Source organism: Actinomadura napierensis, assembly GCF_039529375.1.
GTDB classification, from domain to species: Bacteria; Actinomycetota; Actinomycetes; order Streptosporangiales; family Streptosporangiaceae; genus Spirillospora; species Spirillospora napierensis.
Genome location: NZ_BAAAMR010000001.1, coordinates 304,852 through 359,888 on the forward strand (window position 1 = coordinate 304,852; position 55,037 = coordinate 359,888).

Consider the following 55,037-nt stretch of genomic DNA (forward strand, 5'->3'; position numbering starts at 1 on the left):
CGCCGGTCAGGTTGACGTCGATCGAGTCGCGCCACAGCTTCTCGTCGAGATCCTGGATGGGCGCGCCGTCCGCGGCGAGCCCGGCGTTGGCCACGACGATGTCGAGCCGGCCGAGCTGGGTCACGCCGTCGTCGACGGCGGCCTTCAGCGCGTCGTAGTCGCGGACGTCGGCCTGGGCCGCGATGATGCGCCGGCCCGTCGCCTTGACCTGGGCGACGGTCTCGTCCAGGTCCTCGGGGGTGGACATGGGGATCGGCACGCTGTCGAGCTGCTTGCAGATGTCGATGGCGATGATGTCCGCGCCCTCCTGCGCGAGACGCACCGCGTGGCTGCGCCCCTGGCCGCGGGCCGCACCGGTGATGAACGCCACTTTTCCTTCGACTCGTCCGGGCATCGTTTCCTCTTCTCTGTGGTCGGTTCGCTACGGGCGTGCGGCCTTCCGGCGGCGCCGGATGGCCAGGAGGAGCATCAGCAGGGCGGCGGCGGCCGCGATCGGGGCGGCGCGCCGGACGGCCTCGGGACCGCCCGGCCGCAGCAGGTCGATGGGCTCGGCCGGCCGCCGGGCGGGCGGCGGCGCGGATGGCGGCGCGGATGCCGCGGGAGGCGGTGCGTCCTCGGCCACGGAGGAGGCTTCCGGGGCCGGGGACGCACCCGCGGCGGGCGCGATCTCGTCGGCGAGGTTCGCGGCGAACCGGCCGATGATGGTGGCGGCGACGTCGGCGAGGGCGCCGCGGCCGAACTGCGCGGGCTTGCCGGTGATGGCGAGGTCCGTCTCGACCCGGACGTCGGTGCCGTCCCCGGCGCCGGTGAGCCGGCAGGTGACGACCGCCTTCGCGGTGCCGCCGCCGCGGGTCTCCCGTCCGGTGGCCTCCATGACGGCGACCCTCGCCGCCTCGTCGAGGGACACGAACGCGACGGACCCGCTGTAGGTGAGGCCGATGGGCCCGAGTTTGACCTTGACCTTCCCGTGGTACCGGTCGCCGTCGTGCCCGGTGAGCGTCGCGCCCGGCACGCACGGGGCGATCCGCTCGATGTCGAGCAGGACGCGCCACGCCTCGTCCGCGGGCACCGGGATGCTGAGGGTGTTCTCGAGTCTCATCCGGACTCCTCCGATCCGGACGGGTCGCCGGGCGCGGTTCGCGCCGCCGCCCGGACGGCGTTGAGGATGCCCTGGTATCCGGTGCAGCGGCACAGGTTGCCCGACATGGCGTCGCGTATCTGCTCGTCGGTGGGGCCGGGGTTGTCGCGCAGGAACGCGGTGGCCGAGACGATGAACCCGGGCGTGCAGAATCCGCACTGCAGGCCGTGGTGGTCGCGGAACGCGGCCTGCACCGGGGAGAGCTCGCCGTCGGGCGAGGCGATCCCCTCCACGGTGGTGATCTCGGCGCCGTCGGCCTGGACCGCGAGGACGAGGCAGGCGCGGACGGCCTCCCCGTCGACGAGGATCGTGCAGGCGCCGCACACGCCGTGCTCGCAGCCGAGGTGGGTGCCGGTCAGCCCGCACTGCTCGCGCAGGAAGTCGGCGAGCGTGAGCCGGGGCGGGACGGTCGCGCGCCGCGGCGCGCCGTTGACCACCATCTGGACGGTGACATCAGGCATGTTCGGCCTCCCGGGCGGCTCGCCGCCACGCCTGCGCCAGGACGGCGGCGCCGACGTGCGCGCGGTAGTCGGCGGATGCGTGCAGATCGGAGGGGACCGAGTCGAGGTCCGCCATGGCGGTGCGTCCCAGCTCCTCGGCGTCGACCTCGGCGAGCGCGCGGCCGGTCGCGGCCGCCTCCGCCGCTGCGGAGCGCAGCGCCGTCGAACCGAGCCCGAACAGCCCGATGCCGCAGCGGCGGATCCGGTCGTCGCCGTCCAGCTCGACGGCGACGGCGGCGCCCGCGATGGCGAAGTCGCCGGCGCGCCGGGCGAACTCCTCGATCGCGAACCCGCTGCGGCCGTGCCAGGCCGGGAACGTGACGGCGGTCAGGAGCTCGTCGTCGTCGAGCGCGGTGCTCCACAGGCCGGTGAAGAACCGGTCGGCCGGGATGGTCCGTTCCCCGCGCGGCGACACCGTCTCCATCCGCGCGTCGAGCGCGAGGGCGACCGCGGGGTACTCGGCCGCGGCGTCGGCGTGGGCCAGCGATCCGCCGATGGTGCCGCGGTTGCGGATCTGGAAGTGGCCGATCAGCGGCGTGGCGCGGGCGAGCAGCGGGACGGCCCGCGCCACCGTCGCGGACCGCTGGATGGCGGCCTGGGTGGTGCACGCGCCGATCCGGACGGATCCGTCGCTCTCCTCGACGCGGCGCAGGCCGTCCAGGCGGCGCAGGTCGACCAGGTGCTCGGGCGCGGCCAGGCGGAGGGCGAGCATCGGCACCAGGCTCTGCCCGCCGGCGATGGCCTTGGCGTCGTCGCCGAGGTCGGCGAGCATGCCGACGGCCTCCCCGACGTCGCCCGGGACGTGGTACTCGAACGATGGCGGCTTCATCGCGTCACCGCCCGTCCGTGCCGCGGGCCAGCGCGACGACCGTCTCGGGGGTCAGCGGCAGCCGGGTGATCTCCGCGCCGAACGGGGAGAGCGCGTCGGCGACGGCGTTCGCCACCGCGGGCGGCGCCCCGATCGCGCCGCCCTCGCCGACGCCCTTGTAGCCGCCCGGGCCGGGCGCGGGGGTCTCGATGTGGCCGTACTCGATGTCGGGTATCTCGGCCGCCGTGGGCAGGAGGTAGTCCATGAAGGTGGTGGCGATGGGGTTGCCTTCGGGGTCGTAGGCCAGATGCTCGTAGAGGGCGCCCCCGATGCCCTGGACGACGCCGCCCGCGATCTGCCCCTCCACCACGTTCGGGTTGATCATCGGGCCGCAGTCCTCGCTGACGATGTAGCGCAGCAGCCGCACCCGGCCGGTCGTGACGTCGACCTCGCAGGTGCACAGATGCGTGGCGTTGGCCCAGATGAGCGGGCTCTCCGGCCGGTACCGGCCGCTGGCCTCCAGCCCCGCCGGCACGCCGGGCGGCAGCGTCTCGGGCTGGAAGTAGGAGGCGGCGGCGATCTCGGCCAGCGGGATCCCCGCCTCGGGGACGCCGCGCACGCGGGCGTGCCCGCCGGCGAGCTCGATGTCGTCGGGAGCCGCCTCCAGCCGGTGCGCCGCGATGGCGACGATCCGCTCGCGCAGCACCGACGCCGTCTCGGCGATGGCTCCGGCGGTCATCGAGCCCGACCGGCTGCCGGCCGCGCCGCCGCCGAACGGGGTGACCGCCGTGTCGCCCTGGATGGTGCTGACGTCGGCGATGTCCACGCCCAGCGCGTCGGCGGTGAGCTGGACGACCGTGGTCTCGATGCTGTTGCCGCTCGACCCGCCCGACACGTACACGTTGACCTTGCCGGACGGCTCGATCCGGATCGTCGCGCCCTCGGTGGCGTGCAGCGCCATCGCCGCCGTGGTGGGCTCGACGTAGGTGCAGGTGCCCACGCCCAGGTGGCGGCCTTCCGCGCGGGCCTGCTCCTGCTCGCGCCGGAACGCCTCGTAGTCGAGCATCTTCAGTGCCTGCTCGAACGTCTCCAGCGGCGTGATGTCGCTGTAGGGCATGCCGTTGGGATTGGTGTACGGCAGTTCGTCGCGGCGCAGCAGGTTCTTGCGGCGCAGCGCGGCCGGGTCCATGCCGAGACGGCGCGCCGCGGCGTCCAGCAGCAGCTCGCGCGCCACCGACTCGAACTGCCAGGGCCCGCGATAGGCCGTCCGCCCGACGGTGTTGGAGAACACCGACGTCGTCGACCAGGCGGCCTTCGGGACGCGGTAGGGGCCGGGGAAGAACATGCCCACGGCCGCGGACGTCCCGACCGGCCACGGCACCGGGTAGGCGCCCACGTCCTGGACGTGGTCGATCGCGGCGGCCAGGATCGTCCCGTCGGTGTCGAACGCGATCCGGGCGTCGGCGTGCTCGTGCCGCGACATCCCGGCCGACATCAGGTTCTCCCGGCGGTCCTCGATCCACTTCAGCGGCCCGGGCACCTTCCGCGCGGCCAGCATGACGCACATGTCCTCGCGCTGCGGGACGACCTTCTGGCCGAACCCCCCGCCGGTGTCGCGCATCACCACCCGCACCCGATGCTCGGGCAGCCCCAGCAGCCGGGAGCAGAACAGCCGCACCTCGTGCGGCGACTGCGTCGCCGCCCAGATCGTCAGCTCGCCGGCGGGCGCCGACCACTCCGCGACGAGCCCGCGCGTCTCGATCGGCACCTGCGAGCACGCCTGCTGGTGGATCGTCCGCCGCACGACCAGCGGCGCCTCGTCGAAGACCGCCGCGTCCAGCGGGGCCGAGGCCATCTCCCCCGCGACGTTGCCCGGGTAGCCGTCGTGGATCAGCTCGCCGGACTCCCGCGCGGCGGTGTAGTCCGCGACGGGCGGCAGCGGCTCGTACTCCACGAGCACGAGCTCGGCGACGTCTTCGGCGACGTAGCGGTCATCGGCGACCACCATCGCCACCGGGTCCCCGACGAACTCGACCTCGCCGCCGGCGAGCGGCGGGCGCGGCGTGTCGGGGACGTCCCGGCCGATCAGCGTGTACCACTGCTCGCGCACGTCCGGGTTCAGGTCGCCGGCCAGGAACACCGCGTGGACGCCCTCGACGGCGAGCGCCTCGGCCGCGTCGACGCTCACGATCCGCGCGCGGGCCAGGGGGCTGCGGACGAAACACGCGTGCAGCATGCCGGGCCGCACCACGTCGTCGACGTAGGTGCCCTGACCGGTCAGCAGCCGCGGGTCCTCGACGCGCGCCACGCGGGTCCCGGCGTAGCGCGCCGCGGCCGCGTTCAGGCCGTTCACCCGCGCACCGGCCCCGGCGCCTTCGCATCGGCGCGGGACGGGTCGAACGGAAACAACTCACCCAACGTAAGGCCTCCCTCTGCCGTGTGCGCGGCGCCCGCACCCGCCGCCGCGCACGCGCTTCTCGTGGTGCTGGTCAGTCGCTCAGCAATGCTAGGCAACTGCTTAGCAGTCGCTTCCGAATCGGGTCAAGACCGATTCGATAGTGATGTTCTGCGTATCCGGTAATGGTCTTACCGACGGATGTCACGGGTCGGACGGCACTCGGCTTGGAGATCCGGACGCGACCAGGGGCCGCGCACCCTCGACTGAACAAAACAGAAAAACCTGTACGGTCTCCCTGTGAGTTCACCTCATCGGCGGGCGAAACGCAAGAGGTGAGCGGCCGCGCTCTTGCGCGAACCGCTGAAACACGCTCTGATCAGCGGAAACGGCGGACGCCAGACGTCTGAGGCCGCCGCGCCGGGGGCGCGGCGGCCTGGGGTGTGCGTCAGCCGTGGGACGGTGGAGCAGGGCTACGTGACGTCAGACTTCTCGCCGGCCGCACTGAGCAGGCGGAGGTAGCGGACCTTCGGCGGCGGGTCGAGCTGGACCCCCTCCGGCCGCGACAATGCTCCGGACGACTGCGCCTCGCGCAGCGCCGCTTGGGCCTTCTCCAGATCGCCTTCGATCTCATAAATGACAACAAAGGTGTCCCCTTCGAGAGGCTCAAGGCGTCGAGCGGAGATGAAGCCTTCCAATTGCAGAATTTCGGGGATGTGCTTGTTGTCGTACCAGTCGTGGTAGGCCGGTGCCTCCTCGGAGGAGGAGGGACGCGATTCGACGATCATGACGCCGGTTGCCATGCCTGATCCTTTCTGTACTGGTCGGACATCTTGTGGACGCGGCCTTCCTTCATGACGAACCGCACGTCCTGGGTGACGGAGATGTCCTGGGACGGGTCGCCGGGCACGGCGATGATGTCGGCGATGTCGCCCTCCCTCAGCCGGCCGAGCTCGTGGTCAAGCTCGACCAGTTCCGCGCTGGTGAGCGTCGCCGCCCGCAGGGCCTGCATCGGCGTCATTCCGCGCGACACGAGGGCGACGAGTTCCTTGGCGTTGTCGCCGTGCGGGACGGCGGGCGCGTCGGTTCCGCAAGCGATCTTGACCCCGGCGGCGATCGCCTTGGGAAGCATGGATCTGGCCCGCGGGAAGACCTCGGCCGCCTTCTTCTGCAATTCCGGCGCGGCCCGCTTGATGTCCATGGCGTCGGTCAGATAGGTCGTCGAAACGAGGAACGTTCCGTGCTCGGCCATCATCCGGAGGGTTTCCTCAGTCGCCAGGAAGCCGTGTTCGACGCAGTCGATTCCGGCCCGGACGCACGCCTGGACCGCCCGGTCCCCCACCGCGTGCGCCGCCACGCGGATGCCGGACCGGTGCGCCTCGTCGGCGATCGCCGCGAGCTCCTCGTCGGAGTACTGCTGGGAGCCGGGGCCGGTGCTGTGCGACATGACCCCGCCCGACGCCGACACCTTGATCACCTTGGCGCCGTGCCGGATCTGGTACCGGACGCAGGCGCGCACCTCTCCCACGCCGTTGGCGATGCCCTCCCCGATGCTCAGCGGCATGATCCCCGGCGCCAGCCGCTGGAAGACGGTCGGGTCGAGGTGGCCGCCGTACGGGGTGACGGCATGGCCCGCCGGGATGATCCGGGGACCCTCCACCCATCCCTGGTCGATGGCGCGCTGCACCGCGACGTCCAGGAGGTAGCCGCCCGTCTTGACCATCAGGCCGAGGTTGCGGACGGTCGTGAAACCGGCGAGCAGCGTCTTGCGGGCGTTGAGGGTCGCGCGGATCGTGCGGTACGCCGGATCGTCCTGGACGCCGTGCATCGGCAGGGGCAGGCCCGTAGGGGTCTCCGGGCCGCCGATCAGGAGGTTGAGCTCCATGTCCATCAAACCGGGCAGCAGCGTCACATCGCCCAGATCGATCTCGGTCGCCCCTGCGGGGAACCCGGTGGGGTTCATCGCGGTGATGCGGTCGCCCTCCACCACGATCGCCGCCGGTGACCGGACCTCCCCCGCCTCGACGTCCGCCCAGCGCCGGGCCCGCAGGACGATCGGCGCCGTCACGGCACGGGCTCGACGACGCAGTCGAAGCTCGACGACCCGCTGTCGGGGACGCGCGGCTGGCGCCACACCTCGACCGGGAACGACACCTGGATCATCGAGTACAGCAGGTGCAGCAGGTTCACCGCGTCATCGGGCAGGGCGTCGAACGGGAGCCCGTCGAGGTAGGACATGGCCTCCTCGGCGCGGGGCACGACCGCGTCGTAGAACGCCTGCATCTCCTCGGTCGTGCTGGCCAGCCGCGAGCCGTACCGCTCGTGCTCGGTGGGAAGGCACCATTTCTCGGCGAACGACTCGAGCTCGGCGAATTCCTTGGGCAGCAGCGCGCTCACTTGTGCGCCCCCTCGTAGTCGTCGACCCAGTCGCCGACGGCCTTGTGCAGGTGCCGGCACAGGATCTCCTGGTCGTTGAGATGGAAGCGGTCGACGTACCGGTTTTCCAGCATCATCTGCGTGGCTTCCAGCGTGTTGGAGTCCTGCAGCGCGAACTCCTTGAACGTCACGGCCGCCATTTCCTGGGCGATGCGCTCGCGGACGTTGGTGGCCGGCACGAAGTAGACGTTGCCCTCGAAGACATGCGTGTTGTACGACGTGGGCCAGTAGTGGTAGGTGAGGTACCAGCCCTGGCTCCAGATGAGGATCACGAAGTTCGGGAACAGCTGGAAGGAGTCCAGCCCCCACGGGTCGCACTTGGCCGGGTTGACACCGGGCGGCATCTCCCCGAGGTCGACGTCGTCCCACGGCCCGAACAGCCCGCTGCGGGTCAGGATCTCCATGGGTTTGACCAGTTCGGAGTCCATTTCCCAGAAGCGGACGCCGGACGTGCTCACCATCCGGTGCGGACCGTCGATCTGGTAGTGCGGCGCCTCGAAACCGGCCTGCTGCGCGGCCGTGGAGTACTTCTCCGGCGACTGCTTCGCGTGCAGGACCGGGGCGTGGTAGAACTCGGCGAACGCGTCCATGTACAACTTCCAGTTGGCATGGATCGTGGTGCTGTAGCCGAATCGGGAGGTCTGCTTCTCGAACGGATAGCCCTCGAGGGCGGTCACCATCGGGCCGAGGAAGTCGTGCAGCGACTGCTCGGGCTCCCGGGCGAAGTTGACGAAGATGAATCCGGCCCAGACGTCGCAGTGCACCGGCGCGAGGCCGTTCCGGCTCTTGTCGACGTCGAAGAACTCGCCCTCCTGCTGGATGAAGGTCAGCGAGCCGTCGAGATCGTAGCGCCAGCCGTGGTATTTGCACGTGAACTGCCGGCAGAAGCCCGCGGTGTCCTGCTTGGGGTCGTCGGTCCAGGCGAGCTTGTTGCCGCGGTGGCGGCAGACGTTGTGGAAGGCGCGGACCTGGCCCTGCTTGTCGCGCACGACGAGGATCGCGGCGTGGGCGGCGGCGACGTCCTTGGTGAAGTAGCTGCCCTTGCGCGGGAGCTGCTCCACCCGGCCGACGTTCAGCCAGGCGCGCTTGAAGATCGCTTCCTTCTCGCGCTCGTAGAACCCGGGCGTGATCGAGTCCTCGTAGGACACCGGGTCCGTGCCGAGTTCGGGGTAGTGCTGGGTCCAGCTGCCTTCCGGTGGCTTGGGGAAGCGCGGCATGGTCCTCCTCCTTCGGGGTGGTGGGGTCACTGGGCGGGCGTTCCCGCGGGGCCGGGAACAGGTGCGGTCTCCAGGTCGGGTCCACCGGCGGGCTCCAGCCCGACGCTGTTGAGCACCATGGCCAGGCACGTGTAGCCGCCCACGGCGAAGAGCAGTTCGAGGAGCCGGCGCTCGTCGAAGTGGCCGGCGAGGCGCTCCCAGGTGGCGTCGTCGACGGTGTGCCCGTCCACGAGCTGGTCCACGGCGCGCAGGATGTCGCGGTCGCGCTCGGTCCAGATCCCGGCCGCGGCGCCCTCGGGGACGGCGGCGACCTCCTCGGGCGCGAGTCCCGCGGCCTGCGCCATGCCGACGTGCTGCGCCCACTGGTAGCGGCAGCGCGTCCGCCAGCCGACCCGCAGGATCAGCAGTTCGCGGTCGCGGGGGTCGAGGGTGCCGTCGTCGAGCAGCATGCCGCTGAACGCCAGCCAGGACGCGCCCAGCCGGGGATGCCGGGCGAACAGGCCGAGGATGGACGGCAGCGGGGGCGCGTCGGGGTCGCCGGTCAGGTAGCGGTCGGCGCGGGCCATGTTGCCGCGGAGCAGCTCGCGTTCCTCCTCCGCCCACTCGGCCACCGGCAGGGGCGCCATTCTGGACGCGGCCGCCGGCGTCACAGGACCGACCCGCCGTTGACGCCGAGGACCTGGCCGGTGATGAAGCCGGCCTCCTCGGAGGCGAGGAAGGCCGCCGCCGCGGCGATGTCGTCCGGGGTCCCGAGGCGGCCGAGCGGGATGGACGCGGCGATGGTCTCGTTGGAGGGCAGGTCTCCCTCGGCCTGGGACCGGTGCTGCATCGGTGTCTCGATCCCCGATGGCGGAATGCTGTTGACCGTGATGCCGTGGGACGCGTAGGCACGCGCCAGGGATTTGGTCAGCACGATCACTCCGCCCTTGGCCGCCGCGTAGTGCGCCATGTCCGGCGAGCCTCGCTGGGCACTGGACGAGGCGATGGTGACGATGCGGCCCCAGCGCGCCGCGACCATGTCGGGCACGGCCAGCTGGCAGCAGTTGAAGGTGCCGGTGAGGTTCACGTCGATGAGGCGGTTCCACCGTTCGGGCGTGATCTGCTCGAACTGCTCGAACGCGACGAGGCCGGCGCTGGTCACGAGGATCTCCGTCGGCCCGAGCGTCGACCGGACCGCGGCGAAGGCCGCCTCGAGGCCGGGACGGTCGGCGACGTCGGCGGCGAGCCCGAGCGCCTCGGTCCCTTCCACCCGCAGCTCCTTGGCGACCCGGTCGGCGCCGTCGCCGTCGAGGTCGAGCACGGCGACGCGATGGCCCCGCCCGGCCAGGTGGCGGCAGGTGGCCTCGCCGATGCCCGAGGCTCCGCCGGTGACCACGGCCACCCGGGACCTGCTTCCCCTGTCATGCGGCATCGCTCCGTCCTTCCTCGTGGTGCTCGTGCTGCTGGTGGTGCTGTGGGTGCGCTGGTGATGGTCGATGGCGAAGCGGTCCGGGCACGGTCCCGGCGGGATGCTAGTCAACCGACTAACATCCTTTGTTCACATGACTAACATGGCCGCCGGGCCGAGGGCAAGACCGGGTTCCGGCGGACTGCGGCCATACTGGGGAGGCATCCGAAGCCGAGGGGAAGGACGCGCATGCCGGCACGGCGAAGCCCGGTCGACGACTCGGCCACCCGCACCGCGCTGCTCGACGCCACCGCGGAGCTCATGCTCGAGGAGGGCTACGCCGCCGTCACCACCCGCCGGCTCGGCGCGAAGGCCGGGCTCAACAACGCGCTGGTCTTCTACTACTTCGGGACGATGGACAACCTGTTCACCGAGCTCTTCCGCCGGGGCGCCGAGCGGAGCCTGGAGCGACTCAAGCGGGCACTGCGGTCGCCCCAGCCGTTGTGGGCCCTCTGGGAACTGACCCACGACTACTCGAGCAACGCGCTCACCATGGAGTTCATCGCGCTGGCCAACCACCGCAAGGCCATCCGTTCCGAGATCGCCGCGTATTCGCGGAAGTTCCGGATGCTCCAGCTCGAAACGCTCTCGGACGTCCTCGATGGCTACGGCGTCGATCCGCAGCGATGGCCGCCCGTCACGCTGATCCTCTTCATGACCGGCATCTCCCGCTTCCTGCACATCGAAGAGGGATTCGACCTCGACATCGGGCACGCCGAGGCGGTCGCGGTCATCGAGCGCGAGATCCGCGCCCTGGAGGGCGACCGGCGGCCGGCGGAGGACGAGGCCGTCGCCGGCCCCGCCGAATGAGCGCATCTCAGCGGATCGGCTCGTCCCCGAAGACGGTCGTGCGGAGCAGCTCGCGAGGCGAGTCCGGCGGATAGGGCGCGGCGCGGTGCACCACGCCGGTGTTGTCCCAGATGACGGTGTCCCCCACCGACCACCGGTGACGGTAGACGCGACCGGGCGCCGTCGTCCGGTCGAGCAGATCCCCCAGCAGCGTCCGGCCTTCGCCGGTGTCCATCCCGACGACGTGGTCGGCATGGACTCCGACGACGAGCGACCTGCGGCCGGTGCGGCGCTTCCAGACCAGCGGGTGGGTCGAGGAGGGCCGCTTGCGCCACCGTTCGAGCTGCTCGGGCGCGGGGTCGGGGTGGACCCGCCGCTGGGACGCCTCGAGCGTGTGCACGACGTGCAGGGACCCGAGCCGTTCCCTCTCCTCGTCGCCGAGCAGGTCGTAGGCGGCGTAGGTGCTGGCGAACTCCGTCTCCCCGCCGCCGGCGGCGACCTGCTTGGCGCTGAGGACGGTGGCCTTCTGCGGCGGCTCGCCGTGGAGCGGCGTGCAGCCGTCCATGTGCCACTCGAAGGTGGCCTTCAGGTAGTCGGCGGAGGAGTTCTTGGACTTGTCGAGGGTCACCCGGTAGATCCCGCGGACGGGATGGTGCCCCGGTTCGTAGTCGATCTCGCCGAGCCGCCGCGCGAAGGCGACCTGGTCCTCCGGGCCGAGGTGGAGGCCGCGGAAGACCAGGACGCCGTACCGCTCGAGCGCCTCCAGGATGGCCGCGGCCACCGCGTCGTCCCGGGCCAGCCGGCCGGCGTCGAGGCCGCCGACCTCGGCGCCGACGGTGGCGGCGAGAGGCCGGCAGGCGAGCGTCGCCGTCACGGCGTGGGCTCCAGGTAGCGGTCGAAGTAGGCGGTGCCGGAGTCGATGACCTTGGGCTGGTGCCAGACCTCGACGGGCAGCGAGACCATGACCAGCGAGTACGCGAGGTGGAGCAGGTTCAGCTCCTGCTCGGGCAGGTCGTGCAGCGAGAACTTGTCCAGGTGCGCCATGGCGTCGCGCACCCGGGGGTACATCGCGTCGTAGAACGCCTGCATCTCCTCCACCGTGCTGTTCAGCCGCTCGGCGTACCGGGCGGGCTCGGTCGCGATGCACCATTTGGCGGCGAAGGGCTCGCAGTCGGCGAACTCCTCCGGAAGCATCCGGTCGCTCATGCCGGCACCCTCTTCCCGCCCCGCAGGTAGGACTGCACCCAGTCGTCGACGACCTTGTGCAGGTGCCGGACCGTCACCTCCTGGTCGCACAGCGGGTACCTGTCGATGACCCGCGACTCCAGGCCCATCTGGGTGCCGTCGAGAGTGCCCGCGTCCTGGAGGCCGGCCTCCTTGGACACGACCGCCGTGACCTCGTGGCGGATCCGCTCGCTGGCGTTGCGCGACGGCGGGAAGTAGTACGACATCTCCCACATGTGCGTGTTATGGGACGTCGGCCAGTACTGGTACGTGAGGTACCAGCCCCGCTCGTACACCAGGATCACGAAGTTGGGGAAGATCTGGAAGTTCGAGATCGACCACGGGTCGAGCCCGCCGGGGTTGAGCCCGGCCGGCAGGTTGACCGGGTCGAGCTCGGGGATGTCCGGGCGCTCCCACGGGCCCATCAGGCCGGACTCGGTGACGTGCTCGATCGGGTACATCTGGTCCGGCGGGGTCATGTGCCGGGGCACGCCCTTCCAGCCGCCGGTGCTCACCAGCCGGTGCGGCCCGTCCATCTGGAAGTGCGGGACCTTGAAGCCGGTCTGCAGGCTCCGCAGGGAAGGGACCTGCTGCTGCGAGTGCAGGATCGGCGCGTGGTAGTACTCCTGGAACGCGTCGAGGAAGATCTTCCAGTTGCTGAGCAGGTCGGCCTTGAACGCGTACCGCTCCGTGAGCAGGTGGAACGGGTAGCCCTCCAGCCCGCGCACCATCGGCCCGAGGAACTCCAGCAGCGACTGGCTCGGCCGGTCGGCCAGGTTGACGAAGATGAAGCCTTCCCAGACCTCGCAGTGCACCGGCACGAGCGGGAACTTCGACTTGTCGAAGTCGAAGTACTCCTCTTCCTGGAGCACGAACTTCAGCGAGCCGTCCAGGCCGTACCGCCAGCCGTGGTACTTGCACATGAACTCGCGGCACACGCCGCTGGTCTCGTCCCGCGGCGTCTCCCCCCACAGCAGCTTGTTGCCGCGGTGGCGGCACACGTTGTGGAAGGCGCGGACCTCGTCGTCGAGGCCCCGCGTGACGATGATGGAGGTCTTGGCGACCTCGAGGTCCTTGGTGAAGAAGCCGCCCTTGCGGCGCAGCTGCTCGACCCGGCCGACGTTGAGCCACGCCCGCCGGTAGATCGCCTCGCGTTCCAGCTCGTAGAACTCCGGCGAGATCGAGTCCTCGTACGACACGAGGCCGGTGCCCATCTCCGGGACCCGTCCGGTCCAGCTGGCCTCCGCCGGTGCGTCCGCGCGCGCCATGGCCGATCCTCCCGTTCTGAGGTGCCGCCCGATGACATCTGGTCACGATGTTCATCGACTGACTAACATGACCTGAATAACACGTCGCGGACCGGGACCGCAAGGCGCTGCGAGCGCGGCGGCACGAGGAGCCATCCATGAGCGAGCGGAAAGAACTGTTCATCGGGAGCGAGTGGGTCGCCCCGAGCACCGGCCGGCACATCGAGGTGATCTCGCCTGTCACCGAAGCACCGATCGCCCAGGTCGCCGCGGCGAGCGTCGCCGACGTCGACTGCGCCGTCGCCGCTGCCCGGCGGGCGTTCGACGAGGGGCCGTGGCCGCGCACCGAACCCGCCGAACGGATCGCGATGATCCGCCGGCTGGCCGCGCTCTACGGCGAGCGGCGCGACGAGCTGGCCGAGCTCATCACCGCCGAACTGGGCGCTCCGATCTCCTTCGCCAAGCGCGCGCAGGTCGCCCTGCCCTGGTCGATGATGAGCGCGCTCACCGACATCGCCGAGAAGCATCCGTGGCAGGAATGCCGGCCCGGCGTGTACGGGCAGGACATCGTCCTGCGCAGGGAGCCCGTCGGCGTCGTCGCCGCGGTGGTCCCGTGGAACATGCCGCAGTTCCTGGCGGTCACCAAGATCGTCCCGGCGCTGCTCGCCGGCTGCACGGTCGTCCTCAAGCCCGCCCCCGAGGCGCCGCTCGACGCGCTGTTCCTCGCGGAGCTGTTCGAGCAGGCCGGCGTCCCGCCGGGCGTCGTGAGCGTCGTCCCCGCCGACCGCGACGTGAGCGCGTACCTCGTCGCCCACCCCGGCGTCGACAAGGTCTCCTTCACCGGCTCGACGGCGGCCGGCCGGCAGGTGGCCGCGGCGTGCGCGGCGAACCTCACCAGGGTCGGCCTCGAACTCGGCGGGAAGTCGGCGGCCATCGCGCTGGACGACGCCGACCCGGCGGCCGTGGCGACCGCCGTCCGCTTCTCGGGCATGGGCATGGCCGGTCAGATCTGCAACGCCCTCACCCGCGTGCTCGTGCCGGCGGACCTCATCGACGACCACGCCGAGGCGCTCGCCTCGACGCTGGGCGCCATCAGGATCGGGGACCCCGCCGATCCGCGGACCGAGATGGGCCCGCTCGTGACCGAGCGGCAGCGGCTGCGGGTGCGCCGGTACATCGACAGCGGCCTGCGTGAAGGCGCCCGGCTCGTCACCGGCGGCACCGGCCTGCCCGAGGGCGTCCGGCGCGGGTGGTACGTGCGCCCGACCGTGTTCAGCCACGTCGACCCCTCGATGACGATCGCGCGGGAGGAGATCTTCGGCCCGGTGATCGCCGTGATCCCGTACCGGGACGAGGACGAGGCCGTCCGCATCGCCAACGACTCCGAGTACGGCCTCGCCGGCGCGGTGTTCACGGCCGACACCGAGCACGGGCTCGACGTGGCCGCCCGGGTGCGCACCGGGACGTTCGGCGTGAACCAGGGGTACTCGATGGACCCGGCGGCGCCCTTCGGCGGCGTCAAGGCCAGCGGGTACGGCCGCGAACTCGGCCACGAGGGCCTCGACGGCTACCTCGACACCAAGTCGATCTCGATCGCGCCGCCGCCGGTCAGGGCAGTTTGATCACCGACAGGTACATTTCGAGGATCGGCCGGTACAGGTCGACGTCATCGAGCTGGCTGCCCAGGACGACGGAGTCGCTGGTGGCGATGAGCACGTGCGCGAACGTCGAGGGCGGGATCAGCAGCGTCCCGCCGACGTGGTCGACGCCCTCGACGATGAACCTCGCCAGCTCCTCGACGACCTCCGACCTCTTGCTCTCCACCCGTTCCCGGGCCTCGGGGTTGCGGAGCAAGTACAGGGTGAACTCGTGGCCCAGTGCGGCGTGCTCGGCGCCGCGGTCGCGGCTGAGCTCGCGCCACCGCCGCGCGACCTCGTCGAGCTCGCGCGCCCCCACCTCGGTCACCGCCGACACCACTTCGGCGAAATTGTCGAAGTAACGGCGCCAGTGCCGATCGCTGACCGCCAGGAAAAGGTCTTCCTTCGTGCCGAAATGCTTGTAGATGGCGCCCTTGGTGAAACCGGCCGCATGAGCGATGTCATCGAGAGTCGCCTGCGTGAAGCCCTTTTCGGCGAACACTTCGTCCGCGGCGTCCACGAGCAGCGAACGGGTGTGGTCGCGGCGCCGCTCCCTCGTCCAACGCTCAACCATGTGGGCGATTATGCCAGTACAGGCGCGCGCGACGCCCACGGTGCACCGGGGGTACGGCGCCGAGACGCGGGCACGGACGTCCCGCACGGGCGGGTGCGCCGGGCCCCTCTGGAGGCGAAGGGCCTCGGGCCCGCCTCCAGGTGCAGATGCTCATGTTCTCGCCTGCGCCACGGGTACGGCCAGTCGCCGGAGGGCGGACAGGAACAACTCGTCCATTTGCGGGCTCAACTCGGCCAGCGCCGCAGCATTGGCGTAGCTGGCAGAGCCGAAGACGCGTTCGAGGGCATCGACGGTCGTGGCGGTGCCGATGGAAAGGCAGAGGCATGCCATGCCGTCGGCGTGGAGTTCTTCGAGCGCCTTGCCGACGTCGGCCTCCGCGTAGCGCCCTTCGTAGCCGTTGTCATAGGGAAATCCGTCCGAAAGGACGATGAGCAGTCGATTCGGCGTACCGGCCTCCCTTTTGAGGATTTCCCCCGCACCGCGGATGCCGGCGCCGAGGCGCGTGTAGCCGGAGGGTTGGAGCTGATTGAGCCGGGCGCGCCCGAGGGCGTCGAAGCGCTGCCCGAACGCCTTGATGGCCGGGAGATGGACGGCGTTCCGGCCCTGCGACCGGAACGCGTAGACGGCGACGCGGTCGCCGAGCTGTTCGAGCGTGGCGGCCAGCGTCGCGGCCGCCCGCCGCTGGTGGTCGTGGACGGCGAGGCCGGCCTGGTCGGCGTCGGTGACGGATCCGGAGGCGTCGAGCAGGATGAGGACGCCGAGATCGCGTGCGCGTTTGCGCCGGTCCAGGTAGACGTGCTCGGGCGGCGAGTGGCCGGAGCGCACGTCGACGAACAGCTCGATGAGCGGCTCGATGTCGATCTCGTCGCCGTCGGGACGGCGGCGCAGGACCTTCGGGCCGAGACCGAGGCGGGACAGGCGCCGCCGGAGCACGTCGTCCTGCGGGACACCGGCGGCGGCGATGTCGGCCGCGACGGTCAGCGGGAAGTCGAGGACCCGGCACCAGTCGGGCCGATACCGGTTCTTGTGCACGTCCCACTCCGGATGCAGAGCTCCACCGACGCCCAGGGCGGCCCCGGGCTTGCCGTCATCGGTGAAATGGATCCGCGTGGGGAGGGGCCGGGCATGTTCCCCGACCTTGGACGCCCGCCGCACGGCGCGGACCTTCGCCTCCGCGCCGGCGGAGCCGTCCGCGGAGGCCCGCGAGCCGCCGAGCATCTTCCGGAGGTAGTCCGTAAGGGCCCGCGAGGCGAACAGCGGGTTCTCGAACAGCTTGAGGACCTTGCTCTCCGCGGGCTCCTCCTCGTCGCCTTCGTCATCGGCCTCCGGCAGGTCGAGGGGGTCGAATTCCAGGCGCAGTTCCTGATCGGTGGCTCGCGCGCCCGGCCCCGCGGACGGAGTCAGCAGTCGGGAAGGTTTGATGACGCCGAACCACTCCGGCGGGTCGGGTACCGCCGCTCGGCTCCTGGCCAGCTCGAGTGACTCGTGGGCGGTCGCGGTGCCCGGTTTCCCGCCGAGGTCGAGCGCGGCCGCGAGCGGGTACCGTCCGGCGAGTTCGGTGAGGACCCGGCGGCCTTCGAGCGCCAGGTAGCGGCGCGCCACGGAAGGACGCGCCCACAGGCCCTTCACCCATCGCTGGTCCAGACTCCCCGCACCGAGCAGAGCGCTCTGGACCAGGACCTCGCTGCGCTGCCGGGCGACGGAACCGCCGGCCGAGACGAACACCACCAGGCCGTTCGTATGAGCGGCCTCGCCGTCCCGCGCCTCCGCGACATCGAGGGACCTGCCCGCGATGGAGGTGGCGAGGAAGCGGAACCGGTGCGGCCCGCCGGGATCGGACGCGGTCATGCCCGGGGCAGGACGGCGTCGGCCAGCTCACCGAGGGCGCGGACGACGTCCGGGTCGTCGGAGAGGGTCTGGACGACGGCGGACTGCACGGCACCGCGCAGGCTCAGCCCTTGGGCGACCAGGCAGCCGGCGAGGATCAGCATCCGCGTGGACGACACCTCGCGCAGCGGCGAGCCGTCCAGGTTCCGGATGGCGTTGCCGAGCCTGACCAGGGTGCCCGCGGTGCCGGCATCGATCCCGGCCTCGTGGGCGACGACCTGCTCCTCGATCTCGGCGGGCGGGAAGTCGAGCTCGATGGCGACGAAGCGCTGCCGGGTCGACTCCTTGATGTTCTTCAGGACGCTCTGGTAGCCGGGATTGTAGGAGATCACCAGCTGGAACCCGGGCGCCGCCGACAGCGTCGTGCCGAGCCGGTCGAGAGCGAGCTCGCGGCGGTGGTCGGCGAGCGGGTGGATGACCACGACGGTGTCCTGGCGCGCCTCCACCACCTCGTCCAGGTAGCAGATGGCGCCCTCGCGCACGGCGCGGGTCAGCGGCCCGTCCACCCAGACCGTTTCGCCGCCCTTGAGCAGGAACCGGCCCACCAGGTCCGCCGACGTCATGTCCTCGTGACCGGCGACGGTGATCAGTCCGCGACCGAGCTCGTGGGCCATGGCCTCCACGAAACGCGTCTTCCCGCATCCCGTGGGCCCTTTCAGCAGCACCGGCAGGCCGCCGCCGGCCGCCGCGCGGAAGACCTCCGCCTCGTCGCCGACGGCCCGGTAGAACGGGGCCTCCGAAGCCGACTGAACGGCGATGGATCCATCGGTCAGCATCTCAGCGGCTCCTGTCGAAGGGGACGATGGTCGGGAGCTCCTTGCCCTTGGGAGGGACGACCTTGCCGTCCGGGCCGATGGTGGCGGAGCCCTTGCCGGGGACCGGCAGAGCGGGGTCGGGGCACAGCCGCCCGGTCCCCTCGCCGCAGATGCCCATCATGAAGTAGGAGCGCTTCTGGAGGTCCTTCGGCCAGGGATCGGCGTGCAGCGCGAACCACTGCACGGGGACGTTGTAGAACACGAAGAAGAAGGCGCTGCACGCCGCGAAGATCGCCAGGAAGCGGGTGAACTGCTGCCGCGCGAACCCGCCCCGGACGCGTTCCAGCCCCCGCTCCACGAACGTCCGGCCGCGGTCGTCGGTGAAGTAGCGCAGAGCGCACAGACCGGCCTGGACGCCGCCCCACATGAGCCCTTCGTAGACCGGCCACTGGTAGTAGTGGCCGGCGTTGATCGACACGGACCTGATCGCGCCCGGGTAGGTGAAGAGCCCCATCGGCATCAGGAACAGGCCCTCGATGACGAGGTCGAAGAAGAACGACCACACCACCAGGACGCCGATCAGCCCGGCGTTGCTGATCCGCGGCCACCGCGCCTTGGCCCGCCGCATGATCCAGCAGCCGAGGATCGTGCACAGGAGGACTCCGTAGGAGTAGCCCGGCGCGTTCATCAGCAGCGGTTCGGCCATCATGTGGCCCGGTTCCCCGAACGACTGCCAGCCCGGAACGTCCTGCGTCCACGAGCCCAGGTTCCACATCCAGGTGTTGTACGTGCTCCACGTGTTGAAGTAGTTCAGCAGTGGATCCTGGAAGAAGAGCAGGCCGCAGGACACCAGCAGCATCCCGTCCAGCGTGATGCGGCGCTCCCGCCGCCACGGCCTGACGATGAAGTAGTAGACGCCGACCGGCAGGCCGACGATGATCACGGCGGTCCACGTGATGAGGACCGCCTTCATCAGCGTCGGCGGATCGCTCGGCCCCTGCGGCACCCGCTTGAGATGCGGCCCGGTGAGCCAGCGGATCCACACGTAGAGCTGGAAGATCAGGATCGCGCCCCCGATGACGGCCCAGATCCGGACGGGTTTGGTCGTGGACTGGGTCTGGGCGCCGAGCGAGGCCGCCGAATCGAGCGACTCGGTGACGGCGGGCGTGCTCGTCTTTTCCGACTGTCCGGCCACGGCACTGTCTCCTTCTGAATCGTCGCATTCCGGCGCTCACGCGCCCGCCGGAAAGGCGGCCGTGGAACGGCGAAGTGCTCGATGTCGTCGGGGATGCGGAAGAGGCCTTTGCCGGCGGGACGGGCATCGCCCGCCGACCGTCGGCAACCGGTCGGACACTAAGATACTCACGGGAATCTAAGAGGGGAAGGGGTATCCCGAGGTCTCGTCGACTCGGGCGCCCGACCTGCGGAAGCGGTGTGGCTACCGCGGTGCGGAGCGGGCGCGGAGGTGGGCGCGTTCGCCCTGGTGACCGAAAAGAATGAGCACCTCGACCGGGGTGGAATCGTCGCTGTCGAACCAGTGCGGCACGCGGCAGTCGAATTCGGCCGCCTCGCCCTCGCTCAGCACCATGTCGTGCTCGCCGAGGAGCAACCGGAGGCGGCCGTGGAGCACGTACATCCACTCGTGGCCCTCGTGGCTCCGCTGCTCGGGGGGACGGCGGCGCGGCGGGATGATCACCTTGTGCGCCTGCACGCCGCCGGCCTGGCGGGTCAGCGGGATGAACGTCATGCCGTTGCGCTGCACCGGGCGCAGGTGGATGCGCGGGTCACCGGTCGGCGGCGCGCCGATGAGCTCGTCGATCTGCACGCCGTACGCCCGGGCGAGCGGCAGCAGGAGGTCGAGCGCGGGGCGGCGGTGGCCGGCCTCCAGCCGCGAAAGCGTGGACACCGAGATCCCCGTTTCGGCCGCCACGTCGACGAGCGTCCTCTCGCGCTGCCTGCGGATCGCGCGGAGCCGGGATCCGACCGCGGCCAGCACCTCGTCCGTGTTTGCCATTTCTGCAAATTTAATTGATCGTCCTGTCGGCGGGAACCGATGGTGGTCGCCATGACACAGAAATTCGATGTCGCGGTGCTCGGCGGCGGCACCGCCGGGCTGAGCGGCGCGGTCGTGTTGAGCCGCGCGCGGCGTTCGGTGGTCGTGGTCGACGCCGGGTCGCCGCGCAACGCGTCCGCCGAGGCCGTCCACGGCTTCCTGTCCCGCGACGGGATCAGTCCGCTCGGGCTCGTCGAGATCGGGCGCGCGGAGGTCGAGCGGTACGGCGGGCTCGTCCTGCGGGCGACGGCCGACGCGGCGCGCAGCACCGACGACGGGTTCGAGGTGAGCCTCGACGACGGCCGGTCCATCACGGCGCGGCGGCTGCTGGTGACGACCGGCCTCACCGACGAGCTGCCCGGCCTCCCCGGGCTGGCGGAGCGCTGGGGCCGCGACGTGATCCACTGCCCGCACTGCCACGGCTGGGAGTCGCGCGACAAGCCCATCGGAGTGCTCGCCACTCACACCGAGTGGGCCGTTCGCCAGGCGCTGTTGTTCCGGCAGCTGACGTCCGAGGTGACGTTCTTCCAGCACACCGCCCCGGCGCTGACCGAGCAGCAGGCGGCCCAGCTGACCGCCTGGGGCATCGGCGTGGTCACCGGGCCCGTCGACTCGCTGGAGGTGGCCGGCGACCGGATCACCGGCCTGCGGCTGGCCGACGGGACGACCGTGGCGTGCGCGGTGGTGGTGGCCCCGCCGCGCGTGGTGGCCAACTCGGGGATGCTCACGGGCCTCGGTCTCAAGCCGACCCCGCATCCGATGGGCATCGGCGAGTCGATCGCGGCCGACCCGGCCGGGCTGACCGAGGTACCCGGGGTGTGGGTCGCCGGCAACGTCACCGACCTCATGGCGCAGATGATGAGCTCGGCCACCAGTGGCGCGGCCGCTGCCGCGGCGATCAACGCCGACCTCGTCGCCGAGGACACGCGGCTCACCCTCCGCCTGCTGTCCGGCGACTACTGGGAAAAGCGGTACGGCTCGACGGAACGGGTCTGGAGCGGCGACCCCAATCCGCAGGTGGTCGCGACCGCCGCCGGCCTCCCGTCCGGCACGGCCCTGGACGTCGGCAGCGGCGAGGGCGCGGACGCGATCTGGCTCGCCTCGCGCGGCTGGAAGGTCACCGGGGTCGACCTGTCCCAGGCCGCGCTGGACCGCGCCGCCCGGCACGCCGCCGACGCCGGCGTGGACGTCACGTGGCAGCAGGCGGACGTCAAGACGTGGGATCCCGCCCCGGCGCGGTACGACCTGGTGTCGGTCCAGTATGTGCACCTGCCCCGGACATTGCGCGAGGCCATGTACCGCCGGCTGGCCGCGGCCGTCCGCCCCGGCGGGACGCTTCTCGTCGTCGGCCACCACCCCGCCGACCTGGAGGTGGCGACGCTCCGGCGCCCGCGCCTCCCCCACCTGATGTTCACGGCCGAAGACGTCGCCGCCGCGCTGGACCCGTCGGCGTGGGACATCACCGCGTCGGCCCCCGAGCGCGCGGCCACCGACCCCAACGGGCAGCAGATCACGCTCACCGACGCGGTGCTGCGCGCGGTACGCCGCGCGCCCGATCGACCGCTCTGACGACCGTTCGGCCGCCCGTCGCGGGGCTGGTCAGATGTTCGGGCCGTAGCCGGTGCAGTTCGGGGTGAAGTCCGGTTCGTCAGGGCCGATGGCGTTGAGGATGATCTGCATGACCGGCCCGTCGAGCGTTATCCCGGAGTGGCTCACGGGGTCGTCGGGGCACAGGTCCTGCAGCAGGATGTTGGTGGAGTCGCCGCCGTGCAGGAACGAGTTCGTCAGCGGGGTGACGGTGGTGTCGTGCGAGGTCGCGATCGTCAGGTAGCGGACGCCGGGGACGGTGTCGCCGTCGGCGAACAGCGCCTTCTGGAAGTCGGAGCCCTCCTCCTGCTCGGGGTAGGTGGGTGCGCCGACGAACCGGTAGACGTCGTTGACGAGCCCGAGCACGTTCAGCGACCGGCCGATGTTGACCAGGCCCTGCATGGTGGTGCCGTGGTTGGTCGGCACGAGACCGACCATCGTGCGCACCTTGGCGGCGCCGCCGAGCCGCTTGATGTAGTAGTTCGGCATCATGCCGCCCTGCGAAGCGCCGACCACGTCGACTTTGGCAGCGCCCGTCTCGGCGAGCACCCTGTCGACGAACGCGCTCATGGTGCGGGCCGACTCCGCGACCTCGCCGAGCCCGTAGATGTGGCCGAGGGTGAGGGACGTCTCGCCGTAGTTGAACCCGTAGACGCAGTACCCGGCGTTGGCCAGGGTGGGCGCGATCATGGCACCGGCCGAGCCGAGGTTGGACGTCGTGCCGTGCACGATCACCACCGGGTGGGGGTGGTCGGCGGACGGGCGGCACGACCAGTCGTTGGCGCCGGGCGCCGCGTCCGGGCTGAAGAGGAAGTTGCTGATGGAGGTCGCCAGGTCGCCCACCGGATAGGTGGTCGGCGCGGCGGCGGAGGCGGGTCCGGGCGCGGAGGCGATCATGACGGAGCAGGCCGCCAGCGCGGCCGCCGCGAGGCGTCGCGGCAGAGGTGGCTTCCCTAGGGCAAGTTTCATAAGAACAACAGTATCTATTTGAGACGCGCCCGGCTGTGCAGGATGGTGACAACCGGCCGGGCGCGCGTTCGTCGCCGACGACGGCACCGGGCCGGAAGGCAACCTCACCACCGGAGCACGCTTGCGTCCCCTCCCGCCGTTCACCTGCGCCAACGTCTTTGCGCAGTGCAATGGTTGCCCTATCTTTGGGCCTCATGAGTCAGGACGGCGCCCGCCGGCGGCGCCTGGCACCCGAGCGAAGGCACACCGGTCATGAACCTGTCGATTCGTGAACGCCTCATCCTGCGAAGGATCGAACGGGAGCTGCGATCCCGCGATCCCGCGCTCGCAGCGCTCCTCGAGATGCACGGGGGCGAATCACCGGCGGAGGGCGCGCCCGCGGGGCCGTCGCCGCAGGAGCTGCCCGCCTGGTGGCTGATGGGTTTCGCGTTGTGCGTCATCGCCGCGATCGTGCTGCTCGGCCGCTACTCACCGGTGCCGCCGGGCACCTGGTACCCGCCGTCGGCGCCCGACAGCCCCGCCGCCCCGGTCGGGCCGAACGGCCAGCGGCAGGCGCCGACCCTGAACCTCCGTCCCGGCTGAGGCGGACGGTGGCGGCCGTCACCACCGTCCGGTGAACGGAGGGCGAATCTTCGGCGCCGGGAAGGGGAAGGAGTGCTACGCCCGATCCCCTACCAGAGACCCGAGAGATGCAGCTGATCAAGTCCGGTAAGGATCGGACGGTGACCGGCCGCCCCGGGCCGTCGTCCGGCTGGCGCCGCCGGCTCAGGATCCTCCTCAACGCGGTGGTCTTCCTGTTCCTCTGCGGCCTGTCGATCTGGCTGGCCGTGCTCATCACCCCCATGCAGACGGTCGAGGCGGCCGGGCAGACCGTCCAGGTCGGTGCGGCGTCCCCCCGCCTGTCCGGTTCCGGCCCGGGAGAGGTGGACCTGTTCGGCCAGACGATCGAGACCCGCCCGCAGTTCAGCGGCCCCATCCGGCCCCGCCTCAAACTCACCCACATCACCCTCAACGCCCAGGTCAGCCAGTTCGCCCGGGACGGTGACCACGGCACCCTCCAGCTGAGCGCCCGGCTGACCGGCGGATGGCGCCGGTACCTGCTCTGGGAGACGCTGATCGCGGCCGGCTTCGCGGCGCTGCTGATCGCGGCGGCGACGGGCTGGCAGCGCCGGCCGGGCGGGACGAAGGTCAAGGTCCTGGCGGCGGGCGTGCTCTGCGTGCTCGGCGCGAACTCGGTCTGCGTGTACCTGCTGGCCTCCAGCACGCCGAAGGTGCTGAAGAGGGTCGACTCGGTCGAGGACCTCGTGGGGCGGGCGCCGTCCTCCCCCGTCCGCCCGGCGCGGGGCCCGGTCCTCGACGACGTGAACGCCGTCGTCATCGGCGACTCCACGGCCGCGGCCATGGGCAACCCCCTCGTCGACGACCCGGAGGCCCTCGACCGGGCGTGCAAGCGCAGCCGCGACTCCTACGCCGTCTACCTCGCGCAGACCAACCGGTGGAACGTTCTGAACCTGGCGTGCAGCGGCGCCACGGTGGCGGCCGGGGTCCTGGACGTCCAGAACGTCGGCGACCAGGTCGCTCCGCCGCAGCTGGCGGTCGCCCAGCGGGCGATGAAGGCCTCCGTGGTCATCGTCAGCATCGGCGCCAACGACGTGCGCTGGGCCGAGCTGACCAAGCTCTGCCTGGCCGCGAAGGCCTGCGACGACCGGGCCTCCACCGCCTACTACCAGCAGCGGCTGGACGCCTTCGCCAAGGACTACTACGACCTGCTCGGCCAGTTGAAGCAGCTGCCGCAGCACCCGACCGTCCTGGTCAACCAGTACTACGACCCGTTCGGCGACGACGCCGGCTGCCTGAAGCCGCAGGGCGTCGACCAGAGGATGGCCGACGCGCTCCGGGGCCGCCTGGCGGACATGAACGCACTGCTGGACAAGGGGGCCCGCGCCTTCGGCTACCGCTCCGTACCGCAGCACTTCTCAGGTCACGGCCTCTGTTCGGAGCGCCCGTTCGTCCAGGGCACGGGCGCCGAGGCGCCCCTGCATCCCACCGCCGCCGGCGAGCTGGCCATCGCGCTCGCCGACCAGCAGGCCCTGACCTCGTCCGCCCCGCAGGCCGCCCCGGCCTCGCCCAACCCTTGAGCGGCCTTCGCGCGGGCGCGGAGTCAGATGGTGAAGGCCAGGTTGTCCACGACGCGGCGGCCGAGTTCCCGGTCCCCGCCGACGTCCACGGAGTCGGACGGGGCGGGACGGCCGCCGCACAACCGCAGGAACAGCGTCGACGGCAGACGCAGGGTCGTGGTCGCCGGGTCCGTTGAGGCGGGCACGAGCCGTGCACGGCCGTCGACCTGGACGGTCAGGGTCCGCCGGACGGGTCCGGTGAGGTCGATGACGACGGTGCTGCCGTCGGGGGCCGCGGCGCGCTTGCCGACGACGTAGCCCATGGTGCGGGCCGCCTCGTCGAGCGCCGCCTCGGCCGCCGGACCGTCCTCGTTGCCGGGCCGGCCGGCGGCGGCGCGGAGGTCCTGCTCGTGCATGTAGCAGTCGTAGATCCTGATCTGCATGAACCTGCCGTAGGTCGCCTGGCCTGCGGGAGTCCAGCTCGGCGCGGCGAAATCCGCGTCGGTCATCCGGGCGAGCATCTCGGCCCGGCGGGCGGTGATGTCGCGGAACCGCGCCAGCATCGCGGCGGGTCCCTCCTCGCGCAGCGCCGCGACCCACTGCTCGTTGAAGGCCGCGATGTCGTTGCGGACGTGGGGCAGCGCCGCCACGTCGACGCCGGAGTCGGGCGTCGCCTCACCGGCGAGCATCGCCTCGGTCCCGATCAGGTGGGACACCACGTCGGTCACCCGCCAGCCCGGCAGGCAGGTCGGGGTCTCCCACTGCTCGCCCGCAAGGCCGGTCAGCAGCCGGTCGAGCTCCTCCCACTCGCCGACGAGGACCTCGGTCACCTGTTTCCTGTCGGGATCCTGGCTCATGCCTTGCCGCCCTTCCGGGAGTCGTCGGGGAACTCGATCACTTCGCCGCGGTCGATGCTGACCCAGTCGCGGCCCGCGAGGTAGGGCTGGAGCGCCCGGTGGATCCGCTGCCGCTCGGCGGCGCCCTTGGGCCGCTGGATCTCGTACAGGTCGGGGAACTCCAGCATCCCGGTGACGACGTCCCAGAGCCGGACGGCGCGTTCGCCCGCGGGCGGGTCGATCAGCACCGGCCCGAACAGGCACTGGCCGCCGGGGAAGAACAGCGTGGGGACGCCGTAGCCGCCGGCGTCCAACACCCGCCGGTGGTCGGCTCGCACGTCCTCGTGAGTGCCGGCGTCGGCCAGGGCCTCGTCCAGGACCGAGGCCCCGAAGCCCAGCTCGTCGAGCAGCCGCCGCGCGACGTCCGGGTCGTGCGGCTTTCCGCCGCGCTCGTGCAGCTCCGCGCCGATCCGGGCGTACCAGGCATCGAGGGCCGCCATGTCGCGCCGCCGGAGCAGCGCGCCGATCCGCATCAGCGACCACCCGTACGACCACGACCGCTCCCACGGATGCTTCTTGCCCTCCGCCCGGTTGACCTCTTCCAGGCTGAAGAACCGCCAGTTCACCTCGACGCCGAGCCGTGCGCGCACCTCGCGCAACCAGACCGAGGTGGCGTAGGCGAACGGGCACATCGGGTCGAAATGAAAGTCGACGGCTGTGGTCATGCGCCCTCCCGGAGATTGGCGGCGATCACCTGGTGCAGCGCCCGGGGGATCTGCGACGCGTCCGACCGGCCGGTCTTGGCCAGCAGGATCATGCCCTGGAACTGGGCCACAAGGATCTTGGGCAGAAGGCCGGGGTCGACGCCGTCGCGCAGCACGCCCTGGTCGGCGGCCACCCGGCACAGCACCGCCAGGCGCCGCTCCCACTCGGCGAACACCGCGGCGAGGTGCTCGCGCAGGACGTCGTCGGTGGTGGCCAGCTCGGCGGCGAGGTTCCCGAACGGGCAGCCGACGACCCGCCCGAACCGGGCCTCGAACCCCGTCTGGATCTCCCCCACCGCGTCGGCCATCGCATGCAAATGCGCGGCCGCGTCCACCGCACCGCCGGGAGCCGGCGCCGTCACGGCGGTGGCTTCGTCGAGGCGGGCCCACAGCGCCGCGGCGTGACGGTCGATGACCGCCTTGGCGAGGTCGGACTTGCCCGGGAAGAAGTGGTAGAAGCTCCCCCGGCGAACGTCGGCCGCCGAGCACAGCTCCTCCACCCCCACCGACTGGTAGCTGCGGGTCAGGAACAGCCGCGCGGCGCTCCTGACCAACCGCTCACGCGCGTCGCTCGTCCTGGGCACGCCCCCACCGTCCCTGATAGTTGACCGGTCCGTCAAGTAGCCCGGCCACCGGGCGCTTGCCGATTTATATCAATGTTCGATACAAATACGGGGTGGCGTCGACTCCTCCGCCGGACGGCGGGCTGGACGTCGATGAGCTGGCCTCCGCGATCGTGGACTTCAACGGCCACTTCATCCGGCTTCCGGCCGTCCGCAGGCTCAACTTCTCGGCTCTGTCGGTCCTGCACACGCTGGCCCACCGCGGCCCGCTGCGGCTGACCGACCTGCTCGCGACCGAGCAGCTCAAGCAGCCCGCGCTCACGAGCCTGGTGGCGAAGCTGGCGGCGGAGGGGCTGGTGGCACGCCGCGCCGATCCGAGCGACGGCCGCGCCGTCCTGCTCTCGCTGACCGAGGAGGGCGGGCGGATCGTCCGGTCGCGGCACGCGGACCGGGTCGCGCGGCTCGCGCGGCTCGTGGCGCACCTGGACGAGCACGAACGCCGGGCGCTCGCCGACGCGATCCCCGTCCTGGTGCGCCTGACCGAGATAGCGGCGAGCGGAAACGAGGAGGAACGTGTCGCCCCTTGAACCGGCACCGATCCATGTACCTGACGACGTGCTCGACGACCTGCGCCGCAGGCTGACGGCGACCAGGTGGCCGCTGGACGAGGGCAACGACGACGGCCACTACGGCGTCCGCCGCTCCTACCTCCAGGAGCTCGTCGAATACTGGGCGGACGGATACGACTGGCGCGCCGCCGAGCGCGCGATCAACGCCTACGAGCACTACCGCGTCGAGATCGACGGGGTCCCCGTCCACTTCATGCGCCGGCCCGGCGCGGGCCCCGCCCCGACGCCGCTGATCCTCAGCCACGGCTGGCCGTGGACGTTCTGGCACTGGTCGAAGGTCGTCGACCCGCTCGCCGACCCGGCCGCGTACGGCGGCGACCCCGCCGACGCGTTCGACGTGATCGTCCCGTCCCTGCCCGGCTTCGGCTTCTCGACCCCGCTGACCCGGCCGGACATGAACTTCTGGAAGATCGCCGACCTCTGGCACGAGCTGATGACCGGCGTGCTCGGCCACCGCAGGTACGCCGCCGGAGGCTGCGACGTCGGCGCCCTGGTCACCGGCCAGCTCGGCCACAGCTACGCCGACGAGCTGTACGGGATCCACATCGGCTCCGCGTTGAGGCTCGACTTCTTCGAGGGCGACCGCGCCTGGGACTTCACCGGCGGCCGGCCCCTGCCCGACGACCTGCCGCCCGCCGTCCGCAAGCGGGTCCTGGAGCTGGAGCGGCGGTTCGCCGTCCACCTCGCGGCGCACGTCCTCGCCCCGTCCACGCTGAGCTACGGGCTGGCCGACTCCCCGGTGGGCATGCTCGCCTGGATCCTGGAGCGCTGGATGAAATGGTCGGACAACGGCGGTGACATCGAGCGGGTCTTCAGCAAGGACGACCTGCTCACCCACGCCACGATCTACTGGGCGGGCGGCGGCATCGACACCTCGATCCGCACCTACGCCAACAACAACCGCTACCCCTGGACGCCGTCCCACGACCGGTGGCCGGTCGTCGAGGCGCCGACCGGCATCACCTTCGTCGGCTACGAGAACCCGCCCGGCGTCACCACGAGCGAGGAACGGGTGGCGAACTTCCTCGAAAGCGACCGCGCGGCCTGGTACCGGCACGTGAACATCACCGCCCACGACCACGGCGGCCACTTCATCCCCTGGGAGGTACCGGACGAGTGGGTCGACGACCTCCGCCGCACCTTCCGCGACCGCCGCTGACCGCCCGCATGCCCCAGGACGAGCCGGGGGCGGCCCGAGGGCGGGGCCGGCTCACGGGCGGGGGGCCGGCGGCAGCCCGAGGGCGGGCGCGACCACATGGTCGATGTAGCCGTCCAGGAAGTCGAGGTCGACGGTGTCGCCGAGGTCCATCCCGCTGCCCAGCGTCCCTATCAGCATGTACTTGACGTAGGGGAGGGCCGGGCAGCCCGCGGCGACCTCGCCGCGGCCGACGGCGCGCGCCAGAATGACGTCCAGGGCGGCGAGGCCGGGAGTGATGACGGCCTGGCGGACGGCCTCCATCAGCCGGGGGTCGCGGTGGACCGCATGGACCATCGCCCGGTTCATCCCGCGGTCCATCGCGGACATGACGTGGTACTGGGCGATGTACGCCTTCAGGTCGCCGCGCAGGTCCCCGGTGTCGATGCCGTCGACGTCCAGGGGGCCGAGCGCCCGCACCGCCGCGATGACCAGCTCCGGTTTGCCGCCCCACTGCCGGTAGATGGTGGCCTTGCTCATCCGGGCCTCGGCGGCGACCGCCTCCACGCTCAGGGCCTCGTACCCGACCTCGCGCAACCGGTCGAGCACGAGCGCGAACAATTCGGCTGCGCGCTCGGGCGAGATACGGCTCCGCCTTTTGACCGCGCGGTTGGCATCCGGGCTCACATTCTCTCCGGCGGATCACTCAGTTCGGTTAGTAAACACGGCGCGCTCCGCTCCCTACCATAGGCACACCTTAAGAGAACGGTGGCGTTTCGCTAAGGAGCGGCACCGCACGCACGCTCCCAGGAGCGGGCACGCGGCGACGAGGCCGCGGGTCCCCTTCCCCGGCCGACGAAGGAGCGTACGCCACGGGAGGCCGCCCGTGAACCCCCCGCTCGACCGAACGGAGTGACCATGCCCGAACTGAGCCGCCGCTCGCTGCTGGCCGGCGCCGCCGCCACCGCCGGACTCGCCATGACCGGGACGCCCGCGGCCCGGGCCGCCGCGCGGCGCCGCACGCCCGTGACGCGTTCGGAGGAGCGCGTCGTGATCATCGGCTCCGGTTTCGGCGGGGGCGTGGCGGCCCTCCGCCTCGCGCAGGCGGGCGTGGAGTGCCTGGTGCTGGAGCGCGGCGTCTGGTGGCGCACCGGGCCGAACGCCGAGACGTTCCCGCACCCCTCCTCCCCCGACAAGCGGATGTTCTGGCTCGGCTCGACCCCGACCATCTTCGGCATCTCGGCGGACCCGTTCCCGCACTACACCGGGCTGCTGGAGCAGGTGCCCGGCAACGGCATGGACATGATCGTGGCCGCCGGCGTCGGCGGCGGGTCGCTGGTCTACCAGGGCATGACGCTGCAGCCCGCCGAGAACGTGTTCAACGCCAACCTGCCCGAGCAGCTCGACTACGCCAAGATGGACCAGGTCTACTACCGGCGGGTCGCGCAGATGCTGCAGATCGAGACCGCGCCGGACGAGCTGGTCAACAGCACGACCTACAAGCCCGCGCGGGTGTTCGCCGACCACGTCCGCAAGGCCGGCTACGACGTCACGAAGATCCCGATGCCGATCGACTGGACGTACGCGCTGCGCGAGCTGAAGGGCGAGATGAAGCCGTCCTACACCAACGGCGACTGCGCACTCGGGGTGAACAACGGCGGCAAGCACTCGGTGGACGTCACCTACATCGCCGCCGCGCAGGCCACCGGCCGCGTGACCGTCGCGACGCAGCACAACGTCACCGACGTCGCGATGGCGAAGGACGGCCGCTGGGAGATCCACGTCGACCGCATCGACACCGACGGGACCGTCCTGGAGAAGAAGATCATCACCGCCAAGGCGCTCGTCATGGGGGCCGGGACAGCCGGCACCACCAAGCTGCTGATGCGCGCGTCGGCGAAGGGCCAGATCCCCGACATGCCCGACGGCCTCGGCGCCGGCTGGGGCTCCAACGGCGACCGCATCTACCTGTGGAGCGACTTCGCGGACGACTTCGGCGCGCCGCAGGGCGGCCCGGTCGTCTACGGCACCTTCGACTGGGACGACCCGGACAACGCCAACACGATCATCCAGGCGTCGATCCCGCCGATCGGCGGCGACATCCGGTCCACGATGATGGTCGGGTACGGCGTCAGCAAGGGCCGCGGCACGTTCGTCTACGACTCCGGCAAGGACGACGCCGTCCTGCAGTGGCCCAAGGGCGCCGACGACACGCTCTACAAGCGCATCAACGACCGCGCCAACAAGATCGCCGGCCAGGGGTCGTTCCTCACCGACACCACCGGCATCTACCCCTCCACGTGGCACCCGCTGGGCGGCGCGTCGATGGGGACGGTCTGCGACCTCGCCGGCCGCGTCCAGGGGCATCGCGGGCTCTACGTGCTGGACGGCGCGCTGCTGCCCGGCACCGCCGCGGCCTGCAACCCGTCCATGACCATCGCGGCGGTCGCGGAGCGGGCGACCGACGATCTGATCGCCAAGGACGTGGGCACGGTGTTCTAGGGACCAGGGGCGGCGGCCTCGCCGGGGCGGCGCGGCGGGCGCCGCCATCCCTGGACTTTCCCAATCCGGGAACGCCCTTGGAACTGTCACAGGCCTTCCCTGGGAATCACCCCGCGGTGGCCACACCCATGTACACCACCGACCGGATTCCCGACGACCAGAAGGGCGTCACCACCCTCGCCGTCCGGGCCGGCCGGCCCGGCGCGGACCCCGCCACCGCGCTGGACAACCTCGAGCGCGCGGCCGCCGACCTCCGCCCCGACGCCGTGCTCGGCGTGCGCCTCCTCATCGTCCCGGAGGTGACGGGCCGCACCGACTTCACCTCGGAGGACGTCATGCGGGTGAACACCCAGGTCTGCTACGTCGCCTACGGGACGTGCGTCCGCCTCGAAAGCGAATGAAGCCCTCGCGTCGCCGAACCGGTGGGGCGCGCCCCGCCTGACCGCCGGTGGTTCAGGCGCCGGGGGTGGGCACGCCGACGGCGCGCAGCGACTCCTTGAGGGAGCCGAGCGTGGCCAGGACGGCGGAGGGCTCGTAGCCGCAGTGCGCCATGCAGTTGTCGCAGCGGGGGTCCTTGCCGCGGCCGAACTGGTCCCAGTCGGTGGTGTCGAGCAGTTCCTGGTAGGTCTCGGCGTAGCCGTCGGCGAGCAGGTAGCAGGGGCGCTGCCAGCCCAGCAGCGAGTAGGACGGGATGCCCCAGGGGGTGCAGGCGAAGTCGCGCCTGCCCTCCAGGAAGTCCAGGAACAGCGGGGAGTGGTTGAGCCGCCAGCGGTCGCGCCGTCCGCCGGCGAAGGCCTCGGCGAACAGTTCCCGAGTCTGCTCCACGCCCAGGAAGCGGTCCTGGTCGGGCGCCTTCTCGTAGGCGTAGCCGGGTGAGATCTCCATCCGGTCGACGCCGAGTTCGTCGTTGAGGTAGTCGAGCACGTCGACGACGGTCTGCGGGGAGTCGGTGTTGAAGAACGTGCTGTTGGTGTAGACCTGGAAACCGGCCTGCTTGGCCTGCTTGATCGCGGCGACGGCCTGGTCGAACACGCCCTTCTTGCTCACCGCCTCGTCGTGGCGGTCGGCCAGCCCGTCGATGTGCACCATCCAGGCGAAGTCGCGGTGCGGCCGGAACTTGTGCAGGTGCTTGGGCAGCAGCACGGCGTTGGTGCACAGCACGATGAACTTGCGGCGGGCGAGGAGCTCCTCGACGATCCGGTCGATCTGCGGGTGCATCAGCGGCTCGCCGCCGGCGATCGAGACCATCGGCGCGCCGCACTCCTCCACCGCGGCGACGGCCTGCTCCACCGGCATCCGCTTCTTGAGCAGGTGGGCCTCGTGCTGGATCTTGCCGCAGCCGGCGCACTTGAGGTTGCAGGCGAACAGCGGCTCCAGCTCCACCAGCATGGGGAACTTCTTCCGGCCGCGGATCTTCTGCTGGAGCAGGTAGCGCCCCAGCTTGATCGACAGGTGCAGCGGCAGGCCCATGGTCTCCCAGCTCCTTCGGCGAGACGGCGGCCGCGGACGGCCCCGATGAGCGGACACCAGGGCCCGTACCCCGTACATACAGGTTGTATGTACGAGGATGCCTGTATGACCAACTCGCGCCGCCAGGAGCACACCGCCGACACCCGCGCAGCGCTGCTGGGCGCGGCGCGGCGGCTGTTCGCCGAGCAGGGGTACGCCGGGACCGGCACCGAGGAGATCGTGGCCCGGGCCCGGGTGACCCGGGGAGCGCTGTACCACCACTTCCGCGACAAGGCCGACCTGTTCGCGGCGGTCATGCGCACGGTGGCCGGCGAGCTCGCCGAGCACCTCATCCAGCAGCAGCTGGCCGGGCCCGGCGGGCGGCCCGCGGGGCCGCTGGACGAGCTGCGCTCCGGGTTGCAGGCCTACCTGGACGCCTGCCTGGACGGCGACTTCCAGCGCATCGTGCTCGTCGACGGGCCCGCCGTGCTCGGCCCGGCCGCCTGGAACGAACTGATCGACCAGCACGGCCTGCACCTGCTGCGCGACTGGCTGCGCCAGGCCGTCGCCGACGGGCAGATCGCCCCGCTGCCGGTGGACGTGCTGGCGCGGCTGCTGGCCGCGCTCATCGCCGAGGCCGGCCTCTACATCGCCCACGAATCCGACCCCGCGGCCGCCCGCGACAAGGCCGGAGTGGCCCTCGATCACATCCTCCGAGGCCTGGGCCACACCCCGGAGTAAGGGCACGTCGGCCCGGATCGCGCGCCCGGGCGGGTCGCTTCACCGCCCGGGCCCGCCGCTTCTACGGGGTGGCCTCGTCGGTGGCCCTCCGGGCGCCCTTCTCCTCGATGCGGCGCCGTTGGCGCTCCACGTTCTCCGGCGTCGGATCCTGCCCTTCGGCCATGGCGAGATCCTCCGGATCGACCGGCGTCTCCGAACCGGTCCGCAGCGTCGGGCGCTCCGGCCGCCGTCCCTCCGGCCGTCCTTCGGTGCTGTCGGTCATCGGACCCACTCTCCTCGATCGGTCGTCGGTCGCGATCTGTCCCGCCCTACCCGCCGGGCCGCCGCCGACACTCCCGGACGGCCGTCGCCGTGCAGGCCAGGAGGCGTTCGCGCGACGGAGCGCCCGTTCCCGATCCGGCGCCGCACGGTCGCGAGCGACCGCTGTTTCATCGGGATTCGATGCGGCCCAATGGCGCGGTGCTCTCCGCGAGTTCCTTTCGCACCGCCGTCCAAGCGGCGTCCTCGATGCCGAGCGCATGGCGGAGGTAGGCCCACGTCGCCCGCTGGACGAGGGCGACGCGCTCGGGGTTCTCGTCCGTCGTCTCCCGCGCCTCGTATCCGGCGATGCCGCCGAGCGAGTGCTCCCCGCCGAACAGGGTGAGCAGGCTCTTGTCCCCCGGGCTCAGGAAGTACGGGTCGGTGAGCCATTCCGGTCCCCGGACGGACAGCGGGAGGTCGTCCTTGTCGCCCGCGACCACGAGGGCCGGCGTGGTCATGTTCGCGAAGTCCGGGTTCATGAAGGGGAAGTGCTCGGCCGCGTACGGTGTCAGGTCGGGGCCGCCCTTTCCGGCCGTGGCGATCAGCACGCCGGCGCCGACCCGTGAGTCGGACAGGTCCTCCCCCTCCCCGCTCACCGGGTCGAGGACGCGCAGGCCCAGCAGGTTGCCCGCCGTCTGGCCGCCGAAGGAATGCCCGGCCGCGGCGATCCGGCTCCGGTCGAGGCGGCCGCTCAGGCCGGGAACGGCGGACTCCAGCAGATCGAGCCGGTCGAGAACGCGCTTCATGTCCTCGACGCGGTAACGCCAGATCCGCGGCGTCCGGGGATCGTCCTGCGCGAGTCCCACCGTCCTGGAATCCAGGTGGGTTGGCTGGATCACCGCGAATCCGTGCGCGGCCCAGAAGTCGGCCAGGGGGCCGTAGCCGTCCAGCGACGAGCCGAAGCCGTGCGACAGGACGATGATCGGCAGGTCGGTGCCCGTCACCGGCGCGGAGACCCTGACCCGCAGATCATCGCCACGGCCCGGCGCCTCCAAGGTCACCGGCTTGACCGAGACGATGGGAGCGGGGGCGATCGTCGCCGTTTCTCGTGCGTTCATTAATTCTCCTCGACGTTTTATAAATGGTTTGGCACGGCTAGCGCGAATGGCACAGAAAGCCGGTCACGGCCGGGTCCTTTGCTTCGGCCGAAGGCGTGGGCCGTTCGTGGACTACGCTAAAACCTGACGTTGACGTGAGAGGCAAGGGCTGTGGCGCGGGCCACATCGGGGAGGCGCGATGCGCATCGGCGCACTCGCCGCGCGGACGGGTGTCAGCGTCCGGGCGCTGCGGTACTACGAGGAGCAGGACCTGCTCACCTCGCGGCGCAGTCCCAGCGGGCAACGGCACTACCCGGACGGCGCGGTGGACCGCGTCGAGTTGATCCAGGAGTTGTACGCCGCCGGACTGTCGAGCCGGTCGATCCTGGAGCTGCTGCCGTGCGTCGTGGACGGTGAGGCCACACCGGAGCTGCTCGATCGGCTCTCGACGGAACGCGACCGCATCGACGGCCAGATCGGCGATCTGGTGAGCGCCCGGGACAGGCTCGACACCGTCATCACCGCCGCGACCGCGAACCTGCGCACGGGACGGCACTGCAAGAACCCGGAGGGGTGATCACTCCTAGAATGGCCGACTTCGGGCCGCCGGCCCGCCGGACTCCGAGGAGGCGCCCGTGACCCGTCCCTTCGACCGGGAGACCGTTTCGGCGTACCGGGCCGCCCGGTGGTGGGGAACCGAGACCGTCGCGGACCACGTCCGACGGCAGGCGGCGCGGCGTCCCGGCGACGCCGCCTACATCACCGCGGACGCGACGCTGTCGTGGGCGCGGTACGAGGAGAATTCGACGCGGCTGGCAGCCCACTTGGCTGGGCTGGGCCTGGCGCCGGGCGAGCGGGTGGCGGCGCTGCTTCCGGACGGGCCCGCCTGGCACGTGACGGCCGTCGCCGCGGAGAAGGCGGGGCTCGTGCTGGTCGGTGTGGGCGCGCGGGCGGGCCGCCGCGAGCTGCGGTCCCTCCTGGAGCGGACCGGCTCGAAGGCCCTGGTGGCGCCGCCTGATCACCGTGGCGAGCCGTCGGCGGACCTGGTCGCGGAGCTGCGCGCGGACGGCGCCGACCTCGCCCACCACGTCGTCGTGGACCGGCTCGGCCTTCCCGGCGACCCGCGCGAGGGCGACCTCACCGGCCGCGCGCTCGGCCCGGACGACCTCGCCATCATCAACTCGACCTCGGGCACGACCGGGCTGCCCAAGTGCGTGTCCCACACCCAGAACCGCTGGTTCTACTTCCACGAGCTGGCGCGGCGGGCCGGAGCGCTGACACCGGCGGACGTGTTCATGGGGGCCGTCCCGTCGCCCTTCGGGTTCGGGCTGTGGACGGCGCACTTCTCCCCCGCGGTGCTCGGGGTCCCGACCGTGCTGATGGAGCGGTTCGACGCGCACGCCGCGCTCGACCTGATCGAGCGGCACCGGGTCACCGTCCTGCACTGCGTGACGACGCAGTTCATCATGCTGCTGAACGCGCAGCAGGAGAAGAAGCGCGACCTCGGGTCCCTGCGCTGCATGTTCACCGGCGGCGAGGCCGTCCCGTACGAGCGCGCGGCGCGGTTCGAGGAGGCCACGGGCGCGAAGGTCCTGCAGTTCTACGGCTCGAACGAGACCGGCGCCCTCAGTCACACCGCCCTGGACGACCCCCGCGACGTCCGGCTTCGCACCGCCGGGCACGTCATCCCGGAGATGCGGGTGCGGCTGTTCGACCCCGCGGACGGGTCCGACATCACCGGCAGCGGCCGGCCCGGCCAGCCCGGCTGCAAAGGGCCCGCGACCTCGCCCGGCTACTACGACGACCCGGACGCCGACCGCGCGCTGTTCACCCCCGACGGCTGGATGCTGATGGCCGACATCGTCGAGATCGACGAGGCCGGCCGCCTGCGCGTGGTGGGCCGGCAGAGCGACCTGATCATCCGGGGCGGCAAGAACATCAGCGCCGCCGCCGTCGAGGCGGAGGTGGGCACCCACCCGGCGGTCGCGCTCGCCGCCGCCGTCGCGATGCCGGACGAGGTGTTCGGCGAGCGCGTGTGCGTCTACGCCGAGCTGCGCCCGGGGACCGCGCTCGACCTGGAGGGGCTCACCTGGCATCTGGCCGAGCGCGGCGTCTCGCGCGAATGGCATCCCGAACGGCTCGTCGTCCTCGACCGGCTGCCCCGCTCGTCCGGCGGCAAGGTGGCCAAGGGGGAACTGCGCGCCGACATCCGCCGTCGCCTCGCCCGCTGAGCCGCGGGATCGTCCGGCACGCCGGGGGCGCGAATGATCATCCGCTGTCCATGCCCGCGTCACCGGCCATGACGATCATGACGGCATGAGACGTCCCCTTCTCGCCGCCCTCTCCACGGCGGCGCTCTCCGCGATGGCCGCGACCGCGCTCGCCGCCCCGCCGGCCACCGCCTCCGCCCGCACGTCCTCCCTCCCCCTCGGACCCGCATCCCTGCACGAGCAGCGCGAAACGCGGCAGCTCGCGCCGGGGGTCACCCTGACCTCGATCGTCCGCGGTGAGAAGTCGGCCGCCGACGTCTGGACGCTGCACGTCCGCCTGTCCGTGCCCGGCAACGCTTCCGCCGTGATCGCGCCCAAGGCGACCGCCGAGGACGCCGCGCGCCGCCTGGAGGCCGCCGGGTTCCAGCCGCGCGTCGAAGCCGTGGACGGCCCGCGCTTCGCCGACGTGCGCGCCGGGACCGTCGGTTACGTCGTCCGGATCGGCCGGTACGCGGCGGAGGCCGACGCCAAGAAGGACCTCCCGGCCCTCACCGCCGCCGGATTCTCGGCCGGCACGTCCTACACGGCGCAGGACGGGACGGCGGCGACCGGCCCGTGGCGCCTGCACGTGATCACCGTCGACCCGCGCCGGTTCGGGGGCCGCGTGGTCTCCTCCGTCGGCGGCACGCTCACCACCATGGACAAGGTGTCGGACCTGGTGCGCTCCAGCGGCGCCGTCGCCGGCGTCAACGGCACCTACTTCACCTCCGGCGGCAAGGGCGGCTCGGCCGGGCTGCACGTGCTGGACGGCGAGCTGACCAGCGAGGCGAACAACGGCCGCACCGCGATGATCCTGCCGCAGGACGGCCGCGGCGTGCGGTTCGCGCAGCTCGGCACCGACCTGCGCGTCCGGGCGCAGGACCGGGCGAACCGCGAGCTCGACGGCGTCGACCGGCTGCCGGGGCTCGTCGACAACTGCGGCGGCGTGGGCGGCGACCTGCCGACCGAGCGCCCGCAGCACGACGTGACCTGCACCGATCCCGACGAGCTGGTCGCCTTCACCCCGGTGTACGGGGCGTCGAGCCCGGCCGGGGCCGGCGTCGAGGCAGTGCTGGACGCCTCCGGGCGCGTGACGGAGCTGCGCGAGTCGCGGGGCACCGCCATCCCGGCGGGCGGCCGCACCGTCCAGGCGATCGGGACGGCCGCGGACTGGCTGCGCTCCCACGCCCGTCCCGGCACGAGGCTCGCGTTCTCCGAGCGGGTGCTCGACCACGGGCGCCCGCTCCGGCTCGCCCCCGGCACCTCGATCCTCGGGGCCGGTCCGCAGCTCGTGCGGGACGGCCGGGTCTGGGTCGACGCCTACGCCGACGGGCTCGTCCACACCGGCGACGACCAGTCGTTCTACTACAACTGGGTGCTGCGCCGTAACCCGCGCACCATGGTCGGCGTCGACCGGCGGGGGCGGCTGCTCATGGTCGCGGCGGACGGCCGCGCGCCCGGCTACAGCGAGGGCCTGTCGATCGAGGAGGCCGCGAAGGTCATGAAGTCGCTCGGCGCCGTGCAGGCCATGAACTTCGACGGCGGCGGCTCCACCACCATGGCCACCGCGGGCGGCGCCCTCGTCAACCGCCCGTCCGACGCCGCGGGCGAGCGCAGCGTCGGCGACGGGATCCTGCTCCTCCCCGGCCGCGGCTGATCCCTTACGCGAGACGGCGGCCCGGCCGTTCCCGATCGCGCCGACCGCATCCGCCGAAGACGCGGATGTTGTCGCACCCTACAAGATTCATTGGTTCCCGATCGGAACGGCCGGGCCGCCGGTAGCGTTGTCGGCGGCCTCAGCAGAAAAACCCGCGCCATGAGTTCACGCAGGTCCCTCCAGCCGATCCGGTTTCCACGGCGACTTACGGTAAGCCATATGTTCCTTGCGCCCGGTGACCGATCGATTAACGATGACGTGAACCGCATGGAAGGGGACGAATCGAGCGGCGGTCAATGGTCTCCCGCCGCGCAGGGAAAGCGGACGGCGGCGTGCGCCAGACCGCAGGAACGGCGCGCCCGGCACCGACGGATCGATCCATGAGAGCCGACGCCATGATGAATGATCTTCTGTCACTGTCGACGAACGCCTTCATCGCCGGCATCGAGGGGGTCGCCCGCCGTTTCGACACGGCGACCTACCCGCAGCAGAATCTCCCCGCCGACGACTGGACGCTGCTGACCAGGGCCGGTGTGCTGCTTCCCACGCTGCCCAAGGAATACGGCGGCCGCGACGACCACCTCGAGATGTGCCGGGTCGTGGAGACCGTTTCCGAATGGAACCTGCCGCTCGGAATGTACGTCACGGTCATCACGGCGGTGGCCTTACGCCCGATCGTGCTGTGGGCGGACGAGGAGGCCAAGCAGGAGGTGCTGCCGCACTACGCCGGCGGCGACCCCGCCATCTGCGGGTTCGCCTCCACCGAGCCGGGCTGCGGCTCGGCCATGTCCGGCATGGCCACCACCTTCGAGGAGGTCGAGGGCGGCTACCGGATCCGCGGCCGCAAGCACTGGCAGGCGTTCAGCATCAGCGCCCACTGGTGGCTCGTCAGCGCGAAGAACGACGAGAACGGCCGCACCTACGGCTACTTCATCGTCAAACGCAGCGAAGGATTCCGCACCCTGCGGCCCTACGAGCCGCTCGGCCTCAAAGTGATCGATTACGGCCTCAACGAGATCGACGCGGTCGTCCCCCGGCACCGGCGAATCCCCGCCGAGGGCAGGAATCTGCGTCCCATGGTGGAAATGCTCATGGCGTCGCGCGCGATGATGGCGGCGATGGGCTGCGGTTTCCTGCGCCGTATCAGCCGCGAGGCGCACGCCTACGCCGATCAGCGCAGAATCGGCCCGGGTCCCCTTTCGGAGATCCGGTTCGTCCGCTATCGGCTGGCGGCCATCGACGCCTCGTACACCGTCTGCGCGGCGCTCAACCACTACCTGCGGACCGCGCTGGACATGAAGGACGCCATGATCGGCGCCTTTCCCGCCGTCCAGGCCATCAAGACGGTCGCGACCGAGCGAATGCTGAGTTCGGCGCACCATTACCAGCAGCTCGCCGGCGGTGAGGGATACCGTTGCGGGTCGCCCACCAACATCTCCGCCCAGGCATTCCTGGACGCCCGCGTCTACACCGTTTTCGACGGCACCAACGACCTGCTCAGCCAGCAGCTCACCGAGTACTGCCTCGCCAGGACGGCCGGCCGGACGCTCAGCCGATTCCTGGCCGAATGGCCGCTGACGGCGTCCGCGGTCCGCGCGCAGCGGCTGGACCTGGGCTTCCTCGACGGGGACCTGCGGCAGGAGCATCTCGTCCTGGCCGGCCGCGCGATCGCCTACGCGTTCGCGATCGGCCAGGTCATGAGGTGGGCCGCCGAGACGGGCGCCGACCCCGCGCGGGCCCGCGCGGCGATCGAGTTCCTCAAGGCCGACATCGCCGGCGTCGCCACGGAGTTCGGCCTGCTCGCCACGGGCGTACTCGGCCCCGACGCGCCCCCGGCGCAGGCGCCGGGGCGGGCACCGGCCTCGCGTTCCGTCCCGGTCCCGTCCGCGGCCTGGCGGGACGCCTAGCCCTGGCGTTCCTCGCGGCGGCGGATCAGCTGCATCAGGTCCGCGGCCCGCTCCTTGATGAGGCCCAGCCCGGGATGGCCCCAGGGGCGGGGCTCGCGGTCGATGACGCAGATCGTCCCGAGCACCGTCCCCGTGCGGTCGATGAGCGGCGCCCCGACGTAGGTGCGGATGCCGAGCTTGTCGACGACCGGGTTGCCGGCGAAGCGCGGGTAGTCGCACACGTCGTCCAGGACGAGCGCCCTGCGCCGCACGACGACGTGCGGGCAGTAGCCGTGGTCGAGCGGGACCTCCCGGCCGAGCTCGACGGCGCCCGCCGCGTCGGCGCCCGGCGCCTGCGGGGCGTACAGGCCGCCGAGGTACTGGTGGTCGGTCACGAAGTTCACCATCGCGAACGGGGGCTGGTCGGTGCCGGCGAGGTGGCGGGCGGCCTCGGCCAGATCGCGGGCGAACGCGTCGAACTCGGCGTCCGGCGCCTGCCCGAGACGCAGCTCCCGCAGCCGTGCGGCCCGTTGGGGCACCTCCGGGTCGACGGGCGTCAGCAGGTGTCCGGCGGGCTCGTACAGCGGGTCGTGGATCACGGGGGCTCCTGTAGGGCTGGTCTCGTCAGGCGGAGGCGGTCGGGACGGCGTCGAGCAGATGGCCGATCAGCGCCCTCAGCACCGACGCCGCGGAGCGGCCGTCCCGCGCGTCGCAGACGACGACGGGCACGCGTCCGTCGAGGCCGAGGGCGGTGCGCACCTCGTCCGGCGCGTAGCGGAACGCGCCGTCGAACTCGTTGACGGCGACGAGGAACCGGGTGCCCCGGTTCTCGAAGAAGTCGACGGCGTCGAAGCAGTCCTCGAGGCGGCGGGTGTCGGCGAGCACGACGGCGCCGAGCGCGCCGGCGGACAGCTCGTCCCACATGAACCAGAAGCGCTGCTGGCCGGGCGTGCCGAACAGGTACAGCACGATGTCGTGCTGCTCGATCGTGATCCGGCCGAAGTCGAGCGCCACGGTGGTGGTGGTCTTGCGCTCCACCCCGCCGAGGTCGTCGAAGCCGGCGCTGGCCGTGGTGATGAGCTCCTCGGTGCTCAGCGGTTCGATCTCGCTGACGGCGCCGACGAACGTGGTCTTGCCGACGCCGAACCCGCCGGCCACCAGGATCTTGACCTGGGTCGGGGGCGGCGCGTCAGGCTCGTTGCAGGCCATCGAGCAGTTTCTCCAGGAGGGCTCGGTCGGTGGGGTCGGCCGCGGTGCGCCGCGCCCGGGTGGCCAGCGCGCGGCAGGCCACCAGGTCGGCGAGGACGACCTTGGCGATGGTCACGGGCAGCCGCAGGTGCGCGGCGACCTCGGCGACCGAGGTCGGCGCGCGGCACCACTCGAGCGCCTCGGCGTGCTCGGGGTCCATGCCCCGCGGGTGCCGGCCGGTCGCCACCACCAGGGACAGCAGGTCGAGGTCGACCGCCGGCCGGGTGCGGCCGGCGGTCACCGTGTAGAGGCGCACGAGGGGGCCGGCGGCGGCGTCGACCCAGACCTCGTCGTCGCCGGCGGTCATGTCGACGCGGCTCGGTCGCCCGCCGTGGGCGCCGGGCGCGCCGCGGTGTGCAGGAACGGCCGGACCGCCCTGATCAGCCGGGCCATCTCGAAGCCGACGAGGGCCGGGTCGGCCTGCGCGTCCGCGAGCACCGCGAGCACGGAATTGAAACCGGCCCACGAAATGAACAGCTGGCTGGACTTCAGTTCGGCGACGACCTGCCGGACCTCGCTGCTGCCGTCGAAACGGGCCCCGGCGCTGCGGGTGATGGAGAACAGGCCGGAGGCGAGCGCCGCCATCTGCTCCGCGCCGGCGCGGTCGAGGCCGTGCGCGGCCTTCATCATGCCGTCGGCGGACAGCAGCACGCTGCCGCGAATGGCCGGAACCTCGTCGCTCAGCCCCCGCAGCAGCCAGGCCAGGTCTTGCGCATCGTTCGCGGACGCCGCAGTCAATGGGAACTCCTCGTCATTTCCGATGCCTCGTCATTTCCCGTTGTCCAGGCCGTCCGCGGCGTCGTTCTCCAGGGCGCTGCGCATGCCCCGCTGGAATGCCGCCATCAATCCCGGATTGTGCTCGGCCTCGTCGTCGGCCTCCTGGCGCACGGGCGCGCTGGCCAGTTCGGGCGTCAGGTGCGTCTGCGCGCGGCGCCGCGGCAGTTGCGGACGGTCCCCGGCGGGCGGGGGGACGGCGGGCCGGCCGCCCTGCGCCGGCACGGCCGGCAGCGGGCCCGTCTCCCACGTGGGCGCCGCGGGGCGCCGGGCCGGCCCGACCGCGTACGGCTCCTGGAAGGCCGCGGGCGGGCTGCGATCGTCGTCGACGCGCGCCATGTCCAGCGGATCGTCGGCGACCTGCCGAGGGCCGGGCGGCGGCCCGGGCGGCGGGCCCGGGACCTGCGGTGTCGGGGCCTGCGAGGACGGGACCTGTCCCGCCTGCGCGGGCCGTGGAGTGCCCGCCTCCTCCTGGCCGCCCGTCAGCTCCGCGGGGACCACGACGACGGCCTGCGTCCCGCCGTAGACGTTGCTCTGGAGCTGGACGCGGACCTTGTGCCGGCCGGCCAGCGCGGACACCACCAGGAGCCCGATGCGCCCCTCGCTCAGCAGTTCCCCGGCGCGGGCCCGCTCGTGGTCGGCGAGCAGGTCGTTCAGCCGCAGCCGGTCCTCGCGCGGGATGCCGAGGCCGCGGTCCTCGACCTCGATGGCCAGGCCGGCGGCGACGCTCTCGACGCGGACCAGGACCTGGGTCTGCGGCGGCGAGTACTTCGTGGCGTTCTCGATGAGCTCGGCGAGCAGGTGGATCACGTCGGCGACCGCGCTCCCGTGCACGCCGCCGTCGACGGGCGGCACCACCTTGACCCGCTTGTAGTGCTCCACCTCGGCGATGGCCGAGCGCAGCACCTCGTACACGTTCACCGGCCTGGTCCACTGGCGGCGGGACGGGGCGCCGCCGATGACGGCGAGGCTCTCGGCCTGCCGGCGCGTGCGGGTGGCGAGGTGGTCGACCTTGAACAGCCCCTTGAGCAGGTCGGGGTCCTCGACCTGGGCCTCCAGCTCGTCCAGCCCCAGGATGGCCCGGTGGGACAGCGACTGCATCCGGCGGGCGAGGCTGACGAAGACGCCCACCCGCTCGTCCCGGCTCTGCGATCCGCGGCGCGCGGCGTCGACCACGGCGTTCCACGCCTCGCTCTGCGCCCGCCGCAGGTCCCGCACGAGCCGCGCGACGGGGTCGCCGGGGTCGGCGGCCGGGCCGTCCTCGGTCCACGGGGCGACGGCCTCCCCGGCGGCCAGCCGCCCGGCCAGCTCCGCCATCTCCCGCCGTCCGCGGCCGATCAGGAAGCCCAGCTCGCCCAGCCTGCGGCTCAGGTTCTCCTGGTCGCGGACGACGCACCGGGCGCGCTGCCGGTCCACCCGGCGGGTCGCCGCGTCGGCCCCCCACGCGGCCGCCACCAGGACGGCGGCGGCCGCCACGGCGGCGACGGTCAGCACGAGCCGCGTCTGCCGGGGCAGGGCCGCGCCGTCGTAGAGCACCGCGACGGCGACGACGCCCAGGAGAGCGACAATGGCCGCGGGAAGGATGGAAATGGACAAGTGAACAATGCGCATGCTGCTTTGGCGATGCCTGCCGCAGGCGGCCGGGGCCCTGTCGTACCGCCGGACGTCCTGGCGATCGGCACCGGGGGCGGAGTCAGAGAAGTCGGGCATCGGCGTCCTCGGCGTGTGGGACAGCAAGATCGAAAAACTGAGCAATACGGACTCGTATGCCTACAGCCGTATCTAGGCTGACACAACGCCACGCGAAGGACGCACGGAATGCCGAGATTCCAGTGATCCAAGGCCACTATGCCATTATTAGTCCAATATGTCCGCATCATCGAATGGTAGAGATTCTTCTCCCGGACGGGGACATTGTGCCGTATGCGGCGGTCCAAAATGCGCGGAACGGACGGCCATTCGAATGATCAATCGGAGCGCGTCCACGGCCAGGTGATCAGCGCCCAGCCGAGCAGGATGACCACGACCTCGGCCAGCACGTACCAGGGCCAGGGGCCGAGCACGTCCAGCACCGAGCCCGTGACAGGCTTGTCGTTGAGGTACCCGTAGTTCGTGCCGGCGATCTCATTGAAGGCGAACGTGCCGGCGGCCCACACCACCGTGACTACGACCGCGAACCGGTAGCAGCGCCAGTCCGGCCGCATGCCCAGCCCCCAGGTCAAGTACACCGCGGCCCACACGATCATCAGGTGCATCGACCAGAACGCCAGATAGTCGATGTCGGGGTAGTCCCCGCCGTTGAGGGCCGGCGTGAGGAGGCCCTGGACCGACAGGGTGAGCCCCCAGTAGTACGTCAGCGCGTACCAGCGCCGGCCGAACGTCCACAGCGCGCCGGCCGCGGTCAGCCACGCCACGTCGCACAGCTGCAGGGGCAGCGACCCGCCGAGGTCCCACTCCCGGGGCAGCAGGGTGTGCGCCTGCGTACCGACCATCACGAACAGGACCGCCAGCGCGTACGCCCTGCCGAAGCCCTTCGCCTGCTCCCCACCGCCCGGGCCCGGCTCCGGTGTCCGCTGGGCGCGGCCGAGCGCCACCAGCACGGCGCACCCGGCCGCGAACAGCCCGAGGGCCGCCCAGTGGGACGGCCCGTACGCGGCGAATCGACCGGCGGCGGTCAGGGGCACCCGGTGATCGTAACCCCCGTGCCCGGCGTCCGATCGGCACGCATCGCGAGGTCACGGAAGTGTCGGCGGCGGTCGTTAGGTTGCGGTGCCATGGTCGAGACGGTGGACATTCCGGTCGAGTGGCGCGAGCACCTTCATCCCCGGCGCGGCGGCGTCGCCGGCCCGGAGGTCGTCCTGGACGAGAAGGCCGCGGAGCGGGCGCGCGAGTGGGACGGCGCGGCGCGTCCGATCGCCGAGGAGATGGCGGAGCACGAGCGCACCGATCCGGACCTCGGGAAGGCCGTGCGCGCCTGGCTGGACGGCGAGGCCGACCCGATGGGGGCCGCGGCGGTCGCCGCCATCGCGGTGAAGTACTTGGACGACTCCGACGGCGCGGCCTTCGTGGATGCGTGGGCGCTGGACCACGGGCCGGCGTTCGCGGCCTGCGCGGTCACCGAGGCGGCCTCGCTGGAGCTCGGCCCGCCGCCGAAGCCGGCGACGCGCGGCCCCGATGGCGTCTTCCAGGTCCACGTCTTCATGTACACCGATCCGCCGCCGAGGGGATGGCGCGGCGAGATCCGGCGCGCGACGCCCCAGGACCACCCCTTCGGCGCCGGCCGGTGGATCGCCGGGGACGCGGTGGTGAAGCGCGTCCGCGCACTGCTGGCGGCGGCGCCCGAGGCCGAGTACCGCGACGCCGTCGCGCGCCTGGCGGCGCATCGCGGCGACGACGCGAGGCGCCGCACCGCCTCCTACCTCGTCCCGACCGAGACCGCCTGGGTGGACGAGTCCCTCGGCGAGACCGCCGGTCCGAACGTCCTGGGCCACGACCACGTGCTCTGCTCGCTGTCCACCGCCGCGCAGGCCGAACGGGTCCGGTGGATCTCGGAGACGCCCGCCGTGGTCGGGTCGCTGCTCGACGGGCTGGGCGCGGACGCCTTCCCCCTCCTCGAAGCCGCCTTGAGGGCCACCCTTTTCCGGACCGACTTTGAGCGGCGCGCGGTCGTGCTGAGGGCACTTCAGGAGATCGGCGACGAGCGGACGTTCCGCCTCCTGCTGATGCACATGGGAGGCCAGGGGGTGCCCGCCGCCCTGGCGGAGGCGGCCGTGCGGCACCCGGCGCAGGCCGTCCGGGCGCTCGCACCGCTGGCCGACGACGGGACGGTCCGGGGCCTGCAGGCGGCCGGGTTGGTGCGGAGCCTGCTGTACGCGGCTCCGGAACTGGCACGGGCGCTGCCGCCGGGGACCGGTGAGGAACTGCTTCCGCGTCCGGCCGTCCCCGACTGCGATGACGTCCCCGCCGCCCTGGCCGGCCGGCAGGCCGGCAGCGCGAAGACGGACTGGGCCGACCCGGCGCTGCTCCCGCAGATCCTCACCCGCGGCCGTGACCGGGCGCTTCCGGCGGACGCGACCAGGCGCCTGCTGGGCCTGCTCGCCAAGAAAGCGCCGGAGGCCGCGGACGTCCGCGGGTTCTGCGACCGGCATTCGCTGGCGGAGTTCTCCTGGGCGGTGTTCCAGCACTGGTACGCGCTCGGATCGCCGTCCAAGCACAACTGGGCGCTGGCGCAGCTCGGCCTGATCGGCGACGACACGACGGTGCGGCGGCTCGCTCCGCTGATCAAGCGGTGGCCGGGCGAGGGCGGCACCGGCCGGGCCGTCGCCGGGCTGGACGTCCTGGCCCGGATCGGCTCCGACGTCGCCCTCACCCACCTGTTCGAGCTGACCCGCCGCGGCAAGTACAAGGGGCTCAAGAGGAGGGCGGCGCAGAAGATCGACGAGATCGCCGCCGCGCGCGGGATCACGCCGGACGACCTCGCCGACCGCGCCGTCCCCGACTTCGGCCTGGACGGGGAGGGAAGCCTCGTCCTGGACTACGGTCCGCGCCGGTTCACCGTGACCTTCGACCAGCAGCTCGTCCCGCTGGTCGTGGAGGCGAGCGGCAAGGTCCGCAAGAGCGCGCCCAAGCCCGGCCCGAAGGACGATCCGGCGCTCGCCCCCGCCGCGCACGCGCTGTTCACCGGCCTGAAGAAGGACCTGCGCACGATCGCCGACCAGGAGATCAAGCGCCTGGAGAAGGCCATGGTCGTCCGGCGGAGCTGGACGCCGGACGACTTCCGCGGCCTGTTCGCCGACCATCCGCTGCTGGGGCACATCGTCCGCCGGCTGGTGTGGATCACCGACGGCGGTACCGCCTTCCGTGTCGCGGAGGACCGCACCTACGCCGACATCAACGACGATGCCTTCGACCCGGCGCCGGACGCCCGCATCGGTATCGCGCATCCGCTGCTGCTGGGCGACGACCTCGGCGCGTGGGCGGAACTGTTCGCCGACTACGAGATCCTGCAGCCGTTCGAGCAGCTCGGGCGGCCCGTCTACCGGCTCGCGGACGACGAGCGCGCCGCCCTTAGGCTCGCCCGTGTGGAGGGCCTCGTGCTGCCATACGGCAAGGCGAAGGGCCATTCGGAGGGGCGCTGGGAGTCCGTGGACGCCGACGGGAACTTCGCGGGCGGGTGGCTCGCCCGGCGCGACCCGGCCGGCCTGTACGTGGTGGCCGGCCTGAGCCCGGGGCTCGGCCACTACATGTACGGCGAGGGCGAGGACCAAAAGGTCGGCTTCCTGTGGGCGGGCCCCGCCCCGGCGAGCGCGCCGAAGGACGCGGTGCCGCTCGGCGAGGTCGATCCGGTCACGATGAGCGAGGCCGTCCACGACCTGATCCGCAGCGCGTCGTAACCAGGTGCGGGACAGGCGCACCTGCTGTGACTTTGGCGGCCCATTTGAGACAATGATGTCTCAAATGGGTTAACATGGTGTCATGTCGTTCGATCGTGACCGGGTCCTGGCCGACGCGGCGGAGCTGCTGTCGCGCAAGGCGACCGCCACCCAGGACGAGATCGCGCAGGCCGCCGGGATCAGCCGCGCCACCCTCCACCGGCACTTCGCCGGGCGGGACGGGCTCGTCCGCGCGCTCGAGGAACTGGGACTGCGCCGGCTCGAGGCGGTGATGGACGAGGCACGGCTCGACGAGGGCACCGCGACCGGCGCGCTCGTGCGGCTGATCGAGGCCACCCGTCCCGTCGCGGCGTTCCTCGCCTTCCTCGCGACCGAGAACCAGCTGTTCGAGGGCGGAGAGGTCAACGAGGGCTGGGAGCGGGTCGACGGCCGCGTCACCGCGCTGTTCCGGCGCGGCCAGGAGTCCGGGGAGTTCCGCATCGACCTGTCCCCCGCCTGGCTCACCGAGGCCCTGTACGGGCTGATCGCCTCCGCCGCCTGGACCATCCAGACCGGCAGGACCGCGCCTCGCGACTACACCGCGATGATCTCCGGGCTGCTGCTCGGCGGCGTCGAGCGCCGCGCCCCGCAAGCCTGATCCGCCGCACCGGACAACACCCTTCGCAACACCCGTTAGGACACGTGGGAGCATGACCACCGCGACACCGCCCGCTCTCGTGCGCGACGACCGCGACCCGGGCCGCTGGGTCTCGCTCGGCGTCCTCGTCCTCGCCGTGCTGCTGGTCGCCGTCGACGCGACCGTGCTCGGGCTGGCCACCCCCTTCATCAGCGAGGACCTCGGGCCGTCCGGCTCCCAGCTGCTGTGGATCGGCGACGTCTACTCGTTCGTCCTGGCCGGGCTGCTGGTGTCCATGGGCGGCCTCGGTGACCGCATCGGCCGCAAGCGCCTGCTGCTCGCCGGCGCCGCCGCGTTCGGCGCCACCTCCGTGCTCAACGCCTACGCCACCGGTCCCGAGCTGCTCATCGCGGCGCGGGCCCTGATGGGCGTGGCGGGCGCGACGCTGATGCCGTCGACGCTGGCGCTGATCCGCAACATCTTCACCGACTCGCGGGAACGTTCCATGGCCATCGGGATCTGGGCTTCCAGCGTCTCGGCCGGCGCCGCCGTCGGGCCGCTGGTCGGCGGCGTCCTGCTGGAGCACTTCTGGTGGGGCTCGGTCTTCCTGATCAACCTGCCGGTGATGGCGGTGCTGGTCGTGGCCGGACTGCGGCTGCTGCCCGAGTCGAAGGACCCCTCGCCCGGGCCGTGGGACCTGCCGAGCGCCGCCCTGTCCCTGGTCGGCATGATCGGGACGGTCTACGCGATCAAGGAGGCCGCCGCGCACGGCTGGTCGGCGCGGGTCGCCGTGACCGCCGTCGCGGGCGCCGCCGCGCTGGCCTGGTTCGTCCGCCGGCAGCGGACCCTCGCCTCGCCGCTGATCGACGTCCGGCTGTTCCGGCACCGCGGTTTCAGCACGGCCGTGGCCGCCGACCTGCTCGCCGTGCTCGGGCTTGCGGGGCTGGTGTTCTTCCTCTCGCAGTTCTTCCAGCTGGTCCAGGGCCGGTCACCGCTGCAGGCGGGGCTGGCGGAGCTGCCCGCCACCGTGGGCTCGATCGTCACCGGGCTGCTCGCCGCGATGGCGGTTCGGCGCACGTCGCTGCGCACCGTCATCGCCGGCGGGCTCCTGTGCATGGGGCTGGCGCTGGCCCTGCTGGCCGGCCTGCACGCGGGCACCGGCTACCCGCTGCTGTTCGGCGCGCTGCTGCTCGCCGGCGCGGGCGCCGGATTCGCCTTCGCCACGACGTCCGACATGATCGTCTCGCTGGTGCCGAAGGAGCAGGCCGGGGCCGCGTCGGCGGTCTCCGAGACCGCCTACGAGCTCGGCGCCGCGCTCGGCATCGCGCTGCTCGGCTCGATCACGACCGGCGTGTACCGGGGCTTCGCGACCCCGGACGGCGTCCCGGCCGGGGCCGCCGCGACGGCGCACGACTCGATCGGCCGCGCCGCCGACGCCGCCGCCGCGCTCGGCGGGCCCGAGGGCCACGCGCTCCTGGCCGCCGCCCGCGACGCCTTCGCCACGGGCCTGCGCTACTCCGCGGGCATCGGCGCGGCGGTGCTGCTGGCCACCGCCGCCGCCGCGTGGATCCTGCTGAAGGACCAGCGTCCCGACACGACCCCCGACCGAGACCGGGCAGGCCGCGAGCGCGGGTAGGAACGCGGCGGCGGCCGCCCCGCGGGCGCCGCGGCGCAGCCAGCCGAGCACGAGCACCGCCCCCGCCAGGTTGAAGAGCGCGTAGCCGAGCCGGTAGTGGGTGCCGTAGCCGAGCCACACCCGGACCGCCTCGGCAATGAGACGATGGCGAGTTCGGTCACCACACCCGACAGTGCTCCGACCGCCAGGAAGACCCCTGCACGTCGCATCATGGCCCCAGTGTCGGCCGCGCTACGGGCCCGGGGCATCACCGCACGGAATGATGATCGGGGACGTCCGTGAGATGCTGCGGTCGTGACGACGGCCGAACCGACCCCGCGCCGGCGGCGTGGCCGTCCGGGTCATGACCAGGCGGCGATCCTGCGCGCCGCGGTGGAGTTGTTCAACCGCAAGGGGTACGACGCCACCAGCATGGGAGACCTGGCCAAGGAGCTCGGGCTCACCAAGCCGGCCATCTACCATCACGTCACGAGCAAGGAGCAGCTGCTCAGCCGGGCGCTGGACGACGCCCTCGACGAGCTCACCGCCGCCGTCACCGAGGCCTCCCGCAAGGAGGCCGGGACGAGCGCCTACCAGCGGCTGCGGGCGGTGGTGCGGCGCAGCGTCGAGGTGCTCGTCGCGCATCAGCCGTCCGTCACGCTCCTGCTGCGCGTCAGGGGCAACAGCGAGGTGGAGCTGGCCGCGCTGGAGCGGCGCCGGTGGCTCGACGACCGCCTGGCCGAGCTGGTCGCCGACGCCGCCGCCGAGGGCGCCCTGCGCGCGGACGTACCGCCGGCGCTGGTGAGCCGCCTGCTGTTCGGCATGGTGAACTCGCTGGTCGAGTGGTACCGCGCGGACGGGGCGTACGACACGGCGGCGGTCGCCGACGCCGTCACCGTCATCGCCTTCGACGGCCTGGCCCGCCACGAGCCGGAACCGCCGACGAGTCAGGCGTCGTAGTCGATCGTGACGGTCTCGGTGGCCGGGAACGACTGGCAGGTGAGGACGAACCCGGCCTCGACCTCCGCCGGTTCGAGGGCGTAGTTGCGGCGCATGTCGGCCTCGCCGTCGCGGACGAGGGCGCGGCAGGTTCCGCAGACGCCGCCCTTGCAGGCGAACGGCAGGTCCGCGCGGGTCCGCTGGGCGCCCTCCAGGATCGTCGTCTCGCGGGACACCCGGGACGTCGTGCGCAGGCCGTCGAGGACGACGGTCAGCTCGGCGGTTGCGCCGGTGACGGTGTCGTCGGTCCGCCTCGGCTGCGGTGGGGGCGCATCGACGTAGAAGAGTTCGACGTGCACGCGATCCGCTGGGACGCCGAGGCCGGTGAGCGCCCGCCGGGCGTCCTGCACCATCTGCAGCGGGCCGCAGAGCCAGACGTGGTCGAAGGCCTCGACCGGGACCAGGCCGGTGAGCAGGCGGGTGAGGCGGTCGTGGTCGAGGCGGCCGGAGAACAGCTCGACGTCGCGGGGTTCGCGGGACAGCACGTGGGCGATCTGGAGGCGGGGCCCGTACCGGTTCTTCAGGTCGCCGAGTTCCTCGGTGAACATCACGGTGCGGCTGGTGCGGTTGCCGTACAGCAGCGTCACCTGCGCGGCGGGGTGGGCCAGGACGGTGGAGGCGACCGAGAGCATCGGGGTGATGCCGGATCCGGCGGCGATGCACAGGTGCCGTTCACCGAGCGCCGGGTCGGCCTGCCAGGAGCCGGTGGGCGGCTGCACCTCGATGCGGGTGCCGGGCGTGACCTCGTACACGAGCCAGGAGGAGAACAGGCCGCCGGGGATCTCGCGGACGCCGATGCGCGGGGCGGCGCCGGCGGGCGCGCATATCGAGTAGGAGCGGCGCTCTTCGCGGCCGTCCACGAAGCGGCGCAGGGTGAGCGACTGCCCGGCCCGGAAGGCGTAGGCGTCGCGCAGCGCGGCGGGGACGTCGAAGGTTATCGCGGCGGCGTCGTCGCAGAGGCGGTCGACCGCCGCGACGGTCAGCTCGTGGAACACCGCCGACCGGGCGGGGGCGGCGCCGGGCGCGAGGGTGGTCATCTCAGATCTCCTTGACGTGCTCGAACGGCTCGAGGCAGCCGGTGCAGCGGTACAGGGCCTTGCACGCGGTGGCGCCGAACTCCGAGGTCAGGCGGGTGGCCGCCGAGCCGCAGCGCGGGCAGGCCGGCGCGGGCCGGGTCGGGCCGAGGGTGAGCCCCACGGGCCCGGACCTCCGCCGGGCCGGGCCGGGGGGTGACAGGCCCGCGGCGCGCAGCGCGGCCCGGCCGTGCTCGGAGATCCAGTCGCTGGACCACGGCGGGTCCAGGACGACCCGGACCTCGACGCGCGGGAATCCGGCGCCGGTCAGCCGGTGGACGAGGTCGTCGCGCATCGTGGCCATGGCCGGGCAGCCGGTGTAGGTCGGGGTGATCGAGGCGACGACGACCTCCCCGCCCTCCGGCCGGGGCTCGACGTCGACGCCGCGCAGCACCCCGAGGTCGGCGAGAGTGAGCATCGGCATCTCCGGGTCCCGCACCTCCTCGGCGACCCGGCGGGCGCGCTCGCGGGCGTTCACCAGCGCCCCATCGGGTGTGCGCGCGCGACGACCTGCATCTCGGCGAGGAGCCGGCCGAACGCCTCGGTGTGCATGCCGTCGCGGCCCGTCCGGCCGCCGACCCCGGCCAGCGGCGCGCGGTCGGGGCGGTCGACGCCGCTGACGGCCAGCACCTGGTCCAGGACGGCGTCCACCTCGTCGCGGACGGAGCCGGGGTCGACCCCCGCCCCCGCCTCAGCGAGGGACGTCTCTACCGGGTGCGCGGCGACCTGTTCCGGTTGGAGCGGCCACAGCGCGTCCAGCGCTGCGACGAGCCGCCGGCGTGATTCCTCGGTGCCCTGGGCCAGGGTGAGGAACCAGCGGCCCGCCCAGTCCCGGTGGTAGGTGATCTCCTTGACGCCCTTGGCCGCGACCGCCGCCAGCACCTGGTCGGTGCTCGCGCGGAGCCTTTCCAGCAGCGCGAGGCGGGCGACGGAGAACAGGAGCAGGCGGACGACCATGTGCGCGAAGTCGCCGTTGGGCACCTCGGCGAGCCGCACGTTGCGGAACTCCCCCGCCTCACGGAAGAACGCCAGCGCGTCCTCGGCGGGGACCGGCGAGCCCTCGGGCAGCGCAGGGACGGCGCCGGGGTCGGCGGCCGCCGCGCGCGCCAGCAGCAGGCGGGCCTGTCCGAGCAGGTCGAGGGCGATGTTCGCCAGCGCGATGTCCTCTTCGAGGTCCGGCGCGCGGCTGCACCACTCCGACAGCCGCTGCGACATGATCAGCGCGTCGTCGCCGAGCATCAGGCAGTACAGGGCCAGCTCGGCGTGGTCGGCGCCGTCCGGGACGGTGGTGTCGACCCCGGCGAGGGGGTCCTCGAAGTCGGTGCCGAACGCCCACTGCGAGGAGTCGCCGCCGATCAGGCCGTCGAAGATGCTGCCGTGGTCGTCGCTCATGGGTGGTCCGCCCTCACATGTGGGGGACGTTCTCGGGGATCTCGTAGAACGTCGGATGCCGGTAGACCTTGTCGCCGCTGGGCGCGAACAGCGGGTCCTTCTCATCGGGGCTGGACGCGGTGATCGCGTCGGCCCGCACCACCCAGATGCTCACGCCCTCGTTGCGCCGCGTGTAGACGTCGCGGGCGTGCCGCAACGCCATCACGTCGTCGGGGGCGTGCAGCGACCCGACGTGCACATGGTTGAGCCCGCGCTTGCCGCGGACGAACACCTCGTACAGCGGCCATTCGCGCCGGTCCTCGCTCATCGGACGCCCTCCTTCGCGTTCTCGGCGGTCCGGGCGGCGAACGCCGTCGCGGCCTCGCGCACCCACGCCCCGTCCTCGTGGGCGGCGCGGCGGTGCGCCATGCGCTGGGCATTGCACGGCCCGTTTCCGCGCAGCACCTGGGCGAACTCCTCCCAGTCCGGCTCGCCGAAGTCGTAGTGCGCGCGCTCGGCGTTCCAGCGGAGCGCGGGGTCGGGCAGCGTCACGCCGAGCGCCTCGGCCTGCGGGACCGTCATGTCGACGAACTTCTGCCGCAGCTCGTCATTGGAGTTGCGCTTGACGCCCCACGCCATCGACCGCGCGCTGTTGGGCGACTCGGCGTCCGGCGGCCCGAACATCATCAGCGACGGCCACCAGAACCGGTCGACCGACTCCTGCACCATCGCGCGCTGCCCGTCCGTCCCGCGCATCATCGTCATCAGCAGCTCGTAACCCTGCCGCTGATGGAACGACTCCTCCTTGCAGATGCGGATCATCGCCCGCCCGTACGGCCCGTAGGACGTCCGGCACAGCGGCACCTGGTTGCAGATCGCCGCCCCGTCCACCAGCCACCCGATCGTCCCCACGTCGGCGTACGACAGCGTCGGGTAGTTGAAGATCGAGGAGTACTTCTGCCGCCCGGACAGCAGCATCTCCGTCAGCTCCGCGCGGGACACGCCCAGGGTCTCGCACGCCGAGTACAGGTACAGGCCGTGCCCGGCCTCGTCCTGCACCTTGGCCAGCAGGATCGCCTTGCGCCGCAGCGACGGGGCCCGGCCGATCCAGTTCCCCTCCGGCTGCATCCCGATGATCTCCGAATGCGCGTGCTGGGCGATCTGGCGGACCAGGGTCCGGCGGTAGTCGTCCGGCATCCAGTCCCGCGGCTCGATCCGGTCGGCCCGCGCGATCGTCGCGTCGAACCCGGCCTGCAGCCGCTCCCGTTCCGCCGGTTCCACGGGGGTCGCCGCCATGTCCCCTCCTCGCCCGCCGCGCAATTACTTATCGTTCGGTCAGTAATACGGTCGCACGGGCGGGCGCCCCGGCGCAACGGGTCGGGGCGGACGGGATCGTTCCGGCGGGCCCGGGTCCTCCGCG

The 55,037-nt window shown here is 72.0% G+C and carries 57 protein-coding genes (1 of these 57 running past the window's edge); 19 read left to right on the forward strand and 38 right to left on the reverse strand.

The window, feature by feature from the left end; genetic code table 11:
• From ABD296_RS01135 to ABD296_RS01185, 11 genes are all read right to left on the reverse strand, one after another.
• A protein-coding gene (locus ABD296_RS01135; protein WP_344260328.1) for a mycofactocin-coupled SDR family oxidoreductase crosses the window boundary here: on the reverse strand, positions 1-394 show its 5' end (the start). It extends 443 nt beyond the left edge of the window; 394 of the gene's 837 nt are visible here — the first part of the coding sequence; its start codon is at positions 392-394; its stop codon lies off the left edge, out of view.
• A gap of 27 nt (positions 395-421) precedes the next feature.
• Positions 422-1,099, reverse strand: a complete 678-nt coding sequence (locus ABD296_RS01140) for an SRPBCC family protein (protein WP_344260330.1) — start codon at positions 1,097-1,099, stop codon at positions 422-424.
• Positions 1,096-1,599 carry a (2Fe-2S)-binding protein gene (locus tag ABD296_RS01145; RefSeq protein WP_344260332.1) on the reverse strand — a complete coding sequence of 168 codons (504 nt, stop codon included), beginning with the start codon at positions 1,597-1,599 and terminating at the stop codon, positions 1,096-1,098. Before ABD296_RS01145 ends, ABD296_RS01140 begins: the two co-directional genes overlap by 4 nt.
• On the reverse strand, positions 1,592-2,467 hold the full coding sequence (locus ABD296_RS01150) for an FAD binding domain-containing protein (protein WP_344260334.1): 876 nt from the start codon (positions 2,465-2,467) through the stop codon (positions 1,592-1,594). Before ABD296_RS01150 ends, ABD296_RS01145 begins: the two co-directional genes overlap by 8 nt.
• A gap of 4 nt (positions 2,468-2,471) precedes the next feature.
• Complete coding sequence (locus ABD296_RS01155) at positions 2,472-4,799, reverse strand: xanthine dehydrogenase family protein molybdopterin-binding subunit (protein WP_344260336.1); 2,328 nt, start codon at positions 4,797-4,799, stop codon at positions 2,472-2,474.
• A 515-nt stretch (positions 4,800-5,314) separates the two neighbouring features.
• A complete protein-coding gene (locus ABD296_RS01160; protein ID WP_344260338.1) occupies positions 5,315-5,644 on the reverse strand; it encodes a hypothetical protein in 330 nt (109 codons plus the stop codon).
• A complete protein-coding gene (locus ABD296_RS01165; RefSeq protein WP_344260340.1) occupies positions 5,626-6,909 on the reverse strand; it encodes a metal-dependent hydrolase family protein in 1,284 nt (427 codons plus the stop codon). The genes ABD296_RS01160 and ABD296_RS01165 overlap by 19 nt, the downstream gene beginning before the upstream one ends.
• Positions 6,906-7,238, reverse strand: a complete 333-nt coding sequence (locus ABD296_RS01170) for a hypothetical protein (protein WP_344260342.1) — start codon at positions 7,236-7,238, stop codon at positions 6,906-6,908. The genes ABD296_RS01165 and ABD296_RS01170 overlap by 4 nt, the downstream gene beginning before the upstream one ends.
• Positions 7,235-8,494 (reverse strand): aromatic ring-hydroxylating oxygenase subunit alpha, encoded by a 1,260-nt coding sequence (locus ABD296_RS01175; RefSeq protein WP_344260344.1) that lies wholly within the window; start codon positions 8,492-8,494, stop codon positions 7,235-7,237. The genes ABD296_RS01170 and ABD296_RS01175 overlap by 4 nt, the downstream gene beginning before the upstream one ends.
• A gap of 26 nt (positions 8,495-8,520) precedes the next feature.
• Positions 8,521-9,105: a carboxymuconolactone decarboxylase family protein gene (locus ABD296_RS01180; protein WP_344260346.1), complete on the reverse strand. Its 585-nt coding sequence runs from the start codon at positions 9,103-9,105 to the stop codon at positions 8,521-8,523.
• Positions 9,106-9,140: 35 nt separating this feature from the next.
• The gene (locus tag ABD296_RS01185; RefSeq protein WP_344260348.1) at positions 9,141-9,905 is read right to left on the reverse strand and encodes an SDR family NAD(P)-dependent oxidoreductase; all 765 of its coding nucleotides are present in this window, start codon (positions 9,903-9,905) and stop codon (positions 9,141-9,143) included.
• Positions 9,906-10,130: 225 nt separating this feature from the next.
• On the opposite strand from ABD296_RS01185, the gene ABD296_RS01190 reads away from it, so the two are divergent.
• Positions 10,131-10,751: a TetR/AcrR family transcriptional regulator gene (locus tag ABD296_RS01190; RefSeq protein ID WP_344260350.1), complete on the forward strand. Its 621-nt coding sequence runs from the start codon at positions 10,131-10,133 to the stop codon at positions 10,749-10,751.
• Positions 10,752-10,758: 7 nt separating this feature from the next.
• On the opposite strand, the gene ABD296_RS01195 is transcribed toward ABD296_RS01190, so the two are convergent.
• Genes ABD296_RS01195 through ABD296_RS01205 form a run of 3 tightly spaced genes read right to left on the reverse strand, consistent with a single transcriptional unit; the run spans position 10,759 to position 13,222 of the window.
• Positions 10,759-11,604 (reverse strand): TauD/TfdA dioxygenase family protein, encoded by an 846-nt coding sequence (locus ABD296_RS01195; RefSeq protein ID WP_344260352.1) that lies wholly within the window; start codon positions 11,602-11,604, stop codon positions 10,759-10,761.
• Complete coding sequence (locus tag ABD296_RS01200; protein WP_344260354.1) at positions 11,601-11,936, reverse strand: hypothetical protein; 336 nt, start codon at positions 11,934-11,936, stop codon at positions 11,601-11,603. The genes ABD296_RS01195 and ABD296_RS01200 overlap by 4 nt, the downstream gene beginning before the upstream one ends.
• Positions 11,933-13,222, reverse strand: a complete 1,290-nt coding sequence (locus ABD296_RS01205) for an aromatic ring-hydroxylating oxygenase subunit alpha (RefSeq protein ID WP_344260356.1) — start codon at positions 13,220-13,222, stop codon at positions 11,933-11,935. Before ABD296_RS01205 ends, ABD296_RS01200 begins: the two co-directional genes overlap by 4 nt.
• 137 nt (positions 13,223-13,359) lie before the next feature.
• Here ABD296_RS01205 and ABD296_RS01210 point away from each other — a divergent pair, with 137 nt between their 5' ends.
• Positions 13,360-14,823 (forward strand): aldehyde dehydrogenase, encoded by a 1,464-nt coding sequence (locus ABD296_RS01210; protein WP_344260358.1) that lies wholly within the window; start codon positions 13,360-13,362, stop codon positions 14,821-14,823.
• Here the strand turns inward: ABD296_RS01210 and ABD296_RS01215 are convergent.
• The 5 genes from ABD296_RS01215 to ABD296_RS01235 all read right to left on the reverse strand — a co-directional run bounded on the left by ABD296_RS01215 (position 14,810) and on the right by ABD296_RS01235 (position 20,068).
• Positions 14,810-15,412, reverse strand: a complete 603-nt coding sequence (locus ABD296_RS01215; RefSeq protein ID WP_344260360.1) for a TetR/AcrR family transcriptional regulator — start codon at positions 15,410-15,412, stop codon at positions 14,810-14,812. The two genes, ABD296_RS01210 and ABD296_RS01215, sit on opposite strands and share 14 nt — an antisense overlap.
• Positions 15,413-15,562: 150 nt before the next feature.
• Positions 15,563-17,260: a nitric oxide reductase activation protein NorD gene (locus ABD296_RS01220; protein WP_344260362.1), complete on the reverse strand. Its 1,698-nt coding sequence runs from the start codon at positions 17,258-17,260 to the stop codon at positions 15,563-15,565.
• Positions 17,257-18,075: a CbbQ/NirQ/NorQ/GpvN family protein gene (locus ABD296_RS01225; RefSeq protein WP_344260364.1), complete on the reverse strand. Its 819-nt coding sequence runs from the start codon at positions 18,073-18,075 to the stop codon at positions 17,257-17,259. Before ABD296_RS01225 ends, ABD296_RS01220 begins: the two co-directional genes overlap by 4 nt.
• Position 18,076: 1 nt before the next feature.
• Positions 18,077-19,249: a spirocyclase AveC family protein gene (locus tag ABD296_RS01230; RefSeq protein WP_344260366.1), complete on the reverse strand. Its 1,173-nt coding sequence runs from the start codon at positions 19,247-19,249 to the stop codon at positions 18,077-18,079.
• Between the two features lie 243 nt (positions 19,250-19,492).
• Positions 19,493-20,068 (reverse strand): helix-turn-helix domain-containing protein, encoded by a 576-nt coding sequence (locus ABD296_RS01235; protein ID WP_344260368.1) that lies wholly within the window; start codon positions 20,066-20,068, stop codon positions 19,493-19,495.
• Between the two features lie 51 nt (positions 20,069-20,119).
• Here ABD296_RS01235 and ABD296_RS01240 point away from each other — a divergent pair, with 51 nt between their 5' ends.
• Positions 20,120-21,676, forward strand: coding sequence for a methyltransferase domain-containing protein (locus ABD296_RS01240; RefSeq protein ID WP_344260370.1), 1,557 nt, complete (start codon positions 20,120-20,122; stop codon positions 21,674-21,676).
• A gap of 30 nt (positions 21,677-21,706) precedes the next feature.
• On the opposite strand, the gene ABD296_RS01245 is transcribed toward ABD296_RS01240, so the two are convergent.
• Positions 21,707-22,663 carry an esterase/lipase family protein gene (locus ABD296_RS01245; protein WP_344260372.1) on the reverse strand — a complete coding sequence of 319 codons (957 nt, stop codon included), beginning with the start codon at positions 22,661-22,663 and terminating at the stop codon, positions 21,707-21,709.
• 252 nt (positions 22,664-22,915) lie between these two features.
• Here ABD296_RS01245 and ABD296_RS01250 point away from each other — a divergent pair, with 252 nt between their 5' ends.
• The gene (locus ABD296_RS01250; RefSeq protein WP_344260374.1) at positions 22,916-23,245 is read left to right on the forward strand and encodes a DUF3040 domain-containing protein; all 330 of its coding nucleotides are present in this window, start codon (positions 22,916-22,918) and stop codon (positions 23,243-23,245) included.
• Between the two features lie 140 nt (positions 23,246-23,385).
• Positions 23,386-24,801: a GDSL-type esterase/lipase family protein gene (locus tag ABD296_RS01255; RefSeq protein ID WP_344260376.1), complete on the forward strand. Its 1,416-nt coding sequence runs from the start codon at positions 23,386-23,388 to the stop codon at positions 24,799-24,801.
• A 23-nt stretch (positions 24,802-24,824) separates the two neighbouring features.
• Here the strand turns inward: ABD296_RS01255 and ABD296_RS01260 are convergent, their stop codons facing one another.
• From ABD296_RS01260 to ABD296_RS01270, 3 genes are read right to left on the reverse strand one after another with little or no spacing between them, the layout of a single operon-like run.
• Positions 24,825-25,637, reverse strand: coding sequence for a maleylpyruvate isomerase family mycothiol-dependent enzyme (locus ABD296_RS01260; protein WP_344260378.1), 813 nt, complete (start codon positions 25,635-25,637; stop codon positions 24,825-24,827).
• On the reverse strand, positions 25,634-26,341 hold the full coding sequence (locus tag ABD296_RS01265; protein ID WP_344260380.1) for a DsbA family oxidoreductase: 708 nt from the start codon (positions 26,339-26,341) through the stop codon (positions 25,634-25,636). The genes ABD296_RS01260 and ABD296_RS01265 overlap by 4 nt, the downstream gene beginning before the upstream one ends.
• Entirely contained in the window at positions 26,338-26,964 is a 627-nt protein-coding gene (locus tag ABD296_RS01270) for a TetR/AcrR family transcriptional regulator (protein WP_344260382.1), read from the reverse strand. Before ABD296_RS01270 ends, ABD296_RS01265 begins: the two co-directional genes overlap by 4 nt.
• Positions 26,965-27,056: 92 nt before the next feature.
• Here ABD296_RS01270 and ABD296_RS01275 point away from each other — a divergent pair, with 92 nt between their 5' ends.
• Positions 27,057-27,530: a MarR family winged helix-turn-helix transcriptional regulator gene (locus tag ABD296_RS01275; RefSeq protein WP_344260384.1), complete on the forward strand. Its 474-nt coding sequence runs from the start codon at positions 27,057-27,059 to the stop codon at positions 27,528-27,530.
• Positions 27,517-28,731, forward strand: coding sequence for an epoxide hydrolase family protein (locus ABD296_RS01280; RefSeq protein WP_344260386.1), 1,215 nt, complete (start codon positions 27,517-27,519; stop codon positions 28,729-28,731). The genes ABD296_RS01275 and ABD296_RS01280 overlap by 14 nt, the downstream gene beginning before the upstream one ends.
• 51 nt (positions 28,732-28,782) lie before the next feature.
• On the opposite strand, the gene ABD296_RS01285 is transcribed toward ABD296_RS01280, so the two are convergent.
• Positions 28,783-29,316, reverse strand: a complete 534-nt coding sequence (locus tag ABD296_RS01285) for a TetR/AcrR family transcriptional regulator (RefSeq protein ID WP_344260388.1) — start codon at positions 29,314-29,316, stop codon at positions 28,783-28,785.
• 309 nt (positions 29,317-29,625) lie between these two features.
• On the opposite strand from ABD296_RS01285, the gene ABD296_RS01290 reads away from it, so the two are divergent.
• Entirely contained in the window at positions 29,626-31,209 is a 1,584-nt protein-coding gene (locus tag ABD296_RS01290; RefSeq protein ID WP_344260390.1) for a GMC oxidoreductase, read from the forward strand.
• A 116-nt stretch (positions 31,210-31,325) separates the two neighbouring features.
• On the forward strand, positions 31,326-31,610 hold the full coding sequence (locus ABD296_RS01295) for a hypothetical protein (protein ID WP_344260392.1): 285 nt from the start codon (positions 31,326-31,328) through the stop codon (positions 31,608-31,610).
• 52 nt (positions 31,611-31,662) lie between these two features.
• Here the strand turns inward: ABD296_RS01295 and hpnH are convergent, their stop codons facing one another.
• Positions 31,663-32,679, reverse strand: a complete 1,017-nt coding sequence (gene hpnH / locus ABD296_RS01300) for an adenosyl-hopene transferase HpnH (RefSeq protein ID WP_344260394.1) — start codon at positions 32,677-32,679, stop codon at positions 31,663-31,665.
• Positions 32,680-32,784: 105 nt separating this feature from the next.
• Here hpnH and ABD296_RS01305 point away from each other — a divergent pair, with 105 nt between their 5' ends.
• Positions 32,785-33,399 carry a TetR/AcrR family transcriptional regulator gene (locus tag ABD296_RS01305; RefSeq protein WP_344260396.1) on the forward strand — a complete coding sequence of 205 codons (615 nt, stop codon included), beginning with the start codon at positions 32,785-32,787 and terminating at the stop codon, positions 33,397-33,399.
• A gap of 61 nt (positions 33,400-33,460) precedes the next feature.
• On the opposite strand, the gene ABD296_RS01310 is transcribed toward ABD296_RS01305, so the two are convergent.
• The gene (locus ABD296_RS01310; RefSeq protein WP_344260398.1) at positions 33,461-33,661 is read right to left on the reverse strand and encodes a hypothetical protein; all 201 of its coding nucleotides are present in this window, start codon (positions 33,659-33,661) and stop codon (positions 33,461-33,463) included.
• A 166-nt stretch (positions 33,662-33,827) separates the two neighbouring features.
• Positions 33,828-34,757 (reverse strand): alpha/beta hydrolase family protein, encoded by a 930-nt coding sequence (locus ABD296_RS01315; RefSeq protein ID WP_344260401.1) that lies wholly within the window; start codon positions 34,755-34,757, stop codon positions 33,828-33,830.
• A 178-nt stretch (positions 34,758-34,935) separates the two neighbouring features.
• On the opposite strand from ABD296_RS01315, the gene ABD296_RS01320 reads away from it, so the two are divergent.
• The 4 genes from ABD296_RS01320 (at position 34,936) to ABD296_RS01335 (ending at position 40,549) form a co-directional block, all read left to right on the forward strand.
• Entirely contained in the window at positions 34,936-35,313 is a 378-nt protein-coding gene (locus tag ABD296_RS01320; RefSeq protein ID WP_344260403.1) for a MerR family transcriptional regulator, read from the forward strand.
• 58 nt (positions 35,314-35,371) lie between these two features.
• On the forward strand, positions 35,372-36,967 hold the full coding sequence (locus ABD296_RS01325; RefSeq protein WP_344260405.1) for a class I adenylate-forming enzyme family protein: 1,596 nt from the start codon (positions 35,372-35,374) through the stop codon (positions 36,965-36,967).
• An 85-nt stretch (positions 36,968-37,052) separates the two neighbouring features.
• Positions 37,053-38,642, forward strand: coding sequence for a phosphodiester glycosidase family protein (locus ABD296_RS01330; protein ID WP_344260408.1), 1,590 nt, complete (start codon positions 37,053-37,055; stop codon positions 38,640-38,642).
• A 380-nt stretch (positions 38,643-39,022) separates the two neighbouring features.
• Positions 39,023-40,549 carry an acyl-CoA dehydrogenase family protein gene (locus ABD296_RS01335; RefSeq protein ID WP_344260410.1) on the forward strand — a complete coding sequence of 509 codons (1,527 nt, stop codon included), beginning with the start codon at positions 39,023-39,025 and terminating at the stop codon, positions 40,547-40,549.
• On the opposite strand, the gene ABD296_RS01340 is transcribed toward ABD296_RS01335, so the two are convergent.
• From ABD296_RS01340 to ABD296_RS01360, 5 genes are read right to left on the reverse strand one after another with little or no spacing between them, the layout of a single operon-like run.
• Entirely contained in the window at positions 40,546-41,127 is a 582-nt protein-coding gene (locus tag ABD296_RS01340; RefSeq protein ID WP_344260412.1) for a GAF domain-containing protein, read from the reverse strand. The two genes, ABD296_RS01335 and ABD296_RS01340, sit on opposite strands and share 4 nt — an antisense overlap.
• 25 nt (positions 41,128-41,152) lie before the next feature.
• On the reverse strand, positions 41,153-41,737 hold the full coding sequence (locus tag ABD296_RS01345; protein WP_344260414.1) for a GTP-binding protein: 585 nt from the start codon (positions 41,735-41,737) through the stop codon (positions 41,153-41,155).
• Positions 41,718-42,083 carry a DUF742 domain-containing protein gene (locus ABD296_RS01350; RefSeq protein WP_344260416.1) on the reverse strand — a complete coding sequence of 122 codons (366 nt, stop codon included), beginning with the start codon at positions 42,081-42,083 and terminating at the stop codon, positions 41,718-41,720. Before ABD296_RS01350 ends, ABD296_RS01345 begins: the two co-directional genes overlap by 20 nt.
• The gene (locus ABD296_RS01355) at positions 42,080-42,514 is read right to left on the reverse strand and encodes a roadblock/LC7 domain-containing protein (RefSeq protein WP_344260418.1); all 435 of its coding nucleotides are present in this window, start codon (positions 42,512-42,514) and stop codon (positions 42,080-42,082) included. Before ABD296_RS01355 ends, ABD296_RS01350 begins: the two co-directional genes overlap by 4 nt.
• A gap of 30 nt (positions 42,515-42,544) precedes the next feature.
• Positions 42,545-44,146, reverse strand: a complete 1,602-nt coding sequence (locus ABD296_RS01360) for an ATP-binding protein (protein WP_344260420.1) — start codon at positions 44,144-44,146, stop codon at positions 42,545-42,547.
• A 7-nt stretch (positions 44,147-44,153) separates the two neighbouring features.
• On the opposite strand from ABD296_RS01360, the gene ABD296_RS01365 reads away from it, so the two are divergent.
• Positions 44,154-44,336, forward strand: a complete 183-nt coding sequence (locus tag ABD296_RS01365; protein WP_344260422.1) for a hypothetical protein — start codon at positions 44,154-44,156, stop codon at positions 44,334-44,336.
• Between the two features lie 181 nt (positions 44,337-44,517).
• On the opposite strand, the gene ABD296_RS01370 is transcribed toward ABD296_RS01365, so the two are convergent.
• Positions 44,518-45,234: a YwaF family protein gene (locus tag ABD296_RS01370; RefSeq protein WP_344260424.1), complete on the reverse strand. Its 717-nt coding sequence runs from the start codon at positions 45,232-45,234 to the stop codon at positions 44,518-44,520.
• Positions 45,235-45,324: 90 nt separating this feature from the next.
• Here ABD296_RS01370 and ABD296_RS01375 point away from each other — a divergent pair, with 90 nt between their 5' ends.
• The 4 genes from ABD296_RS01375 to ABD296_RS01390 all read left to right on the forward strand — a co-directional run bounded on the left by ABD296_RS01375 (position 45,325) and on the right by ABD296_RS01390 (position 51,134).
• The gene (locus tag ABD296_RS01375; protein WP_344260426.1) at positions 45,325-47,943 is read left to right on the forward strand and encodes a DUF4132 domain-containing protein; all 2,619 of its coding nucleotides are present in this window, start codon (positions 45,325-45,327) and stop codon (positions 47,941-47,943) included.
• A gap of 82 nt (positions 47,944-48,025) precedes the next feature.
• Positions 48,026-48,580 (forward strand): TetR/AcrR family transcriptional regulator, encoded by a 555-nt coding sequence (locus ABD296_RS01380; protein ID WP_344260428.1) that lies wholly within the window; start codon positions 48,026-48,028, stop codon positions 48,578-48,580.
• A gap of 52 nt (positions 48,581-48,632) precedes the next feature.
• Positions 48,633-50,195: an MFS transporter gene (locus ABD296_RS01385; RefSeq protein ID WP_344260430.1), complete on the forward strand. Its 1,563-nt coding sequence runs from the start codon at positions 48,633-48,635 to the stop codon at positions 50,193-50,195.
• Between the two features lie 294 nt (positions 50,196-50,489).
• On the forward strand, positions 50,490-51,134 hold the full coding sequence (locus ABD296_RS01390; RefSeq protein ID WP_344260432.1) for a TetR/AcrR family transcriptional regulator: 645 nt from the start codon (positions 50,490-50,492) through the stop codon (positions 51,132-51,134).
• Here the strand turns inward: ABD296_RS01390 and paaE are convergent.
• From paaE to paaA, 5 genes are read right to left on the reverse strand one after another with little or no spacing between them, the layout of a single operon-like run.
• Positions 51,122-52,210, reverse strand: coding sequence for a 1,2-phenylacetyl-CoA epoxidase subunit PaaE (gene paaE, locus ABD296_RS01395; RefSeq protein ID WP_344260434.1), 1,089 nt, complete (start codon positions 52,208-52,210; stop codon positions 51,122-51,124). The genes ABD296_RS01390 and paaE overlap by 13 nt on opposite strands.
• Before the next feature lies 1 nt (position 52,211).
• Positions 52,212-52,724, reverse strand: a complete 513-nt coding sequence (gene paaD / locus ABD296_RS01400) for a 1,2-phenylacetyl-CoA epoxidase subunit PaaD (RefSeq protein ID WP_344260436.1) — start codon at positions 52,722-52,724, stop codon at positions 52,212-52,214.
• On the reverse strand, positions 52,721-53,638 hold the full coding sequence (gene paaC / locus ABD296_RS01405) for a 1,2-phenylacetyl-CoA epoxidase subunit PaaC (protein WP_344260438.1): 918 nt from the start codon (positions 53,636-53,638) through the stop codon (positions 52,721-52,723). Before paaC ends, paaD begins: the two co-directional genes overlap by 4 nt.
• 13 nt (positions 53,639-53,651) lie before the next feature.
• Positions 53,652-53,945, reverse strand: coding sequence for a 1,2-phenylacetyl-CoA epoxidase subunit PaaB (gene paaB, locus ABD296_RS01410; protein ID WP_344260440.1), 294 nt, complete (start codon positions 53,943-53,945; stop codon positions 53,652-53,654).
• Positions 53,942-54,913, reverse strand: a complete 972-nt coding sequence (gene paaA / locus ABD296_RS01415; RefSeq protein ID WP_344260442.1) for a 1,2-phenylacetyl-CoA epoxidase subunit PaaA — start codon at positions 54,911-54,913, stop codon at positions 53,942-53,944. Before paaA ends, paaB begins: the two co-directional genes overlap by 4 nt.
• Positions 54,914-55,037 lie beyond the last annotated feature (124 nt).

Coding starts and splice junctions, on each gene's coding strand:
- ABD296_RS01140 (WP_344260330.1), bottom strand. CDS start 1,099: ATGAGACTCGAGAACACCCTCAGCATCCCGGTGCCCGCGGACGAGGCG.
- ABD296_RS01145 (WP_344260332.1), bottom strand. CDS start 1,599: ATGCCTGATGTCACCGTCCAGATGGTGGTCAACGGCGCGCCGCGGCGC.
- ABD296_RS01150 (WP_344260334.1), bottom strand. CDS start 2,467: ATGAAGCCGCCATCGTTCGAGTACCACGTCCCGGGCGACGTCGGGGAG.
- ABD296_RS01160 (WP_344260338.1), bottom strand. CDS start 5,644: ATGGCAACCGGCGTCATGATCGTCGAATCGCGTCCCTCCTCCTCCGAG.
- ABD296_RS01175 (WP_344260344.1), bottom strand. CDS start 8,494: ATGCCGCGCTTCCCCAAGCCACCGGAAGGCAGCTGGACCCAGCACTAC.
- ABD296_RS01185 (WP_344260348.1), bottom strand. CDS start 9,905: ATGCCGCATGACAGGGGAAGCAGGTCCCGGGTGGCCGTGGTCACCGGC.
- ABD296_RS01190 (WP_344260350.1), top strand. CDS start 10,131: ATGCCGGCACGGCGAAGCCCGGTCGACGACTCGGCCACCCGCACCGCG.
- ABD296_RS01200 (WP_344260354.1), bottom strand. CDS start 11,936: ATGAGCGACCGGATGCTTCCGGAGGAGTTCGCCGACTGCGAGCCCTTC.
- ABD296_RS01205 (WP_344260356.1), bottom strand. CDS start 13,222: ATGGCGCGCGCGGACGCACCGGCGGAGGCCAGCTGGACCGGACGGGTC.
- ABD296_RS01210 (WP_344260358.1), top strand. CDS start 13,360: ATGAGCGAGCGGAAAGAACTGTTCATCGGGAGCGAGTGGGTCGCCCCG.
- ABD296_RS01215 (WP_344260360.1), bottom strand. CDS start 15,412: ATGGTTGAGCGTTGGACGAGGGAGCGGCGCCGCGACCACACCCGTTCG.
- ABD296_RS01220 (WP_344260362.1), bottom strand. CDS start 17,260: ATGACCGCGTCCGATCCCGGCGGGCCGCACCGGTTCCGCTTCCTCGCC.
- ABD296_RS01225 (WP_344260364.1), bottom strand. CDS start 18,075: ATGCTGACCGATGGATCCATCGCCGTTCAGTCGGCTTCGGAGGCCCCG.
- ABD296_RS01235 (WP_344260368.1), bottom strand. CDS start 20,068: ATGGCAAACACGGACGAGGTGCTGGCCGCGGTCGGATCCCGGCTCCGC.
- ABD296_RS01240 (WP_344260370.1), top strand. CDS start 20,120: ATGACACAGAAATTCGATGTCGCGGTGCTCGGCGGCGGCACCGCCGGG.
- ABD296_RS01245 (WP_344260372.1), bottom strand. CDS start 22,663: ATGAAACTTGCCCTAGGGAAGCCACCTCTGCCGCGACGCCTCGCGGCG.
- ABD296_RS01250 (WP_344260374.1), top strand. CDS start 22,916: ATGAACCTGTCGATTCGTGAACGCCTCATCCTGCGAAGGATCGAACGG.
- ABD296_RS01260 (WP_344260378.1), bottom strand. CDS start 25,637: ATGAGCCAGGATCCCGACAGGAAACAGGTGACCGAGGTCCTCGTCGGC.
- ABD296_RS01265 (WP_344260380.1), bottom strand. CDS start 26,341: ATGACCACAGCCGTCGACTTTCATTTCGACCCGATGTGCCCGTTCGCC.
- ABD296_RS01290 (WP_344260390.1), top strand. CDS start 29,626: ATGCCCGAACTGAGCCGCCGCTCGCTGCTGGCCGGCGCCGCCGCCACC.
- hpnH (WP_344260394.1), bottom strand. CDS start 32,679: ATGGGCCTGCCGCTGCACCTGTCGATCAAGCTGGGGCGCTACCTGCTC.
- ABD296_RS01305 (WP_344260396.1), top strand. CDS start 32,785: ATGACCAACTCGCGCCGCCAGGAGCACACCGCCGACACCCGCGCAGCG.
- ABD296_RS01310 (WP_344260398.1), bottom strand. CDS start 33,661: ATGACCGACAGCACCGAAGGACGGCCGGAGGGACGGCGGCCGGAGCGC.
- ABD296_RS01315 (WP_344260401.1), bottom strand. CDS start 34,757: ATGAACGCACGAGAAACGGCGACGATCGCCCCCGCTCCCATCGTCTCG.
- ABD296_RS01320 (WP_344260403.1), top strand. CDS start 34,936: ATGCGCATCGGCGCACTCGCCGCGCGGACGGGTGTCAGCGTCCGGGCG.
- ABD296_RS01330 (WP_344260408.1), top strand. CDS start 37,053: ATGAGACGTCCCCTTCTCGCCGCCCTCTCCACGGCGGCGCTCTCCGCG.
- ABD296_RS01335 (WP_344260410.1), top strand. CDS start 39,023: ATGAGAGCCGACGCCATGATGAATGATCTTCTGTCACTGTCGACGAAC.
- ABD296_RS01345 (WP_344260414.1), bottom strand. CDS start 41,737: ATGGCCTGCAACGAGCCTGACGCGCCGCCCCCGACCCAGGTCAAGATC.
- ABD296_RS01350 (WP_344260416.1), bottom strand. CDS start 42,083: ATGACCGCCGGCGACGACGAGGTCTGGGTCGACGCCGCCGCCGGCCCC.
- ABD296_RS01365 (WP_344260422.1), top strand. CDS start 44,154: ATGCGCATGCTGCTTTGGCGATGCCTGCCGCAGGCGGCCGGGGCCCTG.
- ABD296_RS01375 (WP_344260426.1), top strand. CDS start 45,325: ATGGTCGAGACGGTGGACATTCCGGTCGAGTGGCGCGAGCACCTTCAT.
- ABD296_RS01380 (WP_344260428.1), top strand. CDS start 48,026: ATGTCGTTCGATCGTGACCGGGTCCTGGCCGACGCGGCGGAGCTGCTG.
- ABD296_RS01385 (WP_344260430.1), top strand. CDS start 48,633: ATGACCACCGCGACACCGCCCGCTCTCGTGCGCGACGACCGCGACCCG.
- paaE (WP_344260434.1), bottom strand. CDS start 52,210: ATGACCACCCTCGCGCCCGGCGCCGCCCCCGCCCGGTCGGCGGTGTTC.
- paaC (WP_344260438.1), bottom strand. CDS start 53,638: ATGAGCGACGACCACGGCAGCATCTTCGACGGCCTGATCGGCGGCGAC.
- paaB (WP_344260440.1), bottom strand. CDS start 53,945: ATGAGCGAGGACCGGCGCGAATGGCCGCTGTACGAGGTGTTCGTCCGC.
- paaA (WP_344260442.1), bottom strand. CDS start 54,913: ATGGCGGCGACCCCCGTGGAACCGGCGGAACGGGAGCGGCTGCAGGCC.